General features: G+C 70.7%; 56 protein-coding genes (2 of these 56 running past the window's edge). 21 read left to right on the top strand and 35 right to left on the bottom strand.

All coding sequences use genetic code 11. The features are described from left to right. The 8 genes from csoS4 to KUG39_RS13290 all read right to left on the bottom strand — a co-directional run. On the bottom strand, window positions 1-286 hold the 5' portion of the coding sequence (csoS4, locus tag KUG39_RS13325) for an alpha-carboxysome shell vertex protein CsoS4 (protein WP_216915515.1). It extends 29 nt beyond the left edge of the window; 286 of the gene's 315 nt are visible here — the first part of the coding sequence; the start codon lies at window positions 284-286; the stop codon falls past the left edge of the window. 2 nt (window positions 287-288) lie between these two features. After that, window positions 289-1,827: a carboxysome shell carbonic anhydrase gene (locus KUG39_RS13320; protein WP_216915513.1), complete on the bottom strand. Its 1,539-nt coding sequence runs from the start codon at window positions 1,825-1,827 to the stop codon at window positions 289-291. 7 nt (window positions 1,828-1,834) lie between these two features. Further along, window positions 1,835-4,201, bottom strand: a complete 2,367-nt coding sequence (csoS2, locus tag KUG39_RS13315; protein WP_216915511.1) for an alpha-carboxysome scaffolding protein CsoS2 — start codon at window positions 4,199-4,201, stop codon at window positions 1,835-1,837. Window positions 4,202-4,273: 72 nt separating this feature from the next. Next, the gene (locus KUG39_RS13310; RefSeq protein ID WP_094586905.1) at window positions 4,274-4,615 is read right to left on the bottom strand and encodes a ribulose bisphosphate carboxylase small subunit; all 342 of its coding nucleotides are present in this window, start codon (window positions 4,613-4,615) and stop codon (window positions 4,274-4,276) included. Between the two features lie 101 nt (window positions 4,616-4,716). Next, window positions 4,717-6,129, bottom strand: a complete 1,413-nt coding sequence (locus KUG39_RS13305) for a form I ribulose bisphosphate carboxylase large subunit (protein WP_015107694.1) — start codon at window positions 6,127-6,129, stop codon at window positions 4,717-4,719. A gap of 51 nt (window positions 6,130-6,180) precedes the next feature. Then, window positions 6,181-6,492 carry an alpha-carboxysome major shell protein CsoS1 gene (gene csoS1, locus KUG39_RS13300; protein ID WP_015107695.1) on the bottom strand — a complete coding sequence of 104 codons (312 nt, stop codon included), beginning with the start codon at window positions 6,490-6,492 and terminating at the stop codon, window positions 6,181-6,183. Between the two features lie 211 nt (window positions 6,493-6,703). Next, on the bottom strand, window positions 6,704-6,985 hold the full coding sequence (locus tag KUG39_RS13295; RefSeq protein WP_094586903.1) for a P-II family nitrogen regulator: 282 nt from the start codon (window positions 6,983-6,985) through the stop codon (window positions 6,704-6,706). 43 nt (window positions 6,986-7,028) lie between these two features. Beyond that, a complete protein-coding gene (locus KUG39_RS13290) occupies window positions 7,029-8,045 on the bottom strand; it encodes a sodium-dependent bicarbonate transport family permease (RefSeq protein WP_094586901.1) in 1,017 nt (338 codons plus the stop codon). Window positions 8,046-8,283: 238 nt separating this feature from the next. Here KUG39_RS13290 and KUG39_RS13285 point away from each other — a divergent pair, with 238 nt between their 5' ends. Further along, window positions 8,284-8,892, top strand: a complete 609-nt coding sequence (locus KUG39_RS13285; RefSeq protein ID WP_216915509.1) for a non-canonical purine NTP pyrophosphatase — start codon at window positions 8,284-8,286, stop codon at window positions 8,890-8,892. Window positions 8,893-8,919: 27 nt separating this feature from the next. Here the strand turns inward: KUG39_RS13285 and KUG39_RS13280 are convergent, their stop codons facing one another. Continuing rightward, window positions 8,920-9,720 carry a BMC domain-containing protein gene (locus KUG39_RS13280; RefSeq protein ID WP_216915507.1) on the bottom strand — a complete coding sequence of 267 codons (801 nt, stop codon included), beginning with the start codon at window positions 9,718-9,720 and terminating at the stop codon, window positions 8,920-8,922. 142 nt (window positions 9,721-9,862) lie between these two features. After that, the gene (locus KUG39_RS13275) at window positions 9,863-11,572 is read right to left on the bottom strand and encodes an oxygen-binding di-iron domain-containing protein (RefSeq protein ID WP_158219579.1); all 1,710 of its coding nucleotides are present in this window, start codon (window positions 11,570-11,572) and stop codon (window positions 9,863-9,865) included. Window positions 11,573-11,712: 140 nt separating this feature from the next. Between KUG39_RS13275 and KUG39_RS13270 the strand changes: the two genes are divergently transcribed. From KUG39_RS13270 to KUG39_RS13250, 5 genes are all read left to right on the top strand, one after another. Beyond that, complete coding sequence (locus KUG39_RS13270) at window positions 11,713-12,222, top strand: DUF8679 domain-containing protein (protein ID WP_190611804.1); 510 nt, start codon at window positions 11,713-11,715, stop codon at window positions 12,220-12,222. 103 nt (window positions 12,223-12,325) lie between these two features. Continuing rightward, complete coding sequence (locus KUG39_RS13265) at window positions 12,326-13,618, top strand: ferredoxin:protochlorophyllide reductase (ATP-dependent) subunit N (protein WP_190611802.1); 1,293 nt, start codon at window positions 12,326-12,328, stop codon at window positions 13,616-13,618. Between the two features lie 7 nt (window positions 13,619-13,625). After that, window positions 13,626-15,302 (top strand): ferredoxin:protochlorophyllide reductase (ATP-dependent) subunit B, encoded by a 1,677-nt coding sequence (locus KUG39_RS13260; RefSeq protein WP_216915505.1) that lies wholly within the window; start codon window positions 13,626-13,628, stop codon window positions 15,300-15,302. Between the two features lie 116 nt (window positions 15,303-15,418). Then, window positions 15,419-16,324, top strand: a complete 906-nt coding sequence (gene bchL / locus KUG39_RS13255; RefSeq protein ID WP_094586890.1) for a ferredoxin:protochlorophyllide reductase (ATP-dependent) iron-sulfur ATP-binding protein — start codon at window positions 15,419-15,421, stop codon at window positions 16,322-16,324. 72 nt (window positions 16,325-16,396) lie between these two features. Next, a complete protein-coding gene (locus tag KUG39_RS13250) occupies window positions 16,397-16,948 on the top strand; it encodes a manganese efflux pump MntP (RefSeq protein ID WP_094586888.1) in 552 nt (183 codons plus the stop codon). 39 nt (window positions 16,949-16,987) lie between these two features. On the opposite strand, the gene KUG39_RS13245 is transcribed toward KUG39_RS13250, so the two are convergent. The 5 genes from KUG39_RS13245 to psaM all read right to left on the bottom strand — a co-directional run bounded on the left by KUG39_RS13245 (window position 16,988) and on the right by psaM (window position 20,268). Next, window positions 16,988-17,872: a hypothetical protein gene (locus KUG39_RS13245; protein ID WP_216915503.1), complete on the bottom strand. Its 885-nt coding sequence runs from the start codon at window positions 17,870-17,872 to the stop codon at window positions 16,988-16,990. Then, on the bottom strand, window positions 17,869-18,366 hold the full coding sequence (locus KUG39_RS13240; protein WP_094586884.1) for a hypothetical protein: 498 nt from the start codon (window positions 18,364-18,366) through the stop codon (window positions 17,869-17,871). Before KUG39_RS13240 ends, KUG39_RS13245 begins: the two co-directional genes overlap by 4 nt. Before the next feature lie 100 nt (window positions 18,367-18,466). Then, complete coding sequence (locus KUG39_RS13235) at window positions 18,467-19,471, bottom strand: protochlorophyllide reductase (RefSeq protein WP_216915501.1); 1,005 nt, start codon at window positions 19,469-19,471, stop codon at window positions 18,467-18,469. A 35-nt stretch (window positions 19,472-19,506) separates the two neighbouring features. Continuing rightward, window positions 19,507-20,001: a hypothetical protein gene (locus KUG39_RS13230; protein WP_216915499.1), complete on the bottom strand. Its 495-nt coding sequence runs from the start codon at window positions 19,999-20,001 to the stop codon at window positions 19,507-19,509. Window positions 20,002-20,163: 162 nt separating this feature from the next. Beyond that, window positions 20,164-20,268, bottom strand: coding sequence for a photosystem I reaction center subunit XII (psaM, locus tag KUG39_RS13225; protein WP_043325215.1), 105 nt, complete (start codon window positions 20,266-20,268; stop codon window positions 20,164-20,166). 91 nt (window positions 20,269-20,359) lie between these two features. Between psaM and KUG39_RS13220 the strand changes: the two genes are divergently transcribed. Next, the gene (locus tag KUG39_RS13220; protein ID WP_216915497.1) at window positions 20,360-20,845 is read left to right on the top strand and encodes a CRR6 family NdhI maturation factor; all 486 of its coding nucleotides are present in this window, start codon (window positions 20,360-20,362) and stop codon (window positions 20,843-20,845) included. A gap of 73 nt (window positions 20,846-20,918) precedes the next feature. Continuing rightward, window positions 20,919-21,752, top strand: a complete 834-nt coding sequence (locus KUG39_RS13215) for a lipoyl protein ligase domain-containing protein (protein WP_216915495.1) — start codon at window positions 20,919-20,921, stop codon at window positions 21,750-21,752. On the opposite strand, the gene KUG39_RS13210 is transcribed toward KUG39_RS13215, so the two are convergent. Further along, window positions 21,706-23,013, bottom strand: a complete 1,308-nt coding sequence (locus KUG39_RS13210; protein ID WP_216915529.1) for a site-2 protease family protein — start codon at window positions 23,011-23,013, stop codon at window positions 21,706-21,708. The two genes, KUG39_RS13215 and KUG39_RS13210, sit on opposite strands and share 47 nt — an antisense overlap. Window positions 23,014-23,089: 76 nt before the next feature. Between KUG39_RS13210 and KUG39_RS13205 the strand changes: the two genes are divergently transcribed. Together KUG39_RS13205 and KUG39_RS13200 are read left to right on the top strand one after the other, a co-directional pair. Continuing rightward, window positions 23,090-23,770: a phosphoribosylanthranilate isomerase gene (locus KUG39_RS13205; RefSeq protein ID WP_216915527.1), complete on the top strand. Its 681-nt coding sequence runs from the start codon at window positions 23,090-23,092 to the stop codon at window positions 23,768-23,770. 57 nt (window positions 23,771-23,827) lie between these two features. Next, a complete protein-coding gene (locus KUG39_RS13200; RefSeq protein WP_216915493.1) occupies window positions 23,828-24,361 on the top strand; it encodes a hypothetical protein in 534 nt (177 codons plus the stop codon). A gap of 6 nt (window positions 24,362-24,367) precedes the next feature. Here the strand turns inward: KUG39_RS13200 and folE are convergent, their stop codons facing one another. The 6 genes from folE to KUG39_RS13170 all read right to left on the bottom strand — a co-directional run bounded on the left by folE (window position 24,368) and on the right by KUG39_RS13170 (window position 29,581). Next, window positions 24,368-25,111, bottom strand: a complete 744-nt coding sequence (gene folE, locus KUG39_RS13195; protein ID WP_094586870.1) for a GTP cyclohydrolase I — start codon at window positions 25,109-25,111, stop codon at window positions 24,368-24,370. Between the two features lie 8 nt (window positions 25,112-25,119). After that, on the bottom strand, window positions 25,120-25,830 hold the full coding sequence (locus tag KUG39_RS13190; RefSeq protein WP_216915491.1) for an SDR family oxidoreductase: 711 nt from the start codon (window positions 25,828-25,830) through the stop codon (window positions 25,120-25,122). Window positions 25,831-25,856: 26 nt separating this feature from the next. Next, the gene (locus KUG39_RS13185; protein ID WP_216915489.1) at window positions 25,857-26,846 is read right to left on the bottom strand and encodes an acetyl-CoA carboxylase carboxyltransferase subunit alpha; all 990 of its coding nucleotides are present in this window, start codon (window positions 26,844-26,846) and stop codon (window positions 25,857-25,859) included. 19 nt (window positions 26,847-26,865) lie between these two features. Continuing rightward, window positions 26,866-27,915, bottom strand: a complete 1,050-nt coding sequence (locus KUG39_RS13180; protein ID WP_190611789.1) for a long-chain acyl-[acyl-carrier-protein] reductase — start codon at window positions 27,913-27,915, stop codon at window positions 26,866-26,868. Between the two features lie 83 nt (window positions 27,916-27,998). After that, window positions 27,999-28,739 (bottom strand): aldehyde oxygenase (deformylating), encoded by a 741-nt coding sequence (locus tag KUG39_RS13175; RefSeq protein ID WP_094586862.1) that lies wholly within the window; start codon window positions 28,737-28,739, stop codon window positions 27,999-28,001. A 35-nt stretch (window positions 28,740-28,774) separates the two neighbouring features. Then, on the bottom strand, window positions 28,775-29,581 hold the full coding sequence (locus KUG39_RS13170) for a creatininase family protein (RefSeq protein ID WP_216915487.1): 807 nt from the start codon (window positions 29,579-29,581) through the stop codon (window positions 28,775-28,777). 72 nt (window positions 29,582-29,653) lie between these two features. Between KUG39_RS13170 and KUG39_RS13165 the strand changes: the two genes are divergently transcribed. Genes KUG39_RS13165 through KUG39_RS13155 form a run of 3 tightly spaced genes read left to right on the top strand, consistent with a single transcriptional unit; the run spans window position 29,654 to window position 32,672 of the window. Beyond that, entirely contained in the window at window positions 29,654-30,967 is a 1,314-nt protein-coding gene (locus KUG39_RS13165) for a S1 RNA-binding domain-containing protein (RefSeq protein ID WP_216915485.1), read from the top strand. Next, window positions 30,964-31,848 (top strand): Tab2/Atab2 family RNA-binding protein, encoded by an 885-nt coding sequence (locus KUG39_RS13160; protein WP_216915483.1) that lies wholly within the window; start codon window positions 30,964-30,966, stop codon window positions 31,846-31,848. The genes KUG39_RS13165 and KUG39_RS13160 overlap by 4 nt, the downstream gene beginning before the upstream one ends. 5 nt (window positions 31,849-31,853) lie before the next feature. Beyond that, on the top strand, window positions 31,854-32,672 hold the full coding sequence (locus tag KUG39_RS13155; protein WP_216915481.1) for a purine nucleoside phosphorylase YfiH/LACC1 family protein: 819 nt from the start codon (window positions 31,854-31,856) through the stop codon (window positions 32,670-32,672). On the opposite strand, the gene KUG39_RS13150 is transcribed toward KUG39_RS13155, so the two are convergent. Beyond that, window positions 32,632-34,320, bottom strand: a complete 1,689-nt coding sequence (locus tag KUG39_RS13150; protein ID WP_216915479.1) for an NAD(P)/FAD-dependent oxidoreductase — start codon at window positions 34,318-34,320, stop codon at window positions 32,632-32,634. The genes KUG39_RS13155 and KUG39_RS13150 overlap by 41 nt on opposite strands. A 152-nt stretch (window positions 34,321-34,472) precedes the next feature. On the opposite strand from KUG39_RS13150, the gene KUG39_RS13145 reads away from it, so the two are divergent. Beyond that, window positions 34,473-34,628 carry a hypothetical protein gene (locus KUG39_RS13145; RefSeq protein WP_158219578.1) on the top strand — a complete coding sequence of 52 codons (156 nt, stop codon included), beginning with the start codon at window positions 34,473-34,475 and terminating at the stop codon, window positions 34,626-34,628. A gap of 42 nt (window positions 34,629-34,670) precedes the next feature. On the opposite strand, the gene ppsA is transcribed toward KUG39_RS13145, so the two are convergent. The 6 genes from ppsA to hemH form a co-directional block, all read right to left on the bottom strand. Then, window positions 34,671-37,139, bottom strand: coding sequence for a phosphoenolpyruvate synthase (ppsA, locus tag KUG39_RS13140; RefSeq protein WP_216915477.1), 2,469 nt, complete (start codon window positions 37,137-37,139; stop codon window positions 34,671-34,673). Window positions 37,140-37,214: 75 nt separating this feature from the next. Next, a complete protein-coding gene (locus tag KUG39_RS13135; protein ID WP_216915475.1) occupies window positions 37,215-37,466 on the bottom strand; it encodes a GIVxVP protein in 252 nt (83 codons plus the stop codon). Beyond that, on the bottom strand, window positions 37,463-37,819 hold the full coding sequence (locus KUG39_RS13130; RefSeq protein ID WP_216915473.1) for a hypothetical protein: 357 nt from the start codon (window positions 37,817-37,819) through the stop codon (window positions 37,463-37,465). The genes KUG39_RS13135 and KUG39_RS13130 overlap by 4 nt, the downstream gene beginning before the upstream one ends. After that, window positions 37,801-39,600 (bottom strand): biosynthetic-type acetolactate synthase large subunit, encoded by a 1,800-nt coding sequence (gene ilvB / locus KUG39_RS13125; protein WP_190611893.1) that lies wholly within the window; start codon window positions 39,598-39,600, stop codon window positions 37,801-37,803. Before ilvB ends, KUG39_RS13130 begins: the two co-directional genes overlap by 19 nt. A 191-nt stretch (window positions 39,601-39,791) precedes the next feature. After that, window positions 39,792-40,349: a M23 family metallopeptidase gene (locus KUG39_RS13120; RefSeq protein WP_353617643.1), complete on the bottom strand. Its 558-nt coding sequence runs from the start codon at window positions 40,347-40,349 to the stop codon at window positions 39,792-39,794. A 37-nt stretch (window positions 40,350-40,386) separates the two neighbouring features. After that, the gene (hemH, locus tag KUG39_RS13115) at window positions 40,387-41,562 is read right to left on the bottom strand and encodes a ferrochelatase (protein WP_094586840.1); all 1,176 of its coding nucleotides are present in this window, start codon (window positions 41,560-41,562) and stop codon (window positions 40,387-40,389) included. A gap of 160 nt (window positions 41,563-41,722) precedes the next feature. Between hemH and KUG39_RS13110 the strand changes: the two genes are divergently transcribed. Both KUG39_RS13110 and cobO read left to right on the top strand, forming a co-directional pair. Beyond that, window positions 41,723-42,964: a site-specific integrase gene (locus KUG39_RS13110; protein ID WP_216915471.1), complete on the top strand. Its 1,242-nt coding sequence runs from the start codon at window positions 41,723-41,725 to the stop codon at window positions 42,962-42,964. Further along, the gene (gene cobO, locus KUG39_RS13105) at window positions 42,961-43,665 is read left to right on the top strand and encodes a cob(I)yrinic acid a,c-diamide adenosyltransferase (RefSeq protein WP_190611775.1); all 705 of its coding nucleotides are present in this window, start codon (window positions 42,961-42,963) and stop codon (window positions 43,663-43,665) included. Before KUG39_RS13110 ends, cobO begins: the two co-directional genes overlap by 4 nt. A 23-nt stretch (window positions 43,666-43,688) precedes the next feature. Here cobO and KUG39_RS13100 read toward each other — a convergent pair whose 3' ends face one another. Further along, complete coding sequence (locus KUG39_RS13100) at window positions 43,689-43,892, bottom strand: hypothetical protein (RefSeq protein WP_216915533.1); 204 nt, start codon at window positions 43,890-43,892, stop codon at window positions 43,689-43,691. Between the two features lie 100 nt (window positions 43,893-43,992). Between KUG39_RS13100 and pyrH the strand changes: the two genes are divergently transcribed. Genes pyrH through KUG39_RS13085 form a run of 3 tightly spaced genes read left to right on the top strand, consistent with a single transcriptional unit; the run spans window position 43,993 to window position 46,417 of the window. Continuing rightward, on the top strand, window positions 43,993-44,712 hold the full coding sequence (gene pyrH / locus KUG39_RS13095; protein ID WP_094587397.1) for a UMP kinase: 720 nt from the start codon (window positions 43,993-43,995) through the stop codon (window positions 44,710-44,712). Window positions 44,713-44,741: 29 nt separating this feature from the next. Continuing rightward, a complete protein-coding gene (gene frr, locus KUG39_RS13090; RefSeq protein ID WP_094587378.1) occupies window positions 44,742-45,281 on the top strand; it encodes a ribosome recycling factor in 540 nt (179 codons plus the stop codon). Beyond that, complete coding sequence (locus KUG39_RS13085) at window positions 45,278-46,417, top strand: NAD(P)/FAD-dependent oxidoreductase (protein ID WP_216915469.1); 1,140 nt, start codon at window positions 45,278-45,280, stop codon at window positions 46,415-46,417. Before frr ends, KUG39_RS13085 begins: the two co-directional genes overlap by 4 nt. Window positions 46,418-46,450: 33 nt before the next feature. Here KUG39_RS13085 and KUG39_RS13080 read toward each other — a convergent pair whose 3' ends face one another. The 5 genes from KUG39_RS13080 to KUG39_RS13060 all read right to left on the bottom strand — a co-directional run bounded on the left by KUG39_RS13080 (window position 46,451) and on the right by KUG39_RS13060 (window position 51,963). Then, a complete protein-coding gene (locus KUG39_RS13080; RefSeq protein WP_094587380.1) occupies window positions 46,451-46,840 on the bottom strand; it encodes a Crp/Fnr family transcriptional regulator in 390 nt (129 codons plus the stop codon). Between the two features lie 83 nt (window positions 46,841-46,923). After that, window positions 46,924-48,093 (bottom strand): transaldolase, encoded by a 1,170-nt coding sequence (locus KUG39_RS13075; protein WP_216915467.1) that lies wholly within the window; start codon window positions 48,091-48,093, stop codon window positions 46,924-46,926. 97 nt (window positions 48,094-48,190) lie between these two features. Then, entirely contained in the window at window positions 48,191-50,035 is a 1,845-nt protein-coding gene (locus tag KUG39_RS13070; protein WP_286193151.1) for a peptidoglycan D,D-transpeptidase FtsI family protein, read from the bottom strand. Continuing rightward, the gene (locus KUG39_RS13065; protein WP_190611770.1) at window positions 50,035-50,487 is read right to left on the bottom strand and encodes a hypothetical protein; all 453 of its coding nucleotides are present in this window, start codon (window positions 50,485-50,487) and stop codon (window positions 50,035-50,037) included. The genes KUG39_RS13070 and KUG39_RS13065 overlap by 1 nt, the downstream gene beginning before the upstream one ends. Window positions 50,488-50,544: 57 nt before the next feature. Beyond that, on the bottom strand, window positions 50,545-51,963 hold the full coding sequence (locus KUG39_RS13060; RefSeq protein ID WP_353617387.1) for a CPBP family intramembrane glutamic endopeptidase: 1,419 nt from the start codon (window positions 51,961-51,963) through the stop codon (window positions 50,545-50,547). A gap of 83 nt (window positions 51,964-52,046) precedes the next feature. On the opposite strand from KUG39_RS13060, the gene KUG39_RS13055 reads away from it, so the two are divergent. Both KUG39_RS13055 and KUG39_RS13050 read left to right on the top strand, forming a co-directional pair. Continuing rightward, complete coding sequence (locus KUG39_RS13055) at window positions 52,047-53,372, top strand: histidine phosphatase family protein (RefSeq protein ID WP_216915463.1); 1,326 nt, start codon at window positions 52,047-52,049, stop codon at window positions 53,370-53,372. A gap of 27 nt (window positions 53,373-53,399) precedes the next feature. Next, window positions 53,400-53,925: the 5' portion of an amidohydrolase family protein gene (locus KUG39_RS13050; protein ID WP_216915461.1), read on the top strand. It continues 746 nt past the right edge of the window; 526 of the gene's 1,272 nt are visible here — the first part of the coding sequence; the start codon lies at window positions 53,400-53,402; its stop codon lies beyond the right edge, outside the window.

Below are 53,925 nucleotides of genomic sequence, written 5' to 3'. Positions count from 1 at the left end.
CGCCGGTGGGGGTGCCGCTCGGTGGCGGGGTGGCCTTGCCGGCGTCGGGATCCCAGTGGTCGATGATCCCCACGATCGTGAGGTCGCTGGGATAGGACTTGCTGCCCGCCGCCTCCCGGGCGGCGGAGCTGCCGACGCAGATCACCCAGTCGCCCGGGATGCAGCCCACCGCGTCCACAGCCACCTTCTGGGTGCTGCCGTCCTGCACCACCTGCAGGTGCTTGTGCTCGAAATCGGGGATGCGGTTGGTGGAGACCAGGGGTTTGACCACCTTGCAGATCAACATGGTCAGTGCCCTCCTGCGGTGGTGAGGCTGATCGTGGAACCTACCGCTTCGGCGGGCGTGTGGCGCTCCTGGTCGCGCACGGTCAGCAGGGCATGGAGCAGGCCCTGGGCGAAGAGGTCGGGATAACGGTTCTCGATCGCCTCCTGCACCCGCTGGGCATGGCGCACGGCCCGCTCCCGGGCGCCGGGCACCTTGCCGTTGTAGTCGAAGCGCACCACCACGGGCACCGGCAGGCCCCGGGAGACATTGAGGCCCTTGAAGATCTTCACCCCCACGTCCATGTCGGGGGCGCCCTCCTCGACCGTGTCCATGTAGGCGAAGTAGGTGAGGTTGCGCAGGTGGATCTCCTTGAAGCCGATGCCCACACCGATGAACCGCTCGGCATGGCCCGCATCGGCGTAGTGGCCGTCGTGGTACTGGCGCACGTAGTCGATCTGGGAGATGTTGTGCTCCAGCAGCCGGGCGATCAGGCGCACCATGCCGGGATCCGGCGTGCTGGCCGCAGCGGCTTCCGCCAGCTCGGCGATCCGGCGACGGGCCTCTTCGGGGTGCAGGTGGCGCGTGGCCTCGTACACGGTGGCGGCATCGAGCCACTGATCGAGGCGGGTGCTGCCGTCCATGCCCGGCACGTGCACCCGGATGGCGTCGGTGTCGGTGTCGATGCCCAGCAGCAGCAGGTCGACGGAGGCGCCGCAGCAGAAGCTGTTCTCCACGGCCTGCTGGAAGTCCATCAGCCGCTGGCGTCCGCAGCTGGCCGCCAGGGCGTCGTCACTGCCGTGGGCGGCGCAGCCCTCGTGGGTCGGGTCGAGGGAACTGAAGTGGTAGAGCACCACCTTCAGGTAACGGGTGTCGTCGTGGGCGGGGTTGGGGATGCCCTCCCGGTAGCGGCGGTGCTCGGTCTTGACCCAGCGGTTGACCGTGTTCTCCACATCGAACAGGGCCCCGGCATGGGGACGGCGCCGCACCGAGCTGAAGGGCAGCCGCAGGGCGAAGGCGATGGCATGGGCCAGGCGACCATCGGCGCAGGGGGTCACATCCAGCAGGTGGAAGCCGCAGGAGAGCAGGAAGGCGTCGAAGTCCTCGGCGGCGGCGCTGCCGGGCTGGCCATGCAGCGGATCGTCGCGGAAGAAGCCGTCGCTGGTCTGTTCGTAGGTCTCGAAGACGCACCAGGCGAACAGGCTGCGCATGTCGAGCTGGCTGACCCAGGCCTTCTCCAGGATCGGCAGGGGCAGGCTGAAGCCCAGCTCCGCCTGGGCCAGGGCCTGGGCCCGCTCGACGAAGTCATCCTCGTGCTGGAGGGCGGAGAGCCGCTTGAGCACGGGCACGATCCGGTCGAAGGCGTCCTTGACGCCGCGGTCGTAGCTCTCCAGGGCGGCGTTGGCCGCGTGGTCGGTGAGCGGATGGGCGCTGCCGGTGGTTCCCTGGCCGAGCCGCACCGCCGCCAGGCGCCGGGAGAGATCGGCGCCGGAGGGGGCATCGGGACGGCGCCGGGGGGCTCTCGGAGCGAGGGGACGGATCGTGGGGGCCGGGCGGCGGGGCATCAGGGGTTCAGCCGCGGGCTCCGCCGGAGACCGTGATCAGGGAGCCGGCGCTGGTGCTGCCGCTGGATCCGGTGATCTTGTTGGTGGGCTCGGGCAGCGCCTCGTTGCGCTTGTTCTGGAAGCCGGGCATCGCCGACATCGGGCCGACGCGGCTGGGGTTGCGACGGCGGGCCGAGGCCCCTTCGGTGCCGGTGACGTGCTTGCCCCGATCCCAGTCGTCGCCGGTGATGTTGAGGCCGGCGGAGATGCCCTCGCCGGTGACGCGGGAGGTGGGACGGGCGTCCTCATCCACGGTCACGGGCGCCTGGGGCTGCTGCAGCCGCACGCGCTCCTGGCCAGGACGATCGAAGCGGAACTGCTCGGTGCCGGTCACCTTGTCGGCGGCCATGTCAAAGGGGCCGGTGATGCGGTTGCCCTGCTCGTAGCTGTTGCCGGTGACGCCACCGGGGCGCTGGCGGGAGCTCTGGGCAGCCCGGGCCGGGGACTGGACGCTGAACTGCTGCCAGGGCTGGGCGCTGAGGGGCTGGGGGAAATCGGCGTCCTGGCTGGTGGCGGCGCCGCAGGCCTCGTTCAGCTGGTCACCGCCGATGTAGGGGGTGCCGGTGATGTCCTCACAGGCGCCGCGCTCGGCGCCGGTCATGACACCGCCGATGCCGGGCTGAATCCCGGTCATCACGGTGCCCATGCGAACGGGGGTGCGCTGGCGGATCTCGGCCACCTTGTTGGAGGAGCACCAGGTGCCGGCCTGCTCCATGCCGGCGTAGGGGGTGCCGGTGACGGCCTTGCAGGTGCCGGGCTCATCGCCGGTGACCTTCTCGGAGCGGCCGGTGCGGGTGCCGCTCACCACCATCGCCTTGTTGGTGACGCTGAAGCCCACCTTGGCGGCTTCGGGGGCCGGTTTGGTGCCGCAGAACTGTTCGTACTGCTGGGTGCCGATGTACTCGTCGCCGGTGACCAGGCGGCAGGAGCCCGGCTCGTCGCCGGTGACGTGCTCGCTGCGGCCCACATGGGTGCCGGTGATGCCGGTGCCCCGCAGGGTGTGCAGGCTGCTGACCTTGGCCGGGGCGCGTCCGGGCACCTCCGACTGGTCACCCACGTACTGGGTGCCGGTGAGCTGGCGATTGGCGCCGGGCTCGTTGCCGGTGACCCGCTCGGAGCGTTCCACGATCACGCCGGAGACCGGCCGGCCCGCGGTGGTGCGGGTCAGGCCCACCTTGCGGGGGGAGGGGCTGGTGGTGCCGCACCAGGCGGCGCTCTGGTTGGCGGAGATGTACTCGGTGCCGGTGACGTTCTTGCAGGTGCCGGGTTCGTCGCCGGTGACCTTCTCGGAACGGCCCACCTCGTTGCCCGTCACCCGGTTGCCGTGGGTGGTGGCGCTGACCCGCACCTTGGCGGGCTGCAGGGGGGTGGGATCGCTCTGGCAGAAGGTGCGGAAGATCTCGGCACCCAGGTACTCGGTGCCGGTGACGGGCCGGCAGGTGCTGGCCTCGTTGCCGGTGGTCTTGAGGGAGCGGTTGGCCTGGGTGCCGGTGACCACCTGGCCCCGGACCGTCTCGCTCACGCCGACTTTCCAGTGGGCATCTGCGGCGGCCTCGATCTTGGCCTGGCCGCGGCGGGGGCCGGTGGGGCGGGAGCCGCCGCTGCGGGAGCTGCCGGCGGAGCCGACCTTGCACTTGAGCTCACGCACCTTCTGGGCCAGCTCGCGGCTGCTCATGTCCGGGTTGGACTGGCGGGCCACCGAGGCGGCGACGGAGCTGGTGGGGGCGCTGGCGGACTTGCCCCGTTTGGAGAGGGCTTCGCGGCGGGCCATGACGATGGCCCGGCTGGGGTTGTGCTGGGCGGTGCGCTTGGGGGTGCCGTTGCGGCGCTCGCCATTGCGCGATTGGCGGTTGGCCAGGGACGCGCCCAGACCGGAGGACGAAGGGGTGGCGGCGGCGGCGGGGGCCGGTGTGGCGGCCGCGACCGTGGTGGCGGGGGCGCTGGCCTTGGTGGCGCGCATCACCTCCTGGCGGGTGCGGTCACTGGAGGTGTCGGCCCGCTTGCCGCGGCGGGAGAGGGCCTCACGGCGCTCCAGCACCAGGTTCCGGCTTGGGTTCGCCAACGGCTTGGCGTTGCTGCGATGGCCGGAAGCCGAGGAGGAGGTCAGGGAGGAGGCACCGCCGCGACGCGCCGTGGGGGCGGGGCGCTGGGGCGTCGGGGCCGGAGCCGCTGCAGCCGGGGCGGCACTCACCGTTTCGGTGCGGGTGCGCTGGGCATCAGCGGCCGTGCGCACCCGTCCCGGGGAGGACATGAACTGGGCGGAGGCTTTCTTGCCGCCGTTGGTGAGGGCCTTGCGGCGCTCCAGTGCTGCTTCCCGACTGGTGGTTCTGGCCATGTCCGCCCCGTGAATGGATGATCAAAAGTGATGGATCCCGACCGCCGGCCGGGATCCGCTGTGGTCGCTGGATCAGCGGCCTTCGAACACGACGAAGCAGGCGCCCTGGCTCTGGGTGTAGGCGTCGTAACCGACGAGGCGCACGTGGTGGTCGGGGTAGGCCCGGTGGCAGGACTCCAGTTCGTTGACGATCACACCGAGATCCTTCTCACCGAAGAAGGGCAGCTTCCAGAACGACCAGTAGGTGGCCATGGAGCGGCTGGGGTGGACGTGCTCGACCAGGGGGCTCCAGCCCTGGGCAATGATGTAGGCGATCTGGTCGTAGATCTCGTCCTGGGTCATCGGCGGGAGGAAGCCGAAGGTCTCCAGGGTGGCGACTGTTTGATAGTCACCCACGGTGCTCTTGAAGGGCATGGGGATCCTTGTGGGAAATGGGTTGGGGAACCCGGCCCCGCCGACCTTGGGTGGGAGCACCCTCGGTCAGCGGTGGCAGGGCATGGGGCCGTGGTGTCGGATCAGCCGACGTCGAGCTTGTCGACGGTGTCGAACTCGAACTTGATTTCCTTCCAGGTCTCGAGGGCGATGGCCAGCTCGGGGCTGTGCTTGGCGGCTTCCGTGAGGATGTCGCGGCCTTCCTTCTCGATCTCGCGGCCGGCGTTGCGGGCCTTGACGCAGGCTTCGAGGGCCACCCGGTTGGCGGCGGCGCCGGCGGCCGAACCCCAGGGGTGACCGTGGGTGCCACCACCGAACTGGAGCACGGAGTCGTCACCGAAGATGGCGACCAGGGCGGGCATGTGCCACACGTGGATGCCGCCGGAGGCCACGGCGAAGACGCCGGGCATCGAACCCCAGTCCTGATCGAAGAAGTTGCCGCGGGTGCGGTCTTCGGGGATGAAGGATTCGCGCAGCTGGTCGATGAAGCCCAGGGTGGTCTGACGGTCACCTTCGAGCTTGCCCACCACGGTGCCGGTGTGCAGCTGGTCGCCACCGGAGAGGCGCAGGCACTTGGCCAGCACCCGGAAGTGGATGCCGTGCTTGGGATGGCGGTCGATCACCGCGTGCATGGCGCGGTGGATGTGGAGCAGCATGCCGTTCTTGCGGCACCACTTCGACAGACCGGTGTTGGCGGTGAAGCCACCGGTGATGTAGTCGTGCATGATGATCGGCTGCCCGAGTTCCTTGGCGAACTCGGCCCGCTCGTACATCTCCTCGGGAGTGGCGGCGGTGCAGTTGAGGTAGTGCCCCTTCTTCTCGCCGGTCTCTTCCTGGGCGAGCTGGACGGCTTCAGCCACGAACTCGAAACGGTTCTGCCAGCGCTGGAAGGGCTGAGAGTTGATGTTCTCGTCGTCCTTGGTGAAGTCGAGGCCGCCGCGGAGGCATTCGTAGACCACCCGGCCGTAGTTCTTGCCCGACAGGCCGAGCTTCGGCTTGATGGTGCAACCCAGCAGGGGACGGCCGTACTTGTTCATCCGGTCGCGTTCGACGTGGATGCCGTTCGGCGGGCCGGGGCAGGTCTTGATGAAGGCCATCGGGAAGCGGATGTCTTCCAGACGCAGGTGACGCAGGGCCTTGAAGCCGAACACGTTGCCCACCAGGGAGGTGAGCACGTTGGTCACCGAGCCTTCCTCGAACAGGTCGAGGGGGTAGGCGATGAACGCGTAGAAGGACTCCTTGTCACCAGGGACGTCTTCGATGCGGTAGCAGCGGCCCTTGTAGAAGTCGAGATCGGTGAGGAGCTCGGACCACACGGTGGACCAGGTGCCGGTGGAGGACTCGGCGGCCACGGCGGCAGCCACCTCTTCCTTGGGCACACCTTCCTGGCCGGTGCACTTGAAGCAGGCCAGCAGGTCGGTGTCGAGGGGGACGTAATCGGGAGTCCAGTAAGTGTCGCGGTACTCCTTGACCCCGGCGTCGTACTTCTTGCTCATGGGATTGTTCGGATGGGTTCGGATGGAAAACTCAGAGGGTCAGCTGACCGCTCAGTCCTTCGATCCCAGGCCGAAGCTGCTGTTCAGCGCCGGCTCCACTTCACGGTGGGGACGGGCGATGATGTGGGCGGCCACCAGGCCGTCGCCCACCCGCTCGCAGGCATCGGCGCCGGCACGGACGGCGGCGTTCACGGCACCGGTTTCACCCCGCACCAGGACGGTCACGTAGCCGCCTCCGACGAATTCGCGACCGATGAGGCGCACCTCGGCGGCTTTGGTCATGGCGTCAGCCGCTTCGATGGCGGGCACCAGACCGCGTGTCTCGATCATGCCGAGGGCGATGCCCATGGTTTCGTTTGCCATTACCTGCTCCTGGAGGAGGGGGGTGGAATGTTCGTGTGCAACCTTGCTCCTCCGTCAAACCCTCCGTCAAGCGATTGGGAGCCTGGCGGCCATCAAGGTTTCCGGATCGGCTGATAAGGGCAGCTGATCAGTGCAACACAAAAAGTAAGCCTTGGTTGATCGCTGCCCCGCCGCGCGCCGCCCCTGCTGGTCCCAGGCCCCTCCAGGAGGCTCACAGCGGCTCGGCGCTGGAGACGAACCCGACCCCCCCGTACCGCTTCAGCAGGGGCCGCAGGGCGGCGCCCACGGCCCCGAGCAGCTCGTCCTCCACGAACACGATCACGTGGGCGTTGGCCCCCAGCCCGCTGAAGTCCATCGCTTCGGAGATCTCACCCGAGGGGCCCATGCCCGTCACGTGCTTCATCACCGAATAGCCCTTCGCCCCGGCCGTGGTGATGGTGCGGCAGACACGGTTCAGTTCCCGTTCGCTGAGAAAGAGATCGATGCGCTTCATGGGGATGGGGCGACGGTTCGGCAAGGGTCGGTGGGGGCCGGGTTCAGCCGACAGGAATGAAGTGGCGGGTCAACGCCATGTAGAGGGGAATCCCGATCACCACATTGAAGGGGAAGGTGAGTCCCAGGGCGGTGGAGATGTAGAGGCTGGGGTTCGCCTGCGGGACGGTCATGCGCATCGCCGCCGGCACGGCGATGTAGGAGGCGCTGGCGCAGAGCACCATGAACAGCAGGGTGTTGCCCTGCCCCAGCCCCAGCAGAACGCTCACCAGCAGCCCCAGCAGGGCGTGCAGGGGAGGGGCCAGCAGGGAGAAACCGATCAGGAAGGCCCCCGCCTGCTTCAGGTCCCGCAGCCGCTGGGCCGCCACGATGCCCATGTCGAGCAGGAAGAAACAGAGGGCTCCGTAGAAGAGTTTCTCGGTGAAGGGATCCATCTTCGCCAGACCCGCCGGACTGAAGGCCGCCACCACATAACCGATCACCAGGCTGCCGATCAGCAGGTAGACAGAGCCGTTGAGAAAGGCCTCCTGGAGAATCTCCCGCCAGCGCAGACTGCCGCCGCCGTTCTGCTGCTCTCCGGCCATTTCCGCATCCTCCGCGGGGGCCGAGAGCCTGGCCAGGATCACCCCCACCACGATCGCCGGCGATTCCATCAGGGCCAGGGCCGCCACCATGAAGCCGTCGAAATTCACCTCGACGACGTTGAGGAAGCTCTCGGCGGTGATGAAGGTGACGGCGCTGATCGAGCCGTAGGAGGCGGCGATGGCGGCGGCGTTGTAGCCGTCGAGGCGCAGCCGCAGGAACAGGAAGCTGGTCAGCGGCACCAGCAGCGACATCGCCACCGCCGCCCCGACCGTCAGCAGCACCTGGGGGCCCAGGCCGCTGTGGGCCAGCTCCATGCCCCCCTTGAAGCCGATCGCCAGCAGCAGATAGAGGGAAAAGAGCTTGGGCAGCGGCGAGGGGATCTCCAGGTCGGAGCCCACCAGCACCCCCAGGATTCCCAGAAAGAAGAAGAGAACCGGCGCGGAGAGAAGGTTCTGTAGGACCAGGCTCGACTGCATCGCCCTCCGGCGCCCAAAGGGTGGAGGCAACCTAAGGGCGAATCCGGCCGCCAACCGTCACCGGTCGCGCAATGTTGCTCCGCCCGTCCGTCCGATCGCGAGCGAATTCCCTATCGTCCGCCCGGGGCAGGAACCCTGGAGTTTTCCGGGGGTGGAATGTTCAACCCGTCCTGCCCCACCCCTTCACCCCCCAGCCAGCACCCCTCTGCACCACAATGGGGCCCCCCGTGGGCCCGGCTTGTCCCTTTCCCCTTCCCCCCCGGTCCTGGTGATCGCCAGCGGCAACCCCCACAAGGTGGCCGAGATCACGGCCATGCTCGAGGGGGTCGGTCCGGAGGTGGGTCTGGAGGTGCGGCAGCAGCCCAGGGATCTGGAGATCGAGGAGACGGGCCTCACCTACGCGGAGAATGCCCGCCTCAAGGCCTCCACGGTGGCTTCGCTCACGGGCTCCTGGTCGCTGGCCGACGATTCCGGCCTGGAGGTGGATGCCCTCGACGGCCGCCCCGGCCTGTTTTCGGCGCGCTACGCCCCCACGGATCACGAGAAGATCCACCGACTGCTGCACGAACTGGGCGATTCCCTCTACCGGGGCGGCAGCTTCGTCAGCGCCATGGCCCTGGCCGATCCCACCGGTGCGGTGGTGCTGGAGTCGGAGGGGCTCTGCCGGGGGCTGATCCTGCGGGAGCCCTCCGGCCATGGCGGCGGCTACGACCCGATCTTCCATGTGCGGGAGGCGGGCTGCAGCTATGCCGCGATGGGCGAGCACCTCAGGAGCAAGCTCGGCAGCCGCGGCAAGGCGGCCCGGGCGATGGCCCCGGGCCTCAAGCGGCTGCTGGGGCTGGCCTGAGAGGGCCGGGCGGCGATGCGGCGGCGTTCAGCCGCGGGCCCCGGCGTTGATCTGGGCCACGGCGCGCATGGCGGCGGCGGCGGCCTCCTCCACGTCGCCCTCCTTGCCCGCCAGGGTGAGGCGGCCGAAGGCCCCCACCGCCTTGACGTCCACCACGGTGATGTTGGAGCTCTTCTCGGCTTCGTTGGCGGCGATCAGCACGTAGCCCGCCGGTTCGGTCTCGAGGATGAACATGCTCATCCCGGCCTGGATCATCGAGCCGCGGCGGTTCTGGCGGTTGATCAGCACGGCGTGGTCGGGGGTGATCGCCCGGATGATCTCGGTCCAGGTGACCTCGCAGCGGCTGCGCAGCTCCACCCGGCTGCCGATCGCCTCCAGGACCACGTCGCCGGAGTGGAGGACGTTGCTCTGGTCCCGGTGGTAGAGGGCCAGGGAGCCGAAGGCCCGCTCCACCACCATCTGGCCGAGCCGCACGGTGCTGGCCTTGAGGGCGATGTCGGTGACCCGGTGCACCGCCATCCCCGGTGACACCTCCAGCCAGAGGCAGGCATCGCCGGGGATCGGCAGGAAGCCATGGGACACCGTGCCCATGTACGACGCCAGCTGGGGCTGGAGGGAATCCAGGAAGACGTAGGTGCGCAGTTCAATCGACTGCACGTGGCTCGACTGGCGCGCCAGCCGCCGGCCTTCGCTGTCGGTGGTGATCACGCAGCTGGCCCCGGAGGCCTCGCCGCTCACATCGGTGCCCGTGATCCGCAGACTCGCCGCCTTCCTGCGGGCGTCCGACCGGTCGTCGCGAAGGAAGGAACGGGCACTCTGCGAATCCATCACGGCGCGAGGCGCCAACCCCCGGAACAAACGGTCGTTGCGATCCCCGGGGTGGTTGAAGCGCCGGGATCCCTGGCCGCCGCCAGGGGCAGTCCAGAAGGGGAGGGTACTCCCGGGCGGGGCGCTGGCGGCCGGTTCCGGCCTAGCGGCTGCTGAGGGCGAGACCGTCGGCGACCCAGACCCGGTCGCGGCCGGCGGCCTTGGCGGCATAGAGGGCCCGGTCGGCCAGCTCCATCAGGCGGGGGAAATCGGCCGCCGGCTCGGCCGCCGTCGTGCTCACCCCCAGGCTGACCGTCAGGCGTCCGCCCGGGGCGTCCCCCGCGAGATCAAGCCGGTGCATTGAGAGCCGGATCCGCTCGGCCACCCGCAGGGCCGTGGCCCGGTCGGCCTCCGGCAGCAGCACCAGGAATTCCTCGCCGCCGAGGCGGAAGGTCTGGTCCTGCTCCCGCACCGACTCCCGCAGCACCCGCGCCACCTGCCGCAGCACCCGGTCGCCGGCGTCGTGGCCGAAGCTGTCGTTGACCTGCTTGAAATGGTCCAGATCCAGCTCGATCAGGGCGTAGCTGGCGGGAAGCGGCGATGCGTCGAGGGCGCGGCGGTTGGCCAGGCCCGTGAGCGGATCACAGAGGGCGGCGGTGTTGAGGATGGCCACCTCGTGGGCATGGCGCTGATCCTCCAGGAGGTGCTCCACCCAGGGGCGCATCGACTCGGCGAATTCCCGGACCATCCGCTCCATGTCGGGGTCGAACGGCGGGGCTGCGCCACGACCGCGGATGGCCAGCACCATGGCGGGCTCGCCGATCAGGCAGATCTGGTGCCAGCCGGGGGTCGGCTGGCGCCGTTCGGGCTGGTCCGCCTCGGTGGACCAGGTGGTCCAGCCGTCACCGGGCATCAGCACGGCCAGTTCGCACCTGCTGGCCTGGCCGGCCGATTCGAGGATGTGGCCGATGGCGCGGACCATCCCCAGGGGCGTGCCCTGGTGGATCAGGGCCTCCTGGAGACGCCGCCGGGCCTCGGCGATGCGCAGCAGGCGCTTGAGGTCGAGGTCGGCGTCGGCGAGGCAGTAGACGCCGCATTCCATGGCGCCGAGGGCGCTGAAGACCTGATCGACGATGGCGGCGGGAACGATGTGGCCATGCTGGGGGGCGATCCGCTCGATGCGGCTCCAGCGGGTGCGGATGCGGGCCAGGCCGGCACTGAGCAGCTCCCGGCTGGGCATGTAGTGCTGGTGGAAGGGCCGGGCGTTCTCGATGATGTAGGCGGCATCGTCCGACTCCAGCACGTTGCTGTCGGGGACGAAGCCGCCGAACAGGTCGGAGGAGAACAGGGTGCCGGTGGCGCTGTCATGGGACACCATCGCCCCGGGGAAGTGGAGGTAAGGCGTCAGCTGGAACTCCAGCCGCCGATCCCCCGCCAGGGGCAGGCACCAGCCGTGCTGCTCCACCAGATAGGTGGAGAACCCATGGCCGTAATGGCGGATCAGGGCGTTGGCGCGCCATTCCGTGACCACCTGCACGTCAGGCCGCGTCAGCACCTCCCCAAGCCGGGGCAGGGCGGCGCAGATGTCGGGGTCGGAATGGTGACAGACGAGCCAGCGGATCGCGTCGAGATCGGTGATGGCGCGCAGCTTGGCCAGGGTTCCCTCGATGGTGAGCGGTGAACCCGGATCGATCAGAACCCCGTCCGAACCGTTGGCAATGAAATAGGTGTGGCACTGGAAGTGGTCGTGGGCCAGCCGCACCCCCACCCACCACACACCGGGGGCGATCTCGACGGGATCCTCCCGTGGGTCCGCCATGTCGCCCCGGTGGGTGGGTGCCTGGTCGCAGGGCCGATGGAGTGAGCGGTCCATGGGGACGGAAGGAAGCGCCGCGCCGCGCCCGCATGCAGACACGAATGGATGCCTTCTTTCCATCGTGATTCATGACGTCCGGACCCTTGCGACTCCGAAGGCAACCGATACCTTCCAGTTCAACCTTTCCAGGCGCGACCATGGCCACCCGGCGCACCGCTTCTGCCACTCCTGGCGTCACTGCCGACGGCTCCTCCGCCCCCGGGGTGGCCAGCGAGACCCAGCCCCTGCGCCATCCCCTCGACCAGGACACGGTGTCCGAATGGATCACCCGGGCGCTCGATGAGGGGGTGCGGCCGGAGCAGGCCCTCGCCTTCATCGGCCTCGGCCTGATGCGGCGCATGGGCGGCGACATCGGGGACGGTTTCGCTGACTGGAAGGATGCCGCCGAGGCGGATCACCCGGTCGACCTGGCGGCCCTGCGCCAGCGGCTCGAGATCACCGACCTGGCCATCCGCACCGGCGCTCCCCTCAGCACCGCTGAGGTGGCCCAGCTGATGGGGGCCCGGCCGGGGGCCGCGCTGGTGGAGCGGGGCGGACTCACGGCCCGCCGCCTGGGGCGCAACGTGTGGAAACTGAGCCGCAGCGCCGATGGCGAGCGGGAGGAGCGCAGCATCGGCTTCGGCGAGGGATTCCGTCGTCGCCTGTGAGCGCGGGAATCCGCACACGATCCCGAAAAGATGTAACGCAGTCGGGCGCGGACCCCGCGGTCCCCGCTAACCCATGGAGGCTCCATACCTGGCGATCCCCTCCATGGGTGTATCCGCTCCACCGGTTCAGCCTCCCACCGGCGCCATCCCCGGGGCTGGCCCCGGCGACATTCTCAAGGAGAGCGGCCAGCGGGAAGTGTTCTGCGGCCTCACCTCCATCGTCTGGCTGCACCGCCGCATGCCCGACGCCTTCTTCCTGGTGGTGGGCTCGCGCACCTGCGCCCACCTGATCCAGTCGGCGGCCGGCGTGATGATCTTCGCCGAACCCCGCTTCGGCACGGCGATCCTGGGCGAACGGGACCTGGCGGGTCTGGCCGATGCCAACGAGGAACTGGACCGGCTGGTGAAGGATCTGCTGGAGCGCCGGCCCGAGATCCGCACCCTCTTCCTGGTGGGCTCCTGCCCCAGCGAGGTGATCAAGCTCGACCTGGCCAAGGCGGCCGAACGCCTCAACACCCAGCTCGTCGGTCGGGTGCGGGTGCTGAACTACTCCGGCAGCGGCATCGAGACCACCTTCACCCAGGGGGAGGACAACGCCCTGCTGGCCATGCTCCCCCTGCTGCCCTCCTCCGATGAGGAGCAGCTGCTGATCGTGGGCACCCTGGCCGATGCGGTGGAGGATCGCTTCCGGCTGATCTTCGAGCGGCTGGGCATCACCACGGTGCGCAGCCTGCCGCCGCGGCGCTCCACCGATCTTCCCCCCGTGGGCAAGGGGACGCGGGTGCTGCTCGCCCAGCCCTTCCTGAGTGCCACCGCCCGGGCGCTGCAGCACCGGGGCGCCACCCTGCTGAGCGCCCCCTATCCCTTCGGCGTCGAGGGCAGCCGCGACTGGATGGCCGCCGCCGCCCATGCCTTCGGCGTGCCCGACGACCGCTTCAACGCCGTGCTCGACCCCCTGGTGGAGCGGGGGCGCCGGGCCCTTGAGCCCCACCGGGAGGTGCTCGCCGGCAAGCGGCTGTTCCTGCTGCCGGACTCCCAGATGGAGATCCCCCTGGCCCGCTTTCTGTCCCGGGAATGCGGCATGGAGCTGGTGGAGGTGGGCACCCCCTACCTCGACCGCCAGCTGATGGCCGCCGACCTGGCCCTGCTGCCCCCCGCCACCCAGCTCAGCGAGGGCCAGGACGTGGACCTGCAGCTGGAGCGGGTGCGGGCCGCCCGCCCCGACCTGGTGCTCTGCGGCCTGGGGCTGGCCAATCCCCTCGAGGCCGAGGGCATCGCCACCAAGTGGTCGATCGAGCTGGTGTTCAGCCCGATCCACGGCTGCGACCAGGCCGGTGAACTGGCCGAACTCTTTGCCCGTCCCCTGCGGCGCCGGGCCGTGCTGCAGCTCTCCTGACACCCCCATGGAACTGACCCTCTGGACCTACGAAGGCCCCCCCCACGTGGGTGCCATGCGCATCGCCACCTCCATGGAGGGGGTGCATTACGTGCTCCATGCCCCCCAGGGCGACACCTACGCCGACCTGCTGTTCACGATGATCGAGCGGCGGGGCCTGCGTCCCCCCGTCACCTACACCACGTTCCAGGCCAGGGATCTGGGCGGTGACACCGCCGAGCTGGTGCAGCGCTCGATCCGCCAGGCCGTCGAGCGCTTCCAGCCCGAGGCGCTGCTGGTGGGCGAGAGCTGCACCGCCGAGCTGATCCAGGACCAGCCCGGCGCCCTGGCCGCCGGCATGAACCTGGGGGTGCCGATGGTGAACCTGGAGCTGCCGGCCTACTCCAAGAAGGAGAACTGGGGCGCCGCCGAGACCTTCTACCAGCTGGTGCGCACCCTGCTCAAGCCCCAGCTGCCGGCTCCGGGCACCCCCAAGCCGTCCCCGTCCCGCTGGCGCGACGAGGGTCGCCGGCCCCGGGTCAACCTGCTGGGCCCCAGCCTGCTGGGCTTCCGCTGCCGGGACGACGTGCTGGAGATCACCCGGCTGCTGGCCGAGCACGGCATCGATGTGGCGGTGGTGGCCCCCCTGGGCGCCCGGCCCGCCGACCTGGAGCGCATCCCCACGGCGGACGCCAATGTCTGCCTCTACCCCGAGGTGGCCGGCCCTGTATGCAGCTGGCTGGAGCGCAGCTTCGGCACCCCGGTGGTGCGCACGGTGCCGATCGGCATCGGCGCCACCGCCGCCTTCCTGCGGGAGCTGCACGGGGTGCTTGATCTGGCCCTTCCGGCCGAGCTGCAGGAGGTGGAGGGTCAGCCAAGCGAGGCGGAGCGCCGTTCGCGGCTGCCCTGGTATTCCAAGTCGGTGGATTCCACCTACCTCACCGGCAAGCGGGTGTTCATCTTCGCCGACGCCACCCACGCCATCGCCGCCGCCCGGATCGCCTCCAGGGAACTGGGCTTCCAGGTGGTGGGCCTGGGCAGCTACAGCCGGGAGCAGGCCCGGGAGGTGCGGGCCGCCGCTGCCGAGCTGGGCCTGGAGGCCCTGATCACCGACGACTACCTCGTGGTGGAGAAGGCCATGGCCGAGGCGGCCGCGGAGCTGGTGCTCGGCACCCAGATGGAGCGCCACAGCGCCAAGCGGCTGGGGCTGCCCTGTGCCGTGATCAGCGCCCCCCTGCATGTCCAGGACGTGCCGGCCCGCTACTCCCCCCAGATGGGCTGGGAGGGGGCCAACGTGATCTTCGACTCCTGGGTGCACCCGCTGATGATGGGCCTGGAGGAGCACCTGATCGGGATGTTCCGCCACGACTTCGAGTTCGTCGACGGCCACCGCAGCCACCTCGGAGACGGCGCACCGGCGGCGGCTTCGGGCGCCGACCAGGAGGGCTCCACGGCCACGGCCACGGTCCCGACGCCAGCCCCGGCCACCACAGGGCCGGCACCGGGCACCATCACCGCCGGTGCCGCCGTCCGGGAGGCCCTCGAAAGCCTCTGGACCGCCGATGGTGAGGCCGAACTCGCCAAGATCCCCTTCTTCGTGCGGGGCAAGGTGCGCAAGAACACCGAAGCCTTCGCCCGCGAACGGGGCCTGGAGAGGATCGATGCCGAAGCCCTCTACGACGCCAAGGCCCACTTCAGCCGGTGAGGGCCTCTCTGGCGATGTTTCGGTTTGCGTGATCCCCTGACAGCCGGGATCTGTTCTGAGCAGGCTGTTTCCTTACGTGTGATCCGCCGGTTCTCCGGCTTTCCCTTGTTTTTCCTATGACCACCACACTCACGTCTCCCCCGAGCACCAACCCCCGTGAAGATGGCGAGGGCAGCCTGCAGGTGCATCAGGATGCGTCGATGAACATCGAGGAGGGGGCCCTGGTGATCGCCGTCTACGGCAAGGGCGGCATCGGTAAATCCACCACCTCGTCCAATCTCTCGGCCGCCTTCTCCAAGCTGGGCAAGCGGGTGCTGCAGATCGGTTGTGATCCGAAGCACGACTCCACGTTCACCCTCACCAAGAAGATGGTGCCGACGGTGATCGATATCCTCGAGACCGTCGACTTCCACACCGAGGAGCTGCGGCCCGAGGACTTCGTCTTCGAGGGCTACAACGGCGTGATGTGCGTGGAATCGGGCGGCCCCCCGGCCGGCACCGGCTGCGGCGGCTACGTGACCGGCCAGACGGTCAAGCTGCTCAAGGAGCATCACCTGCTCGAGGATACCGACGTGGTGATCTTCGATGTGCTCGGTGATGTGGTCTGCGGCGGCTTCGCGGCCCCCCTCCAGCACGCCCACTACTGCCTGATCGTCACCGCCAACGATTTCGATTCGATCTTCGCCATGAATCGGATCATGCAGGCGATCAATGCCAAGGCCAAGAACTACAAGGTGCGCCTCGGCGGGGTGATCGCCAATCGCTCCGAGCAGACCGACGAGATCGACAAGTTCAACGAGCGCACCGGCCTGCGCACCATGGCCCACTTCAAGACCGTCGATGCGATCCGCAAGTCACGGCTCAAGAAGTGCACCATCTTCGAGATGGAGAGCACGCCTGAAGTGGAGGCCGTGCAGGAGGAGTACCTGAGCCTGGCCCGCAAGATGCTCACCGACGTGGAACCCCTGGAGGCCGAATCCCTCAAGGATCGGGAGATCTTCGACCTGCTCGGCTTTGATTGAGGTCGGCGCTCCGGCGCCTCGGGCCCCTTTTGGATTGGGGGGGCCTGGGGTCAGGAGCGAGGTACCGGCTTCATGATCCTGGAGCTGCTGCTGTTCACGGCGGTGCTGAGTGTGGACTCCTTCTCGGCGGCGATCGCCCTGGGATTCCGCCATTTCTCCTGGCGCCGGGCCCTGTTCTTCGCCCTCAGCTCGGGCCTCTCGGAAGGCCTGGCCACGGCCATCGGCTTTCTGCTGGGCCGCATCGCCCGCAAGCTGATCATGGACTATGACCACTGGGTGGCCTTCGCGCTGCTCGTGGCGGTGGGCGGCCACATGTGCTGGTCGGCCTACCTGGAGCACCGTGATGGCAAGGGGCCGGAGGAGGAGCTGAGGGTGCATGGGCCCCTCCGCATCCTGTTCGTTTCGGCCATCACCAGCATCGATTCCCTGGGGGTCGGCGTCTCCCTCGGCATCCTGAACAAGCCGATCGGGATCTACTCCACCGCCATCGGTGCGGGTGCCTTCGTTTCCACCTACCTCGGCCTGTTTCTGGCCCGCCGGCTCTCCGGGGCGCTGGGCAGCAAGGTGGAGATGCTCGCCGGAGCGGTGCTGATCGCGCTGGGCATCAAGATGCTGTCGATCTAGGGGGTGTGGGAGTCAGGCACGGCCCGACATCAGCCACCCTCAGATCTCCGCGGCGGCCCGCTCCACGAGCCGGCGCGCCACGGCCTGAACGCCCGTGTGCTGGTAGGTGTCGGTGAAGGCGTCGAGGAAGGTGGCCATCTGCTTGAAGCTCCCCTGCCAGGGGCCCAGGGTTCCCTCCAGGGCCTGAACCGCCTTTTGGCCGGTGAGACCCAGTTGGCTGCTGAAGCCTTCGGCCCAGCCCAGCCACGGCGCGATGCCCCGGCGCAGGAAGGTCAGATGGGCCCCATCACCACGACCCGGCAGCAGTCGGGCCATGCCGGCGTAGGCGGGCAGCTGGTGCAGATCGCGCTTGTCGAGGCCTCCCAGCAGGCCATCCAGCCGCTGCAGGGCCTGGTCGCCCAGGGGCAGCAGGGCATCGAAGCAGATCAGGGCGGCCATCCTCACCCGGGCCTCGCCGGCGTAGTCGCCCAGGGCGGCGGCGAAGTCGCCGAAGCTGTCACCGGGCAGGCCATTCACCTGGGTGAAGGCCAGCATCTCGGCGGCCACCTTCAGGCTCAGATCCGCCGCCTGAAGGGAGTCGCTGGTGGGGGTGAGATCGGCGACCCGTTTCACCAGCGGCAGGGCGCCGCCGATGTTGGCCAGCAGCCTGAGGCCACCGGCGGCCTTCTGGGAGCGGTTGACGGCGTCATACAGGCTCAGGGCACGGCCATAGCCTTCGTGGCGCGCCTGGCTCAGCACGTCGGCCCGGGCCCGCACCTGGCGGATCAGCTCCGGATCGCTGCTGCCCAGCACGTCGGCGATCAGCGCGTCAGCCCGGGTGGTGTTCTGCCAGCCGCCGGGCACCAGGGTGCTGAGGCCCTTGATGGCCAGCACCGTGAGGTTGCGGCGGGGCAGACGCTCGAGCCGCTCGAGAACGGAGCTCATGCTGCCCCCTGCAGAGCCGCCAGACCCTTGAGGTTGAACCGCCCGAGCAGGTCCTGACGCTGCTCCGGATCCAGTCCATCCCCCTGGCCGATCACCTTGACCTGGAAGCGGTCGGCCACCAGCAGGGCGCTGGCCTGGGCACCCTGCTCCACCAGCGGCCAGCCCTGGAGGCGGCTCTCGCTGGCTTCAAACTTGCTGCGGGCCTCCGGAGCGGTGGTGACATCGGAGATGGCGAGCAGGGCCTTCACCTCGCTGCCATGCTTGAGTCGGGCCTCGCTGAAGCCCCGCTTCTCCTGGGTGAACACCAGCTGGTCCCCGTCCTGGGGCTCGGGAAACAGCCGGTTGAAGGCCGCACCGTTCACCACCTGACTCAGCGGCACATCGGCCACCGTTCCGCCCGGCAGCCAGGAGCGGAAGGGCAGGAGCACGAAGGCACCGATGGACAGGCTGACGACCAGCAGCAGTCCCACTCCCCAGCGCAGCGTGCGGGCCATGGACTCCAGAGGGTGGTACTGGATGACTCCTAGCGGCTTCTTGCGGCCCCGTGCCCGAATCGGCAGATTCCGATGCAATGGCGCCGGCCCGGGGATCGCCTCAGGGGAGGCCCAGGATCTGCATGGAGAGGTCCCACATCCGCTGGGCGGTGACGGGGTTGCTCGCCTTCTCCGACAGCTCCTGGCTGAACTGCTTGCCCCCCTTCGTCTGCCGGTTACCCCAGCTCCAGTGAACACCGGAGGTGGCGAAGTCCGGGTCGGCCACCACCTGGGCCACCCGTTCGCCCGCCAGGGCCTGGCTCACATAGCCGCCGGTGATGTTCTTCTGGAACCAGGGGAAGATCGTCTGGAAGGCCCGCGGGGTGTGGCGGAACAGGGGGGTGTCGGCCACGCAGCCCGGATAGAGGGAGGTGAACACGATGCCCGTGCTGCCGTGCAGTCGGCGGTGCAGCTCCTGGGTGGTGATCATGTTGCAGAGCTTGCTGTCCTTGTAGGCCTTGCCCGGCTTGAAGCTCTTGCCGCTGGCCATGGCGATCGGGGCCTTGAAGCCGGCGGCGAAGCCCGACAGGTCGCCGAGATCGGCGGGCGCCGGGATGGGGATCTTGCCCCCCAGCTCCTTGGAGTTGGCGGTGACGGTGCCCAGGATGACGAGGCGCCGCGAGGGGTGGCTGGAGCGCTTCAGGTCGTCGAGCAGCAGGTGGATCAGCAGGAAATGGCCGAAGTGGTTGGTGGCCATCGAGATCTCGTAGCCCTGGGGCGAGCGCTCCGGGTGCTTCAGCCGCGGCAGGTAGACCGCCGCGTTGCAGACGAGGGCATCGAGGGGGCGGCCGGTGGCATGGAAGGCGTCGACCAGGGCGCGCACGCTGTCCAGATCCGCCAGATCCACCTTGAGGTGGGTCACCGCGGCATCGGGGATGCCCAGGGCCGCCTGGGCCCGCCGGGCCTTGTCGGTGTCCCGGCAGGCCATCACCACATGCCAGCCCCGGTCCACCAGGGCCTTGGCGGCGAACAGACCGACACCGGAGGAGGCGCCGGTGATCAGGGCCGTTCCGGGAACGCCGCTGCGGGCGGGGGTGAGGGCGGTGTCACCGGAGGAGGTCACCATGGCGGGGATGGTCCGGGGGCGTAGGGGGCCCCAACCTACGGACGGGCGCCCTGGTTTCCGGATCCGGACGCGGCGGATTCAACAGTTGGAAACGGACGGTTCGACTGCCAGATCACCCGCAGGCGATTCGGGGCGATCCACTGGCTCTGCTCCCGGATCAGGCGCTGCTCCCCCTCCACCATGAACAGGGCGTCGAAGCGTTCCCTGGCCTTGACCAGCTTGGCGTTCTCCAGCTCCAGCACGGCGGCGATCTCGCCCTGGCTCTCCATGCGCTGCTGGTAGGCGCCGGCGAGGCGGAACAGGCTGACGCCGGTGAGGGCGACCAGCCCCAGCTTGACGGCCAGGCCGATCAGGCTGCAGACCAGCTCCTGCCGCTCGGCAGACAGGGACAGCAGCTGGCTTTCACGGCTGTATCCACCGGCTTCGCCGCCGGCACGGACGGGCTCGATGCCGGAGACGGCCGCCGGCGGGCCCTGGGGGCTGGGAATCGGGTGCAGCGAAAACGGGCCGACCGCTCCATCCCCGGCCACCTGCAGGGACCGGGAACGCCGTGGACGGCCCGTGGAGCTTCGTGCAGCGGTGGGCTGGCGCCGGGACGGCTGGGGCTGGGTCTGGCGCACCTGAGGGAAGGCTGCGAGCCCTCCGCTTGTAGCAGCCTGCCGGGGCCTTGCCAAGGGAGCGGCGCTGCAGCTTCAGGCTTTGTAGAGGCTGAAGCAGAGACGGACAGCCAGCACCCCGGCATGGGCCGCCACGATGAGGGCGATCAGCACTTCGGCCTGATTGATCGGAGTGACCATATCCTTGACGGTGAATGGAGTTTGACCGACCCATTCTTCGGCCATCGCGGGCTACGGTCCAGCCTCCGGCCCTGCCCTGTCACAGCTCTTGATGGCGTCCCAACCCTGCCCCGAGCCCCTGAAGGTGTCCGCCGCCCAGGTGCGCGGCCTCGACCTCTCCCCCCTGGCGGGCCTGGCGTCGCTGGCGCCGGCCGCGCTGCTGACCGAAGCCAGCGGACTGGCCCTCGACTTCGACTGGCCCCGGGAGGCGGAGGATCCGCGCGAACTCTCGGAGATCCCGGAACTGCGGCTGTGGAGCCTGCGGGCCGATGCGCTCCATCCCTGGCTGCCCCTGGTGCTCGAGCGCAGCGGCGGCCAGCTCACCCGCCATGTGGCCATGCTGCTTCCCCATGGCTTCAGCCCCACCGAGGGGATCCGCTTCGTGCCCGAGAGCCTGGAGCTCTGGATCACCCAGCGCCTGTTCCTGCTCGACCACTGGGCCGCCACCGGGGGGATCGAATGCCGCGCCAACCTCGGCCAGATGGCCGCCGTGCTCGGCTATGAGCTTGATCCCGGCTTCTGGAGCGTGATCCCCTGAGCCTCGAACCAGAGACCCAGGGCGCGGCGGCCGCTGTCCACCGCCAGCACCAGCCCTCCGCCGGGAATCCAGCATGACAGCGCCGCCTGCCCCACCCCTGCCGCCGGAGGCGCCGATGCGCTGGATCGGGTCCACGTGCCTGGAAGGGGACTGGCAGATGGCCATCGACGCCTGGCTGCTGGACGGCCCTGCGCCGGCCTTCCGGCTTTACCGCTGGTCGCGGCCCACCCTTTCGCTGGGCTGGCACCAGCAGCGGCTGGAGCCCCACTGGTGGGACCTGCGGCGCCAGGGGCGCATCGACCTGGTGCGCCGCCCCAGCGGCGGCCGGGCCGTGCTCCATGGCGCCGACCTCACCTATGCCCTGGTGTGGCCCCGGCCGCAGGGACCCCGATCCGAGGTCTACGGCCGGGCCCTCACCTGGCTGGTGGAGGCCTTCGCCGCCATGGACCTGCCCCTGCACGGCGGCCGCCAGGCGGCCAGCCTGCAGCGCAGCAGCTGCTTCGCCACCAGCACCGTCGCCGACCTGGTCCACGCCAGCGGAGCCAAGCGGGTGGGCAGCGCCCAGCTCTGGCGCGGCGGCCACCTGCTGCAGCACGGTTCGATCCAGCTGGACCCCTGCCCTGCCCTCTGGCGGGAGGTCTTCGGCGTCGATCCCCCCGAGCTCGATCCCCTGCCGCTCGCCGGGATCGCCCTGGAGGAGCACCTGCTCCGTTCGGCGGCGCGCTGGCTGCCGTGGCCTGCCGGCCCCGATCCCGGCATCGAGCAGCGGCCGTCTCCCCTGCCGCCCCTGGCCCCCCTGGGTGGGGAGGAGCTGGGCTCGATCGCGTCGCTGCTCGCCCGTTATCGGCTGAGCGAGCCCGCTATCGGCTCACCGAGTCCGTCAGCGGCGAGACGTCCCCGGAGCTGACCATGCCGCGGGCCACCTGACCGAGGGCCATGCCGAGGGGGTAGCCGTTCTCCCGGCGGGCGACGGTGAGCAGATTGGCGGGGAGCCGCAGTCCGAGTTTCTTGAGCACCGCGTCCCCCAGTTCGGGGCGCTCCACGGTGCCGCAGGGCAGTCCCGCCGGACTGAGCACCAGCAGCCGCTGGTGGTTGCCGTCGTCCAGCTGGAGGGCGGCCTGCCAGAGCGGGGCGGATTCGGGGATCGCGGGCAGGCTGGAGAGGGGTTGGAGGTGGTCGCCCACCCGCTCCCGGTCCCAGCACTGGACCGGCAGGGACTGGAGGGGCGCGTCATCGATGACCCCCTGCCAGCGACCCCGGTCGCAGACCAGCAGCCACTCCGCCGGGCCGTTGGCCGTCTGGTCGGTGGGGGGGGCAGCGCCGTCGCCGGCATCGGCGATCGGCGGCGCGGTGCCGAGGCGCATCCGGCTCAGCTCCCGCAGGGTGGTGTCGGCCTCCAGCACCCGGAAGCGGCGCTGGGCCACATCGCGGACCTTGAGATCCTTGAGGGCCTGCTGGACGACCAGCATCTGCTTCTGGTTGCGGGCCGCCCCGAGGCCGAACCAGCCGAGCAGGATCAGCCAGGCGCCGGCGATGCCGCCCCCCCGCAGCAGCAGCACCGTCCCCATGCCGACGGCGAACAGGGACAGGAAGCGGCCGCAGGCATTGGCCACCTCCACGCCGCGCCGCTGGCTGCCGGAGAACTGCCAGACCAGGGCCTTGACGATCAGTCCCCCATCCAGGGGCAGGCCGGGCAGCAGGTTGAACAGGCCCAGGATCAGGTTGAGGGCACCGAGCCGTTCCACCATCTGGCCCAGCACCGGCGCGACATGGCTGGCGGCATGGGTGGAGGCCAGCAGGCCGAAACCCAGCACCAGGCTCACCGCCGGTCCCGCCGCCGCCACCATCAGGGCGCCGCGGGCGGTGGAGCATTCCCGCTCGACGCTGGCCACGCCGCCCAGCAGGAACAGGGTGATGCTCTTCACCTTGACCCCCTGGCGCAGGGCCACCAGGGAATGGCCCAGCTCATGCAGCAGCACGGAGACGAACAGGGCCAGGGCCGTGACCAGGGCCACGGCCCAGAGCGCCGCCGGGGCGAGCTGGCTGCCCAGGCTGAGGGCGTACTGCTGCTGGAAGGCCAGGGTGGCGAGCAGCAGGATGACGAACCAGCTCGGGTGGATGCGCAGGGGAATGCCGCGGATCGTCAGCAGTTGCCAGCCTTCACCCACGGGCACCGTCCGCTCGGAGATCCGGCCGTGGCCGGAGTTGTTCGTCCCATCCTAGAAAGACAGGCCAGCCGCCCCGATTCCGGTCACCACTCCGCTGCTCAAGATCTGCGGGCTCCGGGAGCCGGCCCAGGCCACCGCCATCGCGGCCCTGGGAGCCGATGCCATCGGCGTCATCGCCGTTCCCGGCTCGCCCCGCTACGTGCCGCCGGAGCAGCGGCCCGGATTGTTCGCCGCCATGGCCGCCGGCCGCCCCTCCATGGCCGCCGGCCACCCAGACTGCTTCGGCGTGCTGGTGGTGGCCGATCCCGCTGACGACCAGCTGGAGGAGCTGGCGGCGGGACGGGGCCATGCGGTGCTGCAGCTGCATGGTGAGGAGAGCGTCGAACGCTGCCGTGAGCTGGGCCGGAGGCTGGGGGTGCGCCTATGGAAGGCCCTGCGGGTGCGGACGCCCGAGGATCTGGAGCGGGCGGCTGCCTATGCGGGCGTGGTGGAGGCCCTGCTGCTCGACGCCTGGTGCCCCGGCCAGCTGGGGGGGACCGGGCACCGGATCCCGATCGAATGGCTGGAGGCGTTCCGCCCGCCCATGCCATGGTGGCTGGCCGGTGGTGTGGGCCCCGGGACGGTGGCCGAGCTGCTGGCCCGGCTGCAGCCCGATGGCCTCGATGCCTCCAGTGCCCTGGAGGAGCGCCCCGGCCTCAAGGACCTGGGGCGGGTCGCGGCCCTGGTGGCGGCGGTGCGTGGATCCGGCAGCGGTTGATTGGCGATTGGCCCCGCCGGGTGCAGGATCGGTGCAGCCCGATTCCAAACCCCCCACTTGGCCTTCCTCCGCCTCCCTTCGCGAGCCCGTGCCGCCCTGCCCCTGGCCCTGCTGCTGGCCGCACTGCCGGGGGGGCCCGGGCTCCGGGCCCAGGACCTGGTGGGCTGCCAGCTGGTGGACGGCACACTCCAGTGCGTCCCCGGGGTGACGGCCGACCCCCAGCAGCAGATCCAGCTGCTGCGCCAGCAGATCGCCGGCGATCAGCGGCTCGAGGGGGCGGTGGAGCAGCGGATCACCGGACTCGACCAGCTCCTGCTCCAGGGCCAGGCCATGCAGGGGGCCCTGCTCCAGGCCACGGCGGCCGCCGAAGGGCTGGCCTCCCTGCCCCCGAGCGCCTTCCACTGGTACCGCCTGTCCCCCGGGCAGGTTCAGTGGCAGCTGATCCAGGGGGCCAGCGGCCCCACCTACGCCCTCACCCCTGCCGATGTGGCCTCCCAGGTGATGGTGGTGGTGGCGGTGCCGACCCCTGGGGGCAGCCAGCGCAGCGTCTCCCAGGTGGTGGGTCCGGTGGCGCCCCGTGCTGGCAACTGAGCCGGCTCAGGTGCTGAGCAGGGCCTCCTGCTGACGCACGAGCTCGAAGAACTCCTGCTTGAGGCTCGGGTCGTGGCGGAAATCACCGCGCACGACCGAGTTGACCATGCTGGTCTGGGGCTCCTTCACCCCGCGCCATTTCATGCAGTAGTGCTGGGCCTTGACCAGGATCGCCAGTCCGAGGGGCTCGCAGAGTCGCTCGATCTCGTTGGCGAGGATGATCACCGCCTCCTCCTGGATGTGGGGCCGGGAGAAGACCCAGTCGGCGACGCGGGAGAACTTCGACAGGCCGATCACCCGCTCACCGGGTTTGATGCCGATCCAGCAGTTGCCGAGGATCGGCACCAGGTGGTGGGAACAGGCGGAACGGATGGAGATGGGCCCGACGGTGTAGATCTCATCGAGCTGCTTCACGTTGGGGAAGCTGGCGATCTTCGGCTGCTCGTGGTAGCGGCCCTTGAACACCTCGTGGAGGTACATCTTGGCGACCCGCTCGGCCGTCTCCTCGGTGTTGTGGTCGTTCTCGATATCGATCACCAGGCTGCGCAGCAGGTCGCGCACCTTGCCGGCCACCTCGATCTCCAGCTGGTCGAGCTCACCCTCGCGCAGGTGTTCGGAGATGTTGTCGTTGGCCAGAAACGGGACCCCTTCCTTCTGGAGCCGTTCGCGGATCCGCAGGCTGACGGGGATGGGGGTCGTGACGGGAGCGGCCTGACGGGCGCTTAGGCCAGTGGGGAGGGTGGATGTCATAAGGGGGGTTAGAAGGCTCCGGCGGCCGGCATCAGGGTGAGGTCCTCAACCGTCTGGCTGTGGGGTTGCCGCGCAAGGTAGAGCAGGGATTCGGCGACCTGCTCGGCTGAAAGCATGGCACGTCGGTCGAAGGAACTGTGGACGGTTTCACTGTCCCAGAGGGGTGTATTCACCGCCCCCAGGGTGAGGGTGCTCACGGCGATGCCGGCGGAGCGCTCCTCCGCCTCGAGGCAGCGGCTGAAGGAAGCCAGGGCGGCCTTGCTGACGCAGTAGGCCCCCCACTCGGGAAAGGCGTTGCGGGCGGCATGGCTGCTGACGTTGATGATCCGCCCGCCACCCGCCTGGCGCAGGGCCGGCAGCACCGCCTGGCAGACCTGGAAGACGCTGGTGAGGTTGAGCTGCAGCAGCCACTGCCAGCGCTCGACCGGCATCACCGCCAGGGGGCCGGTCCAGGCGGCACCGGCGTTGTTGATCACCACCGAAGGCACCAGACCGCGCCCGAGCAGTTGGGCCAGGGCGGGCGCAATCGCCTCCGGCCGGCTCAGGTCAAGGGCCAGGGTCTCGACGCGGCGGCCCAGGCCGCGAAGCTCGGTGGCGAGCCCGTCAAGGTCGGCCAGCGTGCGGGCGACCAGCAGCAGGTCGTAGCCCTCGGCGGCGAAACGCCGCGCGGTGGCAGCGCCGATGCCGCGGGAGGCACCGGTGATCAGGGCGACGGGCAAAGGGCGGTGCGGCAGGGAGCCAAACCCTACGGTGCGTGGGCGGGATCCGGCGCCGCCCCCTCGAGGACCTGGCCCATGCGCCGGAACTTGGCGTAGCGGGCCTCCAGCAGGGCGGATTCACTGCAGCTCTGCAGCTCCGCCAGGTGGCTGAGCAGGGCCTGGCGCAGCGTTTCGGCGGCCTGCATCGGCGCCCAGTGGTTGCCCCCGGAGGGTTCCTTGAGCAGGGCATCCACCAGCCCGAGCTGCAGCAGATCGGCGCCGGTGATGCGCAGGGCCTCGGCGGCGGCGGGGGCCTTGCCCGCATCGCGCCAGAGGATCGAGGCGCAGGCCTCGGGGCTGGCCACCGTGTAGACGCTGTGCTCGAACATCAGCAGGCGGTCGGCCACGCCGATACCCAGGGCGCCGCCGGAGCCCCCTTCCCCGATCACCACGGCGATGATCGGCACCCGCAGCCGGAACATCTCGCGCAGGTTCACGGCGATCGCCTCCCCCTGGCCCTCCTCCTCGGCCTTGACGCCGGCGTAGGCCCCGGGGGTGTCGATGAAGCTGAGGATCGGCAGGCGGAAGCGATCGGCGTGCTCCATCAGCCGCAGCGCCTTGCGGTAGCCGCCCGGGGAGGCCATGCCGAAGTTGCGCGCCACGTTCTCCTTCATGTCGCGGCCCTTCTGGTGGCCGAGCAGCACCACGGGCTGGTCGCCGATGCGACCCACACCGCCCACCAGGGCGCGATCGTCGTTGCCGCGGCGGTCGCCGTGCAGCTCGATCCACTCGTCGGTGATGACCTGGATGTAATCGAGGGTGCTCGGCCGCTGGGGGTGGCGGGCCACCTGGATCTTCTGGGCCGGGGAGAGGGAGCTGAAGATCTCCTCCCGCCGCCGGGTGGCGAGGGTTTCCAGCTGCAGCAGCTGCTGGCTCACGTCCACCTCGGAATCACGGGCCAGCTGGCGGATCTGCTCGATCTGCTCCTCGAGCTCCACCAGCGGTTTCTCGAAGTCCAGCAGAACGCGGCGGGCCATGGGCTCTCAGGCGGGGGGATCAGGTGATGGAGAGACTGGGGATCGCTGCCGGGACTTCCAGGCCGAGGGCCTGGAAACCGTGGCGGAGGGAGGCGGCGCCGATCAGGTCCATCTTCTCGAGGGTGATGTTGTTGCGGCCCCAGCTGAAGTTGGTGTGCAGCCCTTCGAACTCCAGCAGCATCGCTTCGGCGAAGCAGGCGAACATCTGGCGCTGCGGTTTGGCCATCTCGGCGGCTTCCATCATCTGCCAGCCGATGTCGGAGCCGAATTCGACGATGCCGCCCTTGAGCACGTGGATGCCGTCGCCGGCGGCCCTGGTGTCCAGGTTCTTGGGGTAGCCGCCGTCGACCATCAGGCAGGGACGGGGCAGCTGGCTGGGGTCGATGTTGCTGGCCTGGGCCAGGCTGGCGACCCAGACCACCACGTCAGCTTCGGCCAGGGCGTCCTCCAGGGGCAGGATGCGACCACCGCCGAGCTCCTGCTGGAGATCAGCGAGAGGCTGGGGCCGGCGGGCCACCAGCAGCAGCTCCTGCACGCCGGTGCGCTGGGCGAGCCAGCGGCAGACGGCGCTGCCGATGTCACCGGTGGCGCCCACCACCGCCACCTTTGCCCGGCGCAGGTCGATGCCCAGCTTCGGGGCATTGTCCTCCACCTGACGGCAGAGGACCCAGGCGGTGTGGGTGTTGCCCGTGGTGAACCGCGTCCAGTCGAGGGTGGTGGCCCGCACCTGCTGCTCCCGCAGCAGCTTGAAGTCCTCGAAGATGATCGAGGTGAAGCCCCCCAGGGCGGTGATGTCGATGCCGGTCTTCTGGGCCAGCTCCATGGCGTTGAGCACCTTGCGCTTGGCCGTCTTGAAGCGGCTCAGCATCTCGGGTACGAACACCGAATCGATGTAGGCCCCTTCGATGCGCTTGCCCGTGGGGCTGGTGACACTGATCCGCTCCACCAGCTGGGGCGGAGCGCTGCACCACATGTCCAGATCCCCCTCCGCGTACTCCTCGAAACCCAGGCTTCGCGCCAGGTTCCGGGCCGACTCAAAGCTGGTGGAATGACCGATCAGGCCGAACATGCAGGAAGGAGAAAGCGGCGGCAGGGGCGGGGCCGGATGTCGCCGACGCTACATCCTCCCCAGGGGTGGGGAAGGGGGGCGGCTCAGCCCACCAGGGCCGCGGCGGCCATCCGGGCGATCTCCCTGGGGGTGAAGCCGATGTCGGTGAGGGCGTCCTGGTAGGCGATCAGGAAATCCTCGATCAGGTCTTCCTTCTCCATGTGGAGCACGGCGGCGTCGGCGGCCACCCGCTCGAGCATGCGGCGCACGTGGGGGAGGTTGTCGCGGTTGGCCTGCTCCAGCTCGGCGCGGGACTCCTCGAGATGGGCCTTGAGCCACTCCTGGCCGTAGTTGAGGTGGGTGTACTCGTCCTTGACGACCCCTTCGGTGATCTTGCGGGCGAACGGATCGGCGACAGGGATATAGATGTGGTAGGCCGAGATGGCGAAGGCTTCGATCAGCAGGGCCTGGATCAGCAGGCAGGTGACCACCTTGCCCTCCTGGAGGGCCGCCTGGAAGTTGTTGCGCAGGGGGGAGAAGAACTCCTGGGCGAAGGGCATGTCGGCGGTCACGCCGAGGTTGTTGCCGCAGGCGGTGAAGCCCTTCATGTGCTTCAGCTCCATGCGGGCCAGGCGGGCCAGTTCCTCGGCCTGGTCGGGAAGGAGGGTGCCGAGGGACATGTAGTTGTCGTGAGCTTCCTGCTCACCTTCGATGACGATCGCGTTGATGCGGCTGTAGGCGTCCTTGTAGGCGTCGGTGGTGAAGTCGGGCAGGTCGCTCCCCTCGATCGGGCCCACCGGATCCAGGGAGGAATCGACGGACGTGGTGGTTGCGACGGTGGGCATGGGAACCACGGGGATAAGCAATCCCACGACTTTAGTCACGCTCCGCCGGATGTCGGCGGCCAGTCGCTGTGCAGCAGGGCCTCCAGCCGTCGCTCCCAGCTCTCCACCAGCCGGCCGAACAGCTCGCGGCCCAGCGCTTCGCTGGCGCCGGACGGATCCCCGATCACGCCGCTGGCACTGATCTCCTGCGTGCGCCAGGCGCTGGGGCAGGCCCCTTCCAGGCTCCAGCCCTCAGGCGGGGCCTGGCCTTCGCCGGGGCCGTCGGCGGCGGGGAGGGGCCCGGCGGTGCCAGGTTCGAGAAACAGCATCAGGCTGGTCTCGGCCAGACCGGCGTGGAGGCCGTTGCTGCGTTCCGGTTCGGGAATCAGCGCCCCCAGTCCATCGACGCCGCGCCACAGGAAGCAGGGCAGCACCGCCAGGGCGGGTTCCAGCACCCGCAGCTCCCGGGCCGCCGCCTCCAGCAGGCCGATCTGGCCGCCATGGGCGTTGAAGAGCACCAGCCGCCGGAAGCCCGCCGCCGCGACGCCTTTGCCGACGGCCCGCACCAGGTCGATCAGCAGCTCGGCCGGCAGGCTCAGGGTTCCCGGGAAGCCCAGGTGCTCCGGGGAGAAGCCGAGGCTCTGCAGCGGCAGGCGCCAGATCGGCAGGTCGGGATCGAGCCGGTCCAGCACTGCGGCGGCCACCCGTTCGGCGAACAGGGCATCGGTGCCGAGGGGCAGCAGCGGACCGTGCTGCTCGACGGCGCCCAGGGGCCAGAGCACCGTGCTGCCCGGACGGGCCGCCTGCTCACGCACCGTCGGCCAGCTGAGGCTGGCGAGGCGTCGCTCGGTGCTGGGGGGCATCGGCGGGGGGAGGAGCGGCCTCAGAAGGGTGATTCGTACAGTGTGGAGCCCCGTGCTTCGCTGAGGACCTCCATGGCAGGAACCGGCAACCCCGCGCCGCGTCAGCCCCGGAACCCCGCCCAGCGCCCCACGCCGCCGGCGAGGCCTGCCGGTTCGGCCCCGGCGCCGCTGCGCAAGCCCCCCCAGGTGTTGATGATCAAGAAGGAGGACGAGGCGGCGACCGACACCCCCCTCGCCCGCCTCGCCCCCACCGCGTCCGGCCCGGCCAGCGCCACACCGGTGGCCACCGGCCCGGTCGCCGCACCGGTGCGCTCCCCCTCGCCCGCCGCGGACGATGACGACCGCTTCGATCTGGCGGGCATCGAGGGCCTGACGATGGCCGATCTGCTCGGACCGGCCACGGATCGGCGCGGCGGTTCGGCGCGCTCGGCCGGCCGGGCCCCCGCCGCCGCCGAGGCCGCCCCTGGGGAGTCCTCCCGCCAGGCCCGCACCGTCGACGATTTCGACTTCGACGAGGAGGCCTTCCTCGCCGCCCTCGATGAGAACGCCCCGGTGGGCACCACCGGCGAGGTGGTCCAGGGGGTGGTGATCGGCATGGAGAGCGACGGCGTCTATGTGGACATCGGCGGCAAGGCCCCCGGTTTCATGCCCAAGAGCGAGTGCGGCCTGGGGGTGATCACCAACCTCAAGGAGCGCTTCCCGAAGGGGCTGCCGATCGAGGTGCTCGTCACCCGCGAGCAGAACGCCGACGGCATGGTGACGATCAGTGCCCGCGCCCTGGCCCTGCGCCAGAGCTGGGAGAAGGTCCGCCAGCTGGAGAAGGAGGGCAAGGTGGTGCAGGTCAAGGTGAACGGCTTCAACCGCGGCGGTGTCACCTGCGACCTGGAGGGCCTGCGGGGCTTCATCCCCCGCTCCCAGCTCAACGAGGGTGAGAACCACGAGGCCCTCATCGGCCAGACCCTGGGCGTCGCCTTCCTGGAGGTCAACGCCGAGACCCGCAAGCTGGTGCTCTCGGAGAAGCGGGCCGCCACCGCCGCCCGTTTCGCCACCCTGGAGGTGGGCCAGCTCGTGGAAGGCCAGGTGGTGTCGATCAAGCCCTACGGCTTCTTCGTCGACCTGGGCGGTGTCAGCGGCCTGCTGCACCAGTCCTCGATCACCGGCGGTGCCCTGAGGGATCTGCGCGAGGCGTTCCAGCAGGGTGAGCACCTCAAGGCCCTGATCACCGCCGTCGACCCCGCCCGGGGCCGCATCGCCCTCAACACCGCCCTGCTCGAAGGTCCCCCCGGCGAGCTGCTGATCGCCAAGGACACCGTGATGGCCGAGGCCGAGGACCGGGCCCACCGGGCCCGCTCGCTGCTGCGCCAGCAGGAACAGGACGCAGGATGAGCCCAGCCGTGCAGGCACCCAGCCCTGACTGGGAGCTCGACTACTACTCCAGGCCGATCCTGGAGGCCGATGGCAAGAAGCGCTGGGAGCTGCTGATCTGCTCGACGCAGGGTCTGCAGCCGGCGCCGGACCCCTTCCGCTGGTCGATGGCCTGTCCGGCCGCCAGCGTCAACTCCCAGTGGCTGCGCGGGGCGATCGAGGCGGCCCTGGCGGCGGCCGCCGAGCAGGGCTACGGCCCGCCGCGGCGGCTGCGCTGCTGGCGCGGCTCGATGCGGGCCATGGTGCAGCGGGCGGCCGAAGGGCTCGGCCTGGAGCTGGTGCCGAGCCGGCGTTGCTACGGCCTGGTCGAGTGGCTGCGGGAGCGGCAGGCCAGCGTCTACCCCCTGGAGCCCGGCTACATGGCCGGCCCCCTCGCCCCGCCACCGCAGCCGATTCCCCCCGTGGCCCTGCCCCTGCCGGAGGCGGCCCGGGGCGACAGCTGGGGCTGGGCCACCCTGCCGGCCGCCACGCTGGCCGAGGCCGGCGGCTGGGAGATCGCCTTCCCCGGCCTGGTGGCCCTTCCCTCCGACATTGATCCCGCCACTCCGGTGCCCGGCATCCGGCTGTTCAGCCGCCGGCGGGCCCTGGCCATCGCCGGCTGGCTGTCCGGCCTGGAGCCGACCCGGCTGGAGGTCAGCGGCGGCCAGCTGGTGCTGGAGGCCGGCCTCGAGGATCGCTGGATCCTGGCGCGACTGCCGGAGGAGGAGGCACGGCTGGCCCAGAAGGCCCTGGCGGAGGCCAGGGAGCGGGCCGGCGGTCTGCAGTTCATCGCCATCCAGGCCAGCGAGGAGGCCTCCAGCCTCGAGGGCTTCTGGCTGCTGCGCGACCTGCCCGAAGGCTGAGGCGCATGGCTGAGGCGCTCGAGCCCCCCTTCGATCGGCCCGATGCCGGCTTCAACGACCTTCCCGGCTGGACCTGGGTGGGCACCTATGGCGGCCACTATCTCCAGTGCGACCTGCTGGCGGCCTTTGAGCACGGCTTCTTCACCCGCCAGTGGCAGGGGCGGCCGCCCGAGGAGCTGGCCGGTGCCCTCAGCGCCGGCGTCAGCGTGCACCGCACCCGCCAGGTGCATGGCGGTGCAGTGCTGGCCGCCTCCGCCGCCGACCGGGACCCCTGGCCGGAGGCCGATGGACTGCGCAGCGACCGGGGCGGCCAGAGCCTCTGGGTGTGCGGGGCCGACTGCACCCCCGTGCTGATCGCCGACCCCGCCAGCGGCCGGGTGGCGGCCTGCCACGCGGGCTGGCGCGGGGTCGCGGCCAGGATCGTGCCGGCGGCGATCGAAGGGCTGGTGGCGGACGGCGCCAGCCGGGACCGGCTTGTGGTGGCGCTGGGTCCGGCCGTGGCCGGCTTCCGCTACCAGGTGGAACGCTCCGTGACCCTGCAGGTGGCCGCCGCCATGGCGGCCGAGGGCAGCGGGCCGCCGCCGGAGGAGCGGGCCCTGGCCGATCTGGAGCGCTGCGGCGCCCTGCTGCCGGATCCCGCCCCCGGCCGGGATCGGCTGGACATCCGACGGGCCACGGCGTTGCAGCTGGAACGGCAGGGGATCGCCCCGGAGCGGATCGGCCTCTGCCCGCTCTGCACCATGGCCGAAGCGGCCCTGTTCCATTCCTGGCGCCGCGACGGGGTCAGGGCGGTGCAGTGGAGCGGTGTGGTGTCGCAAGGCTGAGGGCCACCGCTTCGGCCACCTTGATGCCGTCGATCGCCGCTGAGAGGATGCCGCCGGCATGGCCGGCCCCCTCTCCGGCTGGGAAGAGTCCCGGGGTGTTGAGGCTCTCGAGCCCGGTGGGGTGGCGCTGCAGTCGCAGGGGCGAGGAGGTGCGGGTCTCGACGCCGGTCAGCAGGGCCCCCGCCATGGCGTAGCCCGGGATGCGGCGGGCGAAGACCGGCAGGGCCTCCCGGATCGCGTCGAGCACGTAGGCCGGCAGGCAGCCGTCCAGGCTGCCGAAGCGCAGGCCGGGCTGGTACGACCCCACCACCGCCTCCGGGGGGGACTCCCGGCTGGGTCTGTGCTCCAGGAAATCCTCCAGCCACTGGGCCGGTGCCCGATAGTCGCCGCCGCCGGCGTCGAAGGCCTGCCGCTCCCAGTGGCGCTGGAAGGCGATCCCGGCCAGGGCCTCCTCCCCCTCCTGGGCGTAGGGCGCCAGATCCTCCGGGGTGATCGGCACCACCAGGCCGCTGTTGGCATTGCGCTCCCGGCGCGAGTGCTGGCTCATGCCGTTGGTGACCACGCAGCCCTCCTCCGAGGTGGCCCCCACCACCAGTCCTCCGGGGCACATGCAGAAGCTGTAGACGCTGCGGCCGGCGCCGGCCTCCCCTTCGCCGTTGCAGTGGTGCACCAGCTTGTACTCGGCGGGGCCCAGCCGCGGATGGCCGGCCGCCTCCCCCCAGCGGGCCCGGTCGACCAGGGCCTGGGGATGCTCGATCCGCACTCCGATCGCAAAGGGCTTCGGCTCCATGGCCACGCCGAGGCGGTGCAGCATCGCGAAGGTGTCCCGGGCGCTGTGGCCCGGAGCCAGCACCAGATGCTGGGTGGCGATGGCCGTCCCGTCGGCCAGCCGTACGCCCGCCAGGCGCCGCTCGGGTCCGTCCCCCAGCAGCAGTTCGACCACATGCTGACCGAAACGGACCTCGCCCCCCAGGGCCTCGATCCGGGCCCGCAGCCCCCGCACCACCGTGGCCAGCTTGAAGGTGCCGATGTGGGGGTGGTGCAGGGTGAGGATCTCCGGATCGGCCCCGGCCGCCACCAGCTCCTCCAGCACCTTGCGGATGTAGGCGGGGTTCTCGCTCACCTGGCTGTAGAGCTTGCCGTCGGAGAAGGTGCCGGCTCCCCCTTCGCCGAACTGGGCATTGGAGCCGGGATCGAAGCGGCGGCGGCCCTGCCAGAAGCCGAAGGTGTCCGCGGTGCGCTCCTTCACCGCCTTGCCGCGCTCCAGCAGCAGCGGCCGCCAGCCCATCTGGGCCAGCAGCAGGGCGGCGAAGTAGCCGCAGGGTCCGGCGCCCACCACGACCGGGCGCAGCTCCGCGCCGGTCCCCTCGGCCCGGGCTACGGGGCGGTAGCGGCTGTCCGGTGTCGGACGCAGGTGGGGGTCGCCGGCGAAGCGGCGCAGCAGGCGGCGTCTGGCGCCGCCTTCGAGCTCCAGGTCGAGGCAGTACACCAGGGCGATGGCACCGCGCCGCCGGGCATCGACGCTGCGCTTGACCAGGTGATGGCCGCGCAGCTCACCGGGGGCGAGCCGCAGCCGCTGGGTGATGGCCGCCTCCAGGTCGGTGGCGCTGTGATCGAGCGGCAGTTTCAGCTCGCTGAGGCGCAGCACGGCCGTGGCGGTTGGAGGGCTGCTGGCGTTCTAGGGCACGGCGGGGCGGGCGCCAACGCGCCGGACGGGGGCCAACGCTTGTGGCGTCCCCTGCCGATCCGCCGCAGAAGGTGCGAAGGTGGAACCTGATCGCGCCTGGGGCCGGATTTCGGATGGGTCTGGCTCATTGCCCCCTCTGCATGGGTCTGGCGGCGCTCTGCGCGGTGCGCTGCGGTGCCCATGCCCTGCTGCTCTGGCGTCTCTGGTTCGAGGGGGTCGGTGCGCCGGCAAGCTCTGAGCCGGTGCGGCTCCGCCAGGCCGCTTGCTGATCCGCCAGGCCGCTTGCTGAGGGGAACCGGAGACCGGCCCCGTCAGGCCCTGCCCGCCGGGCCGGCGGCGTCCAGCTCGGCCTCCAGGGCGGCGATGGCGATGCGGGTGGGCACCACCGCATCGGGGTTGAGGCTGATCGAGTCGATCCCCTCCTCCACCAGGAAACGGGCGAAGTCGGGGTAGTCGCTGGGGGCCTGGCCGCAGATGCCGATCTTGCGGCCGCAGCGCCGGGCCGTGCGGATCGCCAGCCGGATCATGTCCTTGACGGTGGGATGCCGCTCGTCGAACAGGTCCGCCACCAGGGCCGAGTCCCGGTCGAGCCCCAGGGTGAGCTGGGTGAGGTCGTTGGAGCCGATCGAGAAGCCGTCGAAACGCTCGGCGAAGGCCTCGGCGCCGATCACGTTGCTCGGCAGTTCGCACATCACGTACACCTCCAGGCCGTCCTTCCCCCGCACCAGCCCCTCGCCGGCCATGACCTCCAGCACCCGGTCCCCCTCCTCGGGGGTGCGGCAGAAGGGGACCATCGGGATCACGTTGGCCAGCCCCATCGACTCCCGCACCCGGCGCAGGGCCCGGCACTCCAGCGCGAAGGCGGGGCGGAAGGCGGGGGCGTAGTAGCGCGACGCCCCGCGCCAGCCGATCATCGGGTTCTCCTCCGCCGGCTCGAACGCCGCTCCGCCCAGCAGGCGGGCGTACTCGTTGCTCTTGAAGTCGGAGAAGCGCAGGATCACCGGCCGGGGATGGAAGGCGGCGGCGATCCGGGCCATGCCCTGGCTGAGCAGGTCCACGTAGTAGTCGGCCGGCGCGTCGTACCCCGCCACCAGCTCAGCGATGGCCGCCCGGTCGACCGCCGCCGTCACCCGCCCGGGCTGGAGCAGGGCCATCGGGTGTACCCGGATGTGGTTGGCGATGATGAACTCCAGCCGGGCCAGGCCCACGCCGTCGCAGGGGATCGAGGCCAGGTGGAAGGCCTCCTCGGGGTTCCCCACGTTCATCAGGATCCGGGTGCGGGTGGCCGGCAGGTCGCCGATGGCCTGCTCCTCCACCCGGAACGGCACCGCCCCCCGGTAGACGTGGCCCACGTCCCCTTCGCAGCAGCTCAGGGTGATGCTGTCACCGTCGGCGATCCGCGCGGTGCCGTCGCCCGTGCCGACGATCGCCGTCAGGCCCATCTCCCGGGCGATGATCGCCGCGTGGCAGGTGCGGCCCCCCTGGTCGGTGACCACCCCGCTGGCCTTGCGCAGGATCGGCTCCCAGTCGGGGTCCGTGCGGCGGGTCACCAGCAGGTCGCCGTTCATGAACCGGGCGATCTCGCCGGGATCGCTGATCACCCGGGCCCGGCCGCTGCTCACCGAGGCACCGATGGCCCGGCCGCTGGTGATCTCTTCGGCCGTGTGCGGCTCCAGGTGCCAGCTGCGCAGCACCGCCGCGCCCCGGCGGGATTCCACCGTTTCCGGTCGGGCCTGGAGGATGAACAGCTCGCCGCTGAGGCCGTCCTTGGCCCATTCGATGTCCATCGGCGTGGGCACGCCGCGGCGCTCGCCGTAGTGGCGTTCGATCACGCAGGCCCAGCGCGCCAGCGTCAGCGCCTCTGCGTCGCTGAGGGCGAAGCGGCGGCTGTCCTCCGGGGACACGGCCTCGTTGCGTACGGCCCGGCCATCGCCGCCGGTGGGGTCGGCATAGACCATCCGCAGGGCCTTGCTGCCCAGCCGCCGGCTCAGGATCGGGGCGAACCCCTGCTCGAGCGTGGGCTTGAAGATCAGCCACTCATCGGGGTTCACGGCGCCCTGCACGACGTTCTCCCCCAGCCCCCAGGCGGCGGTCAGCAGCACGGCGTCGCGGAAGCCGGTTTCGGAGTCGATGCTGAACATCACCCCGGAACTGGCCAGATCGGAGCGCACCATGCGCTGCACCCCGATCGAGAGGGCCACCTCCAGGTGATCGAAGCCGTGCTGCTGCCGGTAGACGATGGCCCGATCGGTGAACAGCGACGCGTAGCAGCGCCGGCAGGCCTCCAGCAGCGCCGCCTCCCCCTCGACGTGCAGAAAGGTCTCCTGCTGCCCGGCGAAGCTGGCTTCCGGCAGATCCTCGGCCGTGGCGCTGGAGCGCACCGCCACCACGGCCGGGCCACCGCCGGAGGCCAGCCCCCCGCCGGAGGCCAGTTCATCGCTGAGCTCCCGGTAGGCGGCCAGGATCGCCTGGGCCAGCGGCGGTGGCAGTTCCGCCCGGCCCAGCCGCTCCCGGGCCCCCTGGCCGGCCGCCTGCAGGGCCGCCAGGTCGTCGGCATCCAGCCCGTCGAGCAGCTCGGCCAGGACCGGCCTGAGCCCGTTGGCGGCGATGAACAGCCGGTAGGCGGCGGCTGTGGTGGCGAAGCCCCCCGGCACCCGGACGCCGGCGGGTTCCAGCCGCTGGATCATCTCGCCCAGGGAGGCGTTCTTGCCGCCCACCTCGGCGATGGCGTCGAGGCCGACCCGGGCCAGGGGTACGACGAGCCGATCGGAGTCCCGCATCCCCTTCGCCCTGACTGAGCCAACTCTGGGCCCGCCCACCCGTGCCGGCGCCGGGCTGTGATCTTTGGTCGTCCCTCAGGGTTCGGGGTTGGCGTCCGGGTTGGGGTCCGGGTTGGGGTCCGGGTTGGGGTCGGTGGGGGTCGGGTCGGATTCGGGCAGCAGCTGGGCCAGCAGGCCGGCTCCCATGAGGATGCCGCCGAGGGTGAGGGCCAGGCCCCGGTTGGCGGCGGCGGGACCGTCGACCCAGGTGCCGGCGGCCAGGAAGGCCCCGCCCAGCAGCAGGGTGGGCACCAGCACGATGCCCTTGGCGGTGCGGTTGAGGCTCATGGACAGGCCTCCGGACGGGCCAGGCCGGCAGCGATCAGGCCGTCGGCGATGTCGTCGCCACCGGCCAGCAGGCTCACCCTGGCCAGCAGGGTGCCGTCCCGCTGGCCCATGGGGCGCAGGTTCACCCTGGTGCGGCGGGGCAGGGCCTGCCGCAGCCAGCTGATCGCCTCGGTTTCCTGGCCTGGCGCCAGTTCCATGCAGGCCAGTTCCACGGGGTAGCTGCGGTTGCCATCACCCACCTGGAGCAGGGTGCCGCTGCGCACCTGGAACACCTCCGCAGCCGCCGCAGCACCCGGAAAGGCGATCACCAGGGCCAGCAGGAGCGCGAGGAGGTTCAGAGTTTGGCGCCGCAACTGGGACAGAACAGGTGGGCACTGGCGGTGGTGCTGCCGCAGGCATTGCACTGGCGGATGGTGTCGATGGCCAGCTCGGGATGGCTGGGCAGGCCCACCATCTGGGCGTTGCTGGCGCCGGGGGGCACCATCGGGTAGCAGTTCTCGTTGCGGCGCACGCGCACATCGACGAACACCGGACCCGGATGGGCCAGCGCCTCGGCCAGACCGGACCGCAGCTGGTCCCGGTCGGTGATGCCGATGCCCTTGACGCCGAAGGCTTCGGCGAGAGCGGGGAAATCGGGCATGCCGCCGGTCATCTCGGAACTGGAGTAGCGCTCTTCGTAGAAGCTCTCCTGCCACTGACGCACCATCCCCTGCCAGCCGTTGTTGAGCACCACCACCTTCACCGGCAGCTGGTACTGGCTGAGGGTGCCCAGCTCCTGGATGTTCATCAGGATGCTGGCATCACCTGCCACACAAATCACCGTCTCGTCGGGGAAGGCCGTCTGGACGCCCATGGCGGCGGGCATGCCGAAGCCCATGGTGCCCAGGCCGGCACTGCTGATCCAGCGCCGGGGTCCGTTGCGCAGGAACTGGGCCGCCCACATCTGGTGCTGGCCCACGTCGGTGGTGAAGAAGGCCTCGGAGGCCAGCTCCCGCAGGGCGATCACCACCTCCTGCGGCGCGATCTCGCCGGTGGGCTGGGGGATCACCAGGGGGTAGTGGTGCTTCCAGGTGTCGATGCGCTCGAGCCAGGCGTCGGTGCGGCGGTTGGAGCCTTCGCCGACCGAGGCCTGCAGCAGGGCCTCCAGGGCCTGCTTGACATCGGAGACGACCGGCACCTCGGGAACCCGGTTCTTGCCCACCTCGGCCGCATCGATGTCGATGTGGATCACCTGGGCCCGGGGGGCGAAGCTGTCGAGGCGGCCGGTGACCCGGTCATCGAAGCGGGCCCCGACGGCGATCAGCAGGTCGCACTCGGTGACGGCGAAGTTGGCGTAGGCGGTGCCGTGCATGCCGAGCATGCCGACGGCCAGGGGATGGTTCTCGTCGAAGGCCCCCTTGCCCATCAGGGTGGTGGTGACCGGCAGCCGGAAGCGTTCGGCCAGCTGGTGCACCTCGGCGTGGGCGTCGGAGGCGATGGCGCCGCCACCGACGTAGAGCAGGGGGCGGCGGGCCTGGCGGATCAGGGTCAGGGCGTCCTCGATGGCTTCCGGTCTGGGGGCCGGCGAACGCTTGAAGCCCGAGGGGATCGCCGATCCCGGAGCCACGGGGGTGTAGTCGAACTCCTCCGCACCCACATCCTTGGGCACGTCGATCAGCACCGGGCCCGGGCGGCCGCTGGCGGCGATCAGGAAGGCCTCCGCCACGATGCGGCCGATGTCGGCCGGGTCGCGCACCACCCAGGAGTGCTTCACGATCGGCAGGGTGATGCCGAAGATGTCGGTTTCCTGGAAGGCGTCGGTGCCGATGGCGGCCCGGGGCACCTGGCCGGTGATGACCACCATCGGCACCGAATCCATCTGGGCCGTGGCGATGCCGGTGACCAGGTTGGTGGCACCTGGGCCGGAGGTGCCGAAGCAGACGCCCACCTGGCCGGTGGCGCGGGCGTAGGCATCGGCGGCGTGGGTGCCGCCCTGCTCATGGCGCACCAGGATGTGCTTCAGCCAGCCCCGGGCCTCCGCCTTGTGGAGCTCGTCGTAGATGGGCAGGATCGCTCCGCCTGGATAGCCGAAGATGTGGCGGACGCCGTGGCGGTGCAGGGCATCCATCAGGGCGTAGGCCCCGCTCACCCGCATCGGCGCCGACGACGGCTGCGACGCCTCAGGGGCGGGAGCACTGGGGCTGCTGGTCCCGGCGGCGGCGATGGCGGAGGGAAGGGGCGTGAGCGTCACGGCGGCGGCTGGGGTCGGGCGAAGGGGAGGAAATCGTCAGGATGGGAGAGCGGTCGGCCCGGGAGCCAGGCATCCGGGCAGGGGTCTCGGAACCATCAGCGGAAGACACCAAGGTTAGGTCGCTGGAGGGGGTTTGGGTTGCGCTGACGGCGGCTCTCCGCCATGGCCCGCAACACTCGGGCCGGATCCATCCAGGCGCCCCGGTAACGCATGCCCCAGTGGAGGTGGGGGCCGGTGGTGCTGCCCGTGAGGCCGACATGGCCGATCACCTGGCCGGTGGCCACCCGCTGCCCCTCCCGGAGCAGGACGCCGCCGCTGCGGTAGACACCGTTGCCGGCCTGGCCTCCGAGGTGGCAGTAGATGTGTTCGTAGCTGCCCGAGCGGATCACCAGTCCGTTGCCGCAGCCACCGTCGACGATCACCTCGCTCACCGTTCCGGCCCACCAGCTGCGGATCGGCGATCCCAGGGGCGCGGCGATGTCGATGCCGTAGTGGGGACGGACGTCGCCGCTGAGGGGATGGGAGCGCATGCCGAAACCGCTCGTGTAGCCGGCGAAGCTCGCCACCGGAAACACCCCCCTGACCCAGAGGCTGGCGTTGCGGGCCTCGGCGGGCAGGGTCTGGCTGCTCAGCCCCAGGGTGGCGGCGATCACCAGCGAACGGCTCCGCAGGCCGGTGCGCCTTGGGCGGTCAGAGCAGTCCAAGGGCATGCAGCGGGCCGTGACCTGTGAGCAATTCCAGCAGAAAAGCGGAGAATCCGACCATCGCCAGGCGACCATTCCAGACCTCGGAGCTGTTGTTCCAGCCCCAGGCCCATTTGTCCTGGGGGTAGAGCTTCACCTTCTTGGGCAGCTGGGCCGCCATGTCGAGGTTCACCTCCGGGCCCGCCATGGCTTCGTGGACCAGGTCGGCGAGGCCCTGGATGAAGGTGGGGTCGGTGTCGAGGGCCGGCACCCGGCGGAAGTGGCTGATGCCGGCCTCGGTGGCGATCTCCCGATACTCGATGTCGATCTCTTCGAGGGTCTCGATGTGTTCGCTGACGAAGCTGATCGGCACCACCACCAGCTCCTGGACGCCCTGCTCCCCGAGTTCCCGCAGGGCATCCTCGGTGTAGGGCTTGAGCCATTCCACCGGCCCCACCCGGCTCTGGTAGGCGAGGGTGGAGGGGTTGGGATGGCCCAGCAGCTGTTCGAGGCGCTCCATCACCAGCGCGGCGCAGGCCTCGATCTCCTTCTGATAGGGGTCGCCGGCCTCCTCCACGTAGCTCTTGGGCACCCCGTGGGCACTGAAGAAGATGTGGGCCGACGCCGGTGTCTCGCAGTTGCCGATCTCCCGGGCGATCAGCCCGGCCATGGCATTGATGTAGCCGGGATGGTCGTACCAGCTGCGGATGCAGCGGATCGGCAGGCGGCGGAAGGCCGGGTCGGCCTGGCGGAGGCGCTGCAGCTCCCGGAAGCTGGAGCCGCTGGTGCTGATCGAGAAGTGGGGATAGAGCGGCAGCACCACCACCTCCTCCACGCCGTCGGCCTTGATGTCGCCCACCGCCGATTCGGTGAAGGGGTGCCAGTAGCGCATCGCCACGTAGCTGGTGGCATCGACACCCTCCTGGCGCAGGCGGCTCTGCAGCTCCCTGGCCTGCTGCTCGGTGATGCGGCGCAGGGGAGAGCCGCCGCCGATGGAGCGGTAGGCCTCCTTCGACTTGCCGCTGCGCAGGGTGCTGATCAGCCAGGCCAGGGGTTTCTGCAGCGCCGGCGTGGGCAGGCGGATGATCTCCGGATCGGAGAACAGGTTGTAGAGGAATGGCCCGACGTCCTCGATCCGCTCCGGACCGCCGAGGTTCAGCAGCAGCACGCCGACCCTGGCCATGCCTTCGATCAGAAAGGCAGAGCGTAACCCCGCCTCCCCACCGGCGGCTGCCCGGCGGGTCACCCCCCCTGCCCTGGCGGCCCCGGGACGGCAGGGGTAGCTTCCGGCTCAGCTCCCCGATCGCCCCACCATCCCCCCGGCCGCCGATCTGACAGAACTGGTGCAGCGGCAGAACCGCCAGCTGGCGGCCTCGGGCACCGGCCTGCGGCTGGAGATCCGCCGGCACAGGCTTGGTCTGCGCGGCCCCCTGCCGTGTCCGAAGGGCACGGCGGCGCGGCCGGTGCAGCGGATCAGCCTGGGGCTGCCGGCCACGGCGGAGGGGGTGGCCGCCGCCCTCGACCAGCTGGCCCGGGTGCGGGAGGCCGTCGAGCGGGGCCGCTTCTCCTGGGAGCACTGGCGCCGTCGGCCGTCCGCGCCGGCGCCCTCCCCAGCCGCCGTGGCCGCTGGGGAGCCGTTCCCCGCGCCGGCTCCCCCGGCGGCGGGCTCCCCCGCCGAGGCCGCGGGGTTCACGCCGCTGCTGAAGGGCTTCGAGGCCGCCTTCTTCGCCGATCCCCGCCGCCGCCGCCGGCCCGCCGGCAGCCGCAGCACCTGGAGCGGCGCCTACCGGCCCTACCTGCGGCGGCTGGCGGCGGTGGCCTCGGCCTCCGGTGCCACGCCGGCGACCGTCGACGTGCCCCTGCTGGAGCGGGTGCTGGAGACCTACCCCCTGGCCAGCCGCAGCCGCCAGCAGTGCGGCCTCGCCCTGGGGGCCCTGGCCCGCCACCTCGAACTCCCCCTGCCGGCCGACTGGAGCGAACGCAGCGGCGGCTACGGCTTGCATGTGGCCCGCTTCCGGGGCCTGCCCAGCGACGCCCGCATCCTGGAGCTGGTCGCGGCCATCCCCAACCCCCGCTGGCGCCTGGCCTACGGCCTGATGGCCACCTACGGCCTGCGCAACCACGAGGTGTTCTTCTGCGACCTCTCCGCCCTGGCGCCGGGGGGTGACCGGGTGCTGCGGGTGCTGCCCACCAGCAAGACCGGGGAGCACCAGGTGTGGCCGTTCCAGCCCGACTGGGTGGAGCACTTCGGCCTGGAGGGTCTGGGGGAGGGTGGCGCCGAGCTGCCCCGGGTGTGCACCGACCTGCGCCGCACCACCCTGCAGCAGGTGGGCCGGCGGGTGGCGGAGCAGTTCCGCCGCTACGGGCTGCCGATCACCCCCTACGACCTGCGCCACGCCTGGGCCGTGCGCACGATCCACATCGGCCTGCCGGACACGGTGGCGGCCCGGATGATGGGCCACTCGGTGGCGATCCACACCCGCACCTACCACCACTGGATCACCCGGCGGGACCAGCAGCAGGCGGTCGACACGGCCCTGGCACGGCTCCGCCAGAGTGCCGCAAACGGACACCGCTCCCCATGACGGCGAACGCCTCCCCGACCCCTGCCCCCGTGGCGGACGACACCCTGGCCCTGGATCGCCAGGCCGAGGAGCTGGGCCCGGGGGGCGACCTGGCCCCCGAGGTGGACCAGGAGGCCTACCGCCGCCGCATGCAGCGCCGCCGCGAGGTGCAGCAGCAGCGGGTGGGGGAGCGGAACCTGGAGAAGGGGCTGGTGCTCGTGTTCACCGGCGAGGGCAAGGGCAAGACCACGGCGGCCCTGGGCCTGGTGCTGCGCACCCTGGGCCACGGCGGCAAGGTGGCGGTGGTGCAGTTCATCAAGGGCGGCTGGCAGCCGGGGGAGGCCCGGGCCCTGGAGCGTTTCGGCGACGACCTCCACTGGCATGCCCTGGGTGAGGGCTTCACCTGGGAGACCCAGGACCGGGAGCGCGACCGCCAGCTGGTGCAGAGCGCATGGGAGCGCTCCTGCGATTACCTCGCCGACGGCGAGCGCAAGCTGGTGGTGCTCGACGAGATCAACGTGGCCCTCAAGCTGGGCTATCTCGAGCCCGAGCGGGTGCTGGAGGGTCTGGCCCTGCGACCGCCCCTCACCCATGTGGCCCTCACCGGCCGCGGCGCCCCGCCGGCCCTGCTGGAGCGGGCCGATCTGGTCACGGAGATGAAGGTGGTGCGCCACCCCTTCCGGGAGCAGGGGGTCAAGGCCCAGGCGGGCATCGAGTACTGAGCCCCCCCCGGCCATCGCCGGGATCAGCCCAGGTCGTTCTGAAGCCGGGCAAGGCTGCAGACCAGCACCGACAGGCCGCTGACCAGCAGGGCCCGGTGCACCTCCGGCTCGCCCCAAAACCCCGGGCTGGAGCTGGCCCGGTCCAGGGCCGAGAGCGTCAGCCGGGCCATCACGTCACTGCCGCGGGGGCCACGGGGGACGGGACATCCGGGCGGGTCGAGGGCCATGGCGGTGCTCCTTTGGGGCAGTGAAGCGGGTGTCGCCGGTGCCGGCAACCTGGTGGCGTCGCGGGAGGGGTTGCTACTGTTCGGCCGATCGCACGAGTCGATGGCCTACAGGCGCGTTCTCCTCAAACTCAGCGGTGAAGCGCTGATGGGTGACCAGGGCTATGGGATCGATCCCGCCATCGTTCAATCGATCGCCAAGGATGTGGTCGAGGTGGTCTCCGGCGGCACCCAGCTGGCGATCGTCGTCGGCGGCGGCAACATCTTCCGGGGCCTGAAGGGCTCGGCGGCGGGCATGGACCGGGCCACGGCCGACTACGTCGGCATGCTGGCCACGGTGATGAATGCCATCACCCTGCAGGACGGGCTCGAGCGGGCCGGGGTGCCCACCCGCGTCCAGAGCGCCATCTCCATGCAGGAGGTGGCGGAGCCCTACATCCGCCGCCGGGCCATCCGCCACCTGGAAAAGGGCAGGGTGGTGATCTTCGGCGCCGGCTGCGGCAACCCCTTCTTCACCACCGACACCACGGCGGCCCTGCGGGCGGCGGAGATCAACGCCGACGTGATCTTCAAGGCCACCAAGGTGGACGGGGTCTACGACAAGGATCCCGCCAAGCACAGCGACGCGGTCCGCTACGAGACCCTCACCTTCCTCGACGTGCTGAGCGGCGAGCTGGAGGTGATGGACAGCACCGCCATCGCGCTGTGCAAGGACAATGCGATTCCGATCGTGGTCTTCGACCTGTTCGGCTCGGGCAACATCGGCCGGGCGGTCGCCGGTGAGTCCATCGGCACCAGCATCGTGCCGGCGCCCCGCCGCTGACGTTCCCTCCCCACCACCCTTCCCCTGCCATGGATCTCGAAGCCAGCATGCGCAAGTCGGTGGAAGCCACCCAGCGCACCTTCAACACCATCCGCACCGGTCGGGCCAACCCCTCCCTGCTCGACAAGCTGACCGTCGAGTACTACGGCTCCGACACGCCGCTCAAGTCGCTGGCGACGATCTCCACCCCTGACGCCCAGACGATCCAGATCCAGCCCTTCGACAAGGGCTCGATGGCGCTGATCGAGAAGGCGATCGCCATGAGTGATCTGGGCCTGACCCCCAACAACGACGGCCGGGTGATCCGCATCAACATCCCGCCCCTCACCGAGGACCGTCGCAAGGAGCTCTGCAAGCTCGCGGCCAGGTACGCCGAGGAGGGCAAGGTGGGTCTGCGCAACCTCCGCCGTGAGGGCGTCGACAGGATCAAGAAGCAGGAGAAGGACGGTGAGCTCTCCGAGGACCAGAGCCACGACGAGCAGGAGAAGGTCCAGAAGCTGACCGATCGCTACATCGCCGAGCTGGAGAAGCACCTGGCGGAGAAGGAAGCCGACATCCTCAAGGTGTGAGCAGCCCTGCCGATGCCGACGTGATCGTCGTCGGGGCCGGCCCCGCCGGCGGAGCGGCGGCGTTCCACCTGGCCAACCGGGGCCGGCGGGTGATCCTGCTGGAGGCCCAGGCCCCGGGACGGTCCAAGCCCTGCGGCGGCGGCATGGCCGCCTCGGTGCAGCGCTGGTTCCCCTTCGATCTGGCCCCCGCCGTCGACCAGGTGATCCGCCGGGTGCGGTTCACCTGGTGCCTGGAGGATCCGGTCACGGCCGAGCTGCCCGGGGAGGCTCCGTTCTGGATCGTGCGCCGCAGCGTCCTCGACGCCTTCCTGGCGGAGCAGGCCGTCCAGGCGGGCTGCGACCTGCGCCATGGCTGCCGGGCCGAGCGGATCGAGCGCCGTGACGATGGCCTCTGGGAGGTCGCCGGTCCGGGGGATCTGCGGCTGCGGGCCAGGGCCGTGGTGATCGCCGACGGCTCCGGCTCCCGCTTCGCGGCGCCCCTGGGCCTGGGGCCGTCCCGGCCCCGTTTCGCCGCCACCGTGTCGGTGGAGGTGGCGGCGGATCCCGACCCCGCCGACATGGCCCGCTTCGAGTTCGGCCTGGTGCACCACGGCTTCTGCTGGGTGTTTCCGCGCCGGGGCGGCTACAGCATCGGGGTGGGCACCTTCGTCGGCCAGCAGGAGGCCGACAGCGGGGCGGTGCTCTCCGCCCTGCTGCCCAGCCTGGGGCTGCCGGCGGCGGCGGGGGAGCGCCGCCACGGCCAGCTGCGCCTCTGGAACGGCCACCACCCCCTCCATGGCCCCGGCCTGGTGGCGGTCGGTGACGCCGCCTCGCTCTGCGATCCCTTCCTGGCCGAGGGCCTGCGCCCGTCCTTGCTGAGCGGCTGCGAAGCGGCCGCGGCCCTCGACCGCTGGCTGGATGGCGACGCCCCTGCCCTGGAGCACTACAGCCTGCGGATGCGCGAGGCCTGGGGCGATTCGATGGCCTGGGGCAAACGGATCGCCCAGGTCTTCTACCGGGTGCCGCGGGTGGGCTACCAGCTCGGCATCAAGCGGCCCACCGCGCCCCAGCGCATCGCCCAGATCCTTTCCGGGGAGATGGGCTACGGCGAGATTGCCCAGCGGGTCATCCGCCGGCTGCTGTTCCAGCGGGGCTGAGCGCCCAGGGTCGGCGCCAGGGCCTGAACGGGCTCAGTTGCGGGTCACCCCCTTCAGGTCCCGCAGGCGCTGGTCGATGGAGCCCAGCAGCTCGATGGCGAACATGGGCGCCTCCTGCACGGCGAACAGGAACTTCTCGCGGTTCATCACCAGCAGCCGGCAGGGGGTGAGGGCCGTGGCATGGCCGTAGCGGCGGTGGTCCTGGGTGACCAGGGCCCCGGCCCCGAAAACGTCGCCGGCCTGGATGTCCTCGTGGCCGGCATCGGCGTTCCAGCTGAGCCGCACCGTCCCCTCCAGCAGGCCGAACATGCAGTCGCCGGGCTCGCCTGCCCGGAAGATGACGGAACCGGCCTCCACGTCCCTCACCTCACCCTTGTCGGCGAGGGCGCGCATGGTGTCGAGGGCGTGGACGGTGTGGGCCATGCGTGAGCTGAACGGGAATCCATCCTTGCCCATCAAGGTGAACAACCGGTCAAGGACGGGGCCGCTGCCGGGCGGCCCGGCCGTCAGCGGCTGATCGCCAGCGGAGCACCCAGGCCGCCGCGCACATCCTCGGGGGCGAGGCGGCCGTCGTTGTCGGTGTCGAGGGCATCGAAGACGGCATCGCTGCCGAGCCATTCCTCCCGGGTGATGCAGCCGTCCCCGTCGAGATCGTTGAGCAGGAAGATCTCGTGCACCGCGTGGGTGAAGGCGGCCCCGCCCTCGATCACGGCCAGGCGATGGGCCAGCTGGCCTTCCAGGGTCTCGATCGCCTTGGAAAAGCCGCGGATGCCCTCGTCCAGCTTCTCGCTGGCCATGGCGTCCGCGGCCATCATCGTGCGGAACGTGGCCTCATCGACGTGGATCTTGGCTTCGCTGGCGCCCGGATGGGCGGCATCGAGGCGGCGTTCCAGCAGGCCGTCGCTCTGGCGCAGCTGGTCCATCAGGGTCGGGGAGATGGTCAGCAGGTCGCAGCCCGCCAGTTCGACGATCTCGTCGATGTTGCGGAAGCTGGCCCCCATCACCTCGGTGCCGTAGCCGTAGGTCTTGAAGTAGTTGAAGATCCGCGTCACCGAGAGCACGCCGGGATCCTCCGCCCCGGGATAGCTGTCGCGACCGGTGGATTTCTTGTACCAGTCGAGGATGCGCCCCACGAACGGCGAGATCAGGGTGATGCCCGCCTCGGCGCAGGCCACGGCCTGGGCGAAGCCGAACAGCAGGGTGAGATTGCAGTGGATCCCCTCGCGCTCAAGCACCTCCGCCGCCTTGATGCCCTCCCAGGTGGAGGCGATCTTGATCAGCACCCGGTCGGTGCCGATGCCCGCCTGGGCGTAGAGGCCGATCAGCTTGCGGGCCTTGGTGATGGTGGCCTCGGTGTCGTAGCTGAGGCGCGCATCCACTTCCGTGGAGACCCGCCCCGGGACGATCCTGAGGATCTCCTTGCCGAAGGTGACGCTGATCTCATCGATGGCCTCGCGCACCACGTCCTCGGCGGGGGCCTCGGCACCGATCACCTCCCGGGACTCGCGCAGGGAGCGGTCGATCAGGTCCTGGTAGGTGGGGATCTGGGCGGCGGCCAGGATCAGGGAAGGGTTGGTGGTGGCATCCCGCGGCGTGAACTGACGGATCGCGTCGATGTCGCCGGTGTCGGCCACGACCACGGTCATGGCGGCCAGTTGTTCGAGAAGGTTGGCCATCGTGGAACGGTGTCGGGCGCGATGTCTGCTGGCTCCGACGCTAGCCATGGCCTCCTTCAGGGACGCAACGCGGTTGTGGGAATGAGGACAGGCTGGCTCAGGAGCGGCTGGCCTTGGCGGTGACCCTGGTGGGCTGGCTGGGGGGCACCTTCTCGATCACCAGCAGGGCCTCGGCGATCTGACGGGCCACCGGCAGGGCCACGGTGGAGCCGTAGGCATTGCCCCCCTGGGGCTCGTCGACCACCACCAGCACCACGTAACTGGGATCATTGGCCGGCAGGATCGCCACGAAGCTGCAGATCCGGGCGCCGGGGATGTATACCCCGTTGCGGGCCTTCTGGGCCGTGCCCGTCTTGCCGGCGATGCGGTAGCCGGGGATCTTCATGCCCTTGCCGTTCTCCACCACCGATTCCATCCACTTGACGACGGTGCGGGTGACGGCGGGATCGAGCAGCTGGACGCCCGTGGGGGCCGTGGCGCTGGCCAGGGCATCGCCGGAGCGCAGACCGCGGGTGATGTGGGGGCTCACCAGCCGGCCGCCGTTGGCAAGCATCCCGTGCAGCTGCAGCAGCTTGAGGGGGGTCAGGGAGAAGCCCTGACCGAAGGCGGCCACCGCCGGCTCGATCGGCGCCGAGGTGAACTCGCTGCGGCTCTTCAGCTGGCCGGCCACGGCCCCGGGCAGGTCGGTGTCCGGCATCTCGTCGATGCCGAAGGCCCGCAGCCAGTGCCAGAAGCGATCGCGCTTAACCTGGGCCATGGCCTTCACCATCGCCACGTTGCTGGACACCTGCAGCACCGTGGGGAAGTCGATCACGCCGTTGGCGCGGCGGTCATGGTTGAAGATCGGCCAGCCACCGATCGTCAGTTGGCCCACGTCGTTCACCTTGTCGCCCGGGCGGATCGCCTTCTCCTGCAGCGCCAGAGCCAGGTTGATGGGCTTGAAGGTGGAGCCGGGCTCGTAGAGATCCTGCACCGACCATTCGCGGAACAGGGCGGGGCTGTAGCTCCAGAACCGGTTGGGGTCGTAGGTGGGGGTGGAGGCCAGGGCCAGGATTTCGCCGTTGCGGGCATTCATCACCAGGGCGGCGCCCTGCTTGGCGCGCCAATGCTTCACCTGCTTGGTGAGCGCCTGCTGGGCCACCTGCTGCAGACGGGCATCGAGGGTGAGCTGGAGCCGCAGGTCGTCGCCGTAGAGCGCCCCGGCCTGGAGGCCGTCGGGGAGGGGGGTGCCGTCGGCGCCGCGGCGCATGCTCAGGGTCACCTCCTGGCGGCGCAGGTCCCGGTCCCGGCTCTGCTCCAGACCCGCCTGGGCGACCCTCTCGAGGTTGAGGAAGCCCACCACGTTGGCGAAAAGGGACCCCTGGGGGTAGACCCGCTGGGGGTAGGCCTCGAGATCGAGGCCGCTGATGCCGAGTTCCTTCACCCGGTTCGCCGTTTCCGGATCCAGGCCGGTGGCGAGCTTGACGCCGCTGCGGCGGCTGCCGATGGTCTGCAGCAGGTCGGCCGGCGGCTTGGCCAGCACCTTGGACAGCTCCCTGACCACATCGGCGGGCGGACGGATCTGCTGGGGCTCGTCGCCGGGAAGGTTGAAGTAGCGCGGGTGGGCCCAGAGGGTGTAGCGCTCCTCGTCGAGGGCCACCAGCCGCCCCATCCGGTCGACGATGGTGCGCCGTTTGCCGATGGGGGTGACCGCATGGGTCTGGATGGCCCTTGCCCGGGCCTGGAGCTCGGGGGCCTGCACCACCTGCAGCCAGGCCAGCCGGCCCGCCAGTCCGACCAGGGCCGCGCAGAGCAGGAGATAGACCGTGAGCATGCGGCCGGCGGGGATCGGCTGGATCTCCACCACCCGACGGGTTGCGCCCCCTCTGGGGCGGCGTCCGCCCCCGGAGGCGGTCGCCGGGGGACGGCCCTCGCCAGGCCCGGAACGGGAGGCGGGCGGCATCAGTAGCCGGCCGGCATGGCCCGCAGCTGGAAGCCGGCCAGCAGCGGCAGGGGGGCGCGGGGGCGGCTGCTGCGGGGCTCAGGCAGATGGATGAGCTTGGCGCTGCTGGTGGGCTCCAGCAGGCCGGGGCGCCGCACCAGGCTGAGGTGATGCTGCTCGAGCAGGGCGGACGACTCCTGCATGCGGTGCTCGAGGGTCTTGGAGGCTTCCAGCTTGGCGAAGCTGTAGGCCCACTGGTTCTGCCAGTGCAGGGTGAGGGCGCTCAGGCCGAGCATCGAGAATCCCAGCCCCACCAGGGCTCCGCTGCTGATCCGATGCAGTCCGGCCAGCCAGGGGGCCTGGCGTTCAATCCTGCGCGCCGAGAGGGATCCCTCGATCAGCTGCAGGGGCCTCTGCAGGGGCCTCGGTTTCGGCAGCGGATTCTGGCTGCGTGGGGCGGGGGAGGCGGCCAAGGGACCTGGAAGGCACTGCGCAAGTGAACCACCCATCAGGGACCGCAGCAAGCGCTGTTAGTCGGCGAGAAAGAGGAGATTCATGAAGGTCATCCCGTTCCAGAGGGCGTGCATCAGCACGGCGCTGCCCAGTCGGCCGCTGCGCCAGCGCAGCCAGCCGAGGCCCAGGCCGAGCACGAACAGCGGGGCCAGTTCCGACAGGCTCAGGTGGGCGATCGCGAACACGGACGCGCTCAGCACCACCGCGCCGGCTCCGCCGAGCCTCTGCCCCGCCACCGGCAGCAGCACCCCCCGGAAGAGGACCTCCTCGAACAGGGGGGCCACCACCAGGGCGGTGAGGGCGAAACAGGCCAGCGCCAGGGGGTCGGCGCTGGTCAGGACGAGGTCGAGCAGGGGATTGCTGCCGCCCGGGTCAACCCAGATCCTGTCGATCGCCCAGCTGGAGGCCGTCACCACCGGCAGCACCATCAGCAGGCTGGCCAGGGCACCGCCGAGGGCGGACCCGGCCGGCCGCCACCTCCACTGCAGCCAGCCTCCCGCCGGAGGGGACCCCCGACGCGGCAGCATCAGGGCCAGCAGCAGCAGCGGGGCGGCCATCAGGGCGGCGTAGAGCACCAGCACCTCGATGCCCTGGCTGAGGGCCCTCGGGGCGGCCAGGCGCTGCAGGGCGATCTGCAGTGGCGGCTGCACCACCATCGGCACGAAGACTTCGCCGAGCACCACGAAACCGCCGGCGATCAGCAGGGTCACATCGACGGGGCTCAGGGGCGGGCCCACCAGCGGCGGCGCCGCCGGAAGTCGCTGCCGCCAGGCCAGCCAGCCCTGACGCAGCAGCAGGGCGGCCCCCACCAGCAGGAACAGGGCCGGCAGGGTGGTCACCGCCAGGAGCATCAGCAGCAGCCGGAGGGACCGCTCCTCGGCCGGACAGGCGCCCGGGTCCCCCGGCAGCTGTTCACAGACCAGCTGCTGCACCATCAGGGGAGCCGCCCAGGGGGCGAGGAGCTGCTGCCGCTGCTCCGCCGCCACGGGCCGTCCGTCGAGCAGCGCCTGGATCAGGGGACGCCGCACGGCGTCCACCTGGGTCAGCAGCTGCCTCAGTTCGGTGTCGTCGTCCAGGGCCGCCGCGGTCCCGGCGTCGCGCTCCAGCAGGGCCCGTTCGAGGCGGCGCACCGCCAGGGGCGGCTCCTCGGCGGCCTCCATCTGGCGCCGGAGTTCATCGCCCAGCTCCCGGCGCGGGTCCTCGCCGCTGAGCAGCGGCCGCAGCCCCTCCGGCACCGCCTCGGCCGCCAGGGCCGTCAGCTCCAGCTGCCGCAGGCTGAGGGAATCGACCACCGACGGCCGCTCAAGGCTGTCGATCAGTCCGCCCACCCAGAGCAGGGCGCAGAGGGCCAGGCTGAGCAGGGCGAGAAGGCTCTTCCAGCCCGGGGGGGAGGCGGGCGGTCCGGATCGGGAAGGGGTTCCGTTCAACCGGACCACCTCGGCGGCGATGGGTGCTGATTCTCCCCTGCGCCCGGCCACGGCCCGTCCCATACGATGGCCTCGCCTGCGCCACGAGCACCTTGCCCCTTCGCATCGTGCTGGTCCGCCATGGGCTGAGCAGCTTCAACCTGGAGCACCGCATCCAGGGCCGTGACGACCTCTCCAACCTCACCGAGGAGGGGCAGCTCCAGGCCCGTCGCACGGGGGAGGCCCTGGCGGAGCTCGGTTTCACCTCCGTCTATAGCTCGCCGCTGCAGCGGGCCAGCGCCACCACGGCCGCCCTGCTGGCCAGCCACGGCTCGCCGCTGGCCCCCGTCTACGACGACGATCTGCTGGAGATCGATCTGGCGCCCTGGAGCGGCTTGCTGCGCAGCGAGGTGCGGGCCGTGGATCCGGAGCAGGAGCGCCGCTGGCGCGAGGCCCCCGAGACCATGGAGCTGCAGCGCGCTGATGGCAGCCGTTTTCTGCCGGTGCCCGAGCTGCTGGAGCAGGCGGGTCGTTTCGCCGATCGGCTGCTGGCCCGCCACGGCGATGACGACACCGTGCTGGTGGTGGCCCACAACGCCATCCTGCGCTGCCTGGTGCTGCACCTGCTCGGCCTGCCGGCGAGCGGCTTCCTGCGCCTCAGGCTCGACAACGCCTCCATCTCGGTGCTCAACCTGGTCCGCGGCGAGGGCGGGCGGCCCTCGGTGCAGCTGGAATCCCTCAACGGCACCGCCCACCTGGGCACGGCCCTGCCGCCGGCCGGGCCGGGGTGTCGGTTGCTGCTGGTGCGCCATGGCGAGACCGACTGGAACCGGGAGGGCCGCTTCCAGGGCCAGATCGATATCCCCCTCAATGGCCACGGCCTGGCCCAGGCAGAGGCGGCGCGGGCCTTCCTGGCCCCGATCCCGCTGCAGCGCGCCTACAGCAGCGACATGGCCCGCCCCCTGCGCACCGCCGAGGTGATCCTGGGCTCCCATCCCGGCGTGCCCCTCACCACCACCCGGGGGCTGCGGGAGATCGGCCACGGCCTCTGGGAGGGCCGGCTGGAAAGCGAGATCGCCGCCGGCTGGCCCGACCTCCTCGCCGCCTGGAAGCGCACCCCCGAGACCGTGCAGATGCCCGAAGGGGAGACCATCGGTGAGGTCTGGGACCGGTCCCTGGCCACCTGGAACCGGATCGTCGCCGGACTGGATCCCCAGGAAACGGCCCTGGTGGTGGCCCATGATGCGGTCAACAAGACCATCCTCTGCGCCCTGCTCGGCCTCTCCCCCGCCGACATCTGGGCCATCAAGCAGGGGAACGGTGGGGTGACCGTGATCGACTATCCCCGGGGGGCGACGGCGCCGCCGGTGGTCAGCGCCCTGAACCTCACCGCCCATCTGGGGGGCGTGATCGACCGCACGGCAGCCGGCGCCCTCTAGCCCGCCCACCCCTTCGAGGCCCTTGCCATGGTCCGTCAGCTGCTGATCCGCGGGGTGACTCTGCTGGAGGCCCCGGGGCGGCCGCCCCGGCAGGCCGACGTGCTCCTGGAGGACGGGGTGCTGCGGGCGATCGATCCGGAGCCGGACGTGGCTGGCGTCGCCACGTTCGACGCCGAGGGCTGCTGGCTGGCACCGGCGCTGGTGGATCCCCACAGCGTGCTGGAGGACCCCCTGCAGGGGCGGGCCGAAACCCTGGCCAGCCTCGGGGAGGCCGCCGCCGCGGGTGGCTACGGCACGGTGGCCCTGCTGCCCTGGGCCTCCAGCTGGCGCGACCGGCCGGAACGGCTGGCCTGGAGCTGGCCGGAGCCGATGCGGCTGCTCCGCTGGGGCAGCTTCAGCGTCGATGGCCTCGACCGGGACCTGGCTCCCCACGGTGACCAGCTGGCCGCCGGCGCCTGCGGCCTGGCGGCCGGGGCGACCCTGCCGCCGCTCGATCTGCTGGAGCGCGGCCTGCGACTCGGGGAAATGGGCGACCGGCCGGTGCTGCTGCCGC

The sequence above is a fragment of the Synechococcus sp. CCAP 1479/10 genome, from assembly GCF_019038515.1.
Classification (GTDB): Bacteria; Cyanobacteriota; Cyanobacteriia; order PCC-6307; family Cyanobiaceae; genus Cyanobium.
This window is presented reverse-complemented; position numbering and strand designations above follow the sequence as displayed.

What these genes read in the sequence shown, in the direction of transcription:
- KUG39_RS13320 (WP_216915513.1), bottom strand. Translation starts at nt 1,827, where the DNA reads ATGCCCCGCCGCCCGGCCCCCACGATCCGTCCCCTCGCTCCGAGAGCC.
- csoS2 (WP_216915511.1), bottom strand. Translation starts at nt 4,201, where the DNA reads ATGGCCAGAACCACCAGTCGGGAAGCAGCACTGGAGCGCCGCAAGGCC.
- KUG39_RS13310 (WP_094586905.1), bottom strand. Translation starts at nt 4,615, where the DNA reads ATGCCCTTCAAGAGCACCGTGGGTGACTATCAAACAGTCGCCACCCTG.
- KUG39_RS13305 (WP_015107694.1), bottom strand. Translation starts at nt 6,129, where the DNA reads ATGAGCAAGAAGTACGACGCCGGGGTCAAGGAGTACCGCGACACTTAC.
- csoS1 (WP_015107695.1), bottom strand. Translation starts at nt 6,492, where the DNA reads ATGGCAAACGAAACCATGGGCATCGCCCTCGGCATGATCGAGACACGC.
- KUG39_RS13295 (WP_094586903.1), bottom strand. Translation starts at nt 6,985, where the DNA reads ATGAAGCGCATCGATCTCTTTCTCAGCGAACGGGAACTGAACCGTGTC.
- KUG39_RS13290 (WP_094586901.1), bottom strand. Translation starts at nt 8,045, where the DNA reads ATGCAGTCGAGCCTGGTCCTACAGAACCTTCTCTCCGCGCCGGTTCTC.
- KUG39_RS13280 (WP_216915507.1), bottom strand. Translation starts at nt 9,720, where the DNA reads ATGGATTCGCAGAGTGCCCGTTCCTTCCTTCGCGACGACCGGTCGGAC.
- KUG39_RS13275 (WP_158219579.1), bottom strand. Translation starts at nt 11,572, where the DNA reads ATGGACCGCTCACTCCATCGGCCCTGCGACCAGGCACCCACCCACCGG.
- KUG39_RS13270 (WP_190611804.1), top strand. Translation starts at nt 11,713, where the DNA reads ATGGCCACCCGGCGCACCGCTTCTGCCACTCCTGGCGTCACTGCCGAC.
- KUG39_RS13265 (WP_190611802.1), top strand. Translation starts at nt 12,326, where the DNA reads ATGGGTGTATCCGCTCCACCGGTTCAGCCTCCCACCGGCGCCATCCCC.
- KUG39_RS13260 (WP_216915505.1), top strand. Translation starts at nt 13,626, where the DNA reads ATGGAACTGACCCTCTGGACCTACGAAGGCCCCCCCCACGTGGGTGCC.
- bchL (WP_094586890.1), top strand. Translation starts at nt 15,419, where the DNA reads ATGACCACCACACTCACGTCTCCCCCGAGCACCAACCCCCGTGAAGAT.
- KUG39_RS13250 (WP_094586888.1), top strand. Translation starts at nt 16,397, where the DNA reads ATGATCCTGGAGCTGCTGCTGTTCACGGCGGTGCTGAGTGTGGACTCC.
- KUG39_RS13245 (WP_216915503.1), bottom strand. Translation starts at nt 17,872, where the DNA reads ATGAGCTCCGTTCTCGAGCGGCTCGAGCGTCTGCCCCGCCGCAACCTC.
- KUG39_RS13240 (WP_094586884.1), bottom strand. Translation starts at nt 18,366, where the DNA reads ATGGCCCGCACGCTGCGCTGGGGAGTGGGACTGCTGCTGGTCGTCAGC.
- KUG39_RS13235 (WP_216915501.1), bottom strand. Translation starts at nt 19,471, where the DNA reads ATGGTGACCTCCTCCGGTGACACCGCCCTCACCCCCGCCCGCAGCGGC.
- psaM (WP_043325215.1), bottom strand. Translation starts at nt 20,268, where the DNA reads ATGGTCACTCCGATCAATCAGGCCGAAGTGCTGATCGCCCTCATCGTG.
- KUG39_RS13220 (WP_216915497.1), top strand. Translation starts at nt 20,360, where the DNA reads ATGGCGTCCCAACCCTGCCCCGAGCCCCTGAAGGTGTCCGCCGCCCAG.
- KUG39_RS13215 (WP_216915495.1), top strand. Translation starts at nt 20,919, where the DNA reads ATGACAGCGCCGCCTGCCCCACCCCTGCCGCCGGAGGCGCCGATGCGC.
- folE (WP_094586870.1), bottom strand. Translation starts at nt 25,111, where the DNA reads ATGACATCCACCCTCCCCACTGGCCTAAGCGCCCGTCAGGCCGCTCCC.
- KUG39_RS13185 (WP_216915489.1), bottom strand. Translation starts at nt 26,846, where the DNA reads ATGGCCCGCCGCGTTCTGCTGGACTTCGAGAAACCGCTGGTGGAGCTC.
- KUG39_RS13180 (WP_190611789.1), bottom strand. Translation starts at nt 27,915, where the DNA reads ATGTTCGGCCTGATCGGTCATTCCACCAGCTTTGAGTCGGCCCGGAAC.
- KUG39_RS13175 (WP_094586862.1), bottom strand. Translation starts at nt 28,739, where the DNA reads ATGCCCACCGTCGCAACCACCACGTCCGTCGATTCCTCCCTGGATCCG.
- KUG39_RS13170 (WP_216915487.1), bottom strand. Translation starts at nt 29,581, where the DNA reads ATGCCCCCCAGCACCGAGCGACGCCTCGCCAGCCTCAGCTGGCCGACG.
- KUG39_RS13165 (WP_216915485.1), top strand. Translation starts at nt 29,654, where the DNA reads ATGGCAGGAACCGGCAACCCCGCGCCGCGTCAGCCCCGGAACCCCGCC.
- KUG39_RS13160 (WP_216915483.1), top strand. Translation starts at nt 30,964, where the DNA reads ATGAGCCCAGCCGTGCAGGCACCCAGCCCTGACTGGGAGCTCGACTAC.
- KUG39_RS13155 (WP_216915481.1), top strand. Translation starts at nt 31,854, where the DNA reads ATGGCTGAGGCGCTCGAGCCCCCCTTCGATCGGCCCGATGCCGGCTTC.
- KUG39_RS13145 (WP_158219578.1), top strand. Translation starts at nt 34,473, where the DNA reads ATGGGTCTGGCTCATTGCCCCCTCTGCATGGGTCTGGCGGCGCTCTGC.
- ppsA (WP_216915477.1), bottom strand. Translation starts at nt 37,139, where the DNA reads ATGCGGGACTCCGATCGGCTCGTCGTACCCCTGGCCCGGGTCGGCCTC.
- KUG39_RS13135 (WP_216915475.1), bottom strand. Translation starts at nt 37,466, where the DNA reads ATGAGCCTCAACCGCACCGCCAAGGGCATCGTGCTGGTGCCCACCCTG.
- ilvB (WP_190611893.1), bottom strand. Translation starts at nt 39,600, where the DNA reads ATGCGGGTGAGCGGGGCCTACGCCCTGATGGATGCCCTGCACCGCCAC.
- hemH (WP_094586840.1), bottom strand. Translation starts at nt 41,562, where the DNA reads ATGGCCAGGGTCGGCGTGCTGCTGCTGAACCTCGGCGGTCCGGAGCGG.
- cobO (WP_190611775.1), top strand. Translation starts at nt 42,961, where the DNA reads ATGACGGCGAACGCCTCCCCGACCCCTGCCCCCGTGGCGGACGACACC.
- KUG39_RS13100 (WP_216915533.1), bottom strand. Translation starts at nt 43,892, where the DNA reads ATGGCCCTCGACCCGCCCGGATGTCCCGTCCCCCGTGGCCCCCGCGGC.
- pyrH (WP_094587397.1), top strand. Translation starts at nt 43,993, where the DNA reads ATGGCCTACAGGCGCGTTCTCCTCAAACTCAGCGGTGAAGCGCTGATG.
- frr (WP_094587378.1), top strand. Translation starts at nt 44,742, where the DNA reads ATGGATCTCGAAGCCAGCATGCGCAAGTCGGTGGAAGCCACCCAGCGC.
- KUG39_RS13080 (WP_094587380.1), bottom strand. Translation starts at nt 46,840, where the DNA reads ATGGCCCACACCGTCCACGCCCTCGACACCATGCGCGCCCTCGCCGAC.
- KUG39_RS13075 (WP_216915467.1), bottom strand. Translation starts at nt 48,093, where the DNA reads ATGGCCAACCTTCTCGAACAACTGGCCGCCATGACCGTGGTCGTGGCC.
- KUG39_RS13070 (WP_286193151.1), bottom strand. Translation starts at nt 50,035, where the DNA reads ATGCCGCCCGCCTCCCGTTCCGGGCCTGGCGAGGGCCGTCCCCCGGCG.